Consider the following 57,671-nt stretch of genomic DNA (forward strand, 5'->3'; position numbering starts at 1 on the left):
ATCGACGCGATACGACACAAGGCGCTCAACGTCCATGCCGGCGCTCTCCGCATCGTCCGCGGCATCGTCAATTGCGCGCCGAATGTCTCCCTCGATGTTGCGGAGACGCTGCACGATCCTCTGAGCCGCAGCGGCAGCGGCTTCAAGTCGGCTTTGATCGTGGCGTCCTCGATCCAATTCAAGCTGGGTGACCTCGGCCTGCCTGCTGAGCTCATCCATTTCTTGAACGAGGGCAGCATCCTCGCCTTGGCCCCGCGCAATCGCCGCCTCAGCGGCGGCTGGGCGCCGGGCATCGTGTGCTGCAAGCTCTGTTTCCTTCAATTGGATCTGAGCCTTCAGCGATGCCGCCGCTTCCGCCGTCACTAGTGACTCCAGCTCCGCCAATTCGAGGTTAATCTGCGAAAGCTTATAGCGCACCCCTGCAGCGTGCTCCTCGGCCTGCTCTGTGCGGTATCGCACAACCTCGTCAAGCGTTGAGAAGCCGAGACGCTTCGCCAGTGGCACGTGTGAGAAGATTACCTTGCGGAGCTCCTCTTCCAAGGTCGTGCGTCCCTCAGTGCCAACGTCGCTGCAGAGTTGTTCAAGGTACTGCTGCGGCAAGTACCGAACGCGCTCGGGCTGATCAACCTGCGCGTCTGATGCCAGCGACACCGTTACGTCATCACCGTTAGCCCATGTGAGAATGGCCTCAAAATGCAGCGCCTTGTTATCCGCGGGCTTCTTGAAGCGACGTGTGTTCAGAAACTCGTAGCTCAGGCAGTGGCTGTTGCCCGCCAGCGCCAGGATGTCGGCAAGTGCGCTCTTGCCGCCACCGCGATTGCCGATGATAGCAATCATGCCAGGGTTTAGGGCGATGTCACAGGCAAACCAGTTCTCCGCAAACCCTGTACCGGCCACCTTACGTACTCTGATGCGCTCAATGTACTTCGTGCTGTTGTCAGCGACGTGCCGAAGCTTTGGAGGCTCACTTCCGACGAAGACTCTGCCAATGGGATCGACAGTACACTGCTTGAGTCCAGCGAAAGTGGTGTCCGCCTTGATCCATCCCGCCTTACCGCCGGGGAAAACAGAATAGTCTTCAAAGCGGTGCGCGTCACTTCCGGCCACAACGGGCTTCCAGCGTCCTCCAAGTGTCTTCAAGAAGTCCTGAGTTACCTGCGGCTTCGTAGGGTGGCCGACCCCAAGAAAGAGTCGGATGTTAAGAAGGTCGCGGGTTTCAAACAAGTGTGCCGCACGCATGAGCTCAGCGTCGTCGTAGGGATGGCGCTTCCAGTCCAAGCCCTCCGAGGCCGTCGCTGGTGTCGTACGGCTGAATGACAAGCAACCGCTGTTCAAACTGCTTTTGGGCGCGGCGCCAAGAGTCGCGAGTGATCTTGGCTGTCATCGCGCCAAGCGTCTCCATCTTAGCGTCGTCGCTACGGTCTGCGGCGGAGAAGCCATGTTTGTCTAGCTTGCCAGAATCGTACGTCCGCGCAAGCTCAATGAACGCCTCGCGAGAAGGGGCCCGCTCGACGATCCCGATGTGCAAGAGGGATAGAAACTCGCGAAGCTGATGGTCCGTCAAGGCGTCGTCAAATAGAAAGTGGGTATTGAGGCGAAAATTAGTCGGCGCCTCGGGCCGGAGCTCGATACCCGGGAACACAGTCTTTGGCAGTGCAAGCGCATTGCGATCCAAGTAGGACCGTAGTGCGAACCATCCTTCGAAATGCCAGTAGTCCATGATGCAATATGCCGCGGCGTCGGAGGTGCGAATCGACTCAAGCATTGCACCGAGAAGTGCGTCATCCGCGGCCTCGGAGCCAGTTAGGCGCTGGCCCCTCCAGTGAAAGGATGCCGGCGAATGAATATGTAGATCCCATTTGCGCCAAAGCGATCCGCGCGGGTCATTGCGCATGCGGGTTAGTAAGTGTGAGGGTGTTTATGATGCGGGAGCCATGGATGAACCGCGCCCTTTGCTAGATCAGCGCCTACAGGCCGCCCAGAGAACGGCGATTAGAGTGCCGTCGAATGTCGCCTAGCTCTCCGTGCCTGGCTAACGTAGCTGTTGCAAAACCCTGTCGGAGCCCGCGATGTGGACATGGAACTCGCGCGCGCCTGCCGGGTTTCCTCGCCGGAATCTGCGCCGTCCCCCGCGCCCCGTCGAGGACCCAGGGCTCACTACAAGCGCATTGATACCAGTCCCCGCTTCGTCCCGGTGGACCTCCCCGGCAACTGCTCCCGGGCACCTTCGAGCATGCGGTCCACCAGTTGTTGTCGGGCCCGATCGACCTCGCCCACTTCGACGCCCGCTTCCGCAACGATGCCACGGGGGCCTCGGCCTATCCGCCGGCGGTGCTCCTCCAGGTCATACACTGCGCGTATGCCCAAGGCATCGTCAGCAGTCGCGCGATCGAGCGGCTGTGCCAGGACCATGTCACCTTCATCGCCCTGTGCGGCGACCAGGGCCCCGGACCACACCACCCTCGCCCGCTTCATTAGTACGCTGGGCGACGCGATCGCGCGGGTCTTCGCCGCCGTGCTGGCGATCTGCGACGCGCAGGGACTCATCGGCCGTGAGATGTTCGCGATCGATGGCGTGAAACTGCCCAGCAACGCGTCCAAGCGGCGGAGCGGCACCCGCGCCGAGTTTGAGCGCCACGCGAGAAGCTGGAGACCGCCGCCGCCCAGCTGCTCGCGCGGCACCGGGCAGCCGACGGACCGGCCACCGAGCCGACACCGGAGGCCAAAGGGCGCATCAGGTAGCCCGTTTGCACCGAGACGCGACCCAGCTGTGATCCTGGCAGGCCGCGCACCCGGAGGATCGACGCGGCGTGAAGGGGGCGGTCCGCAAGAGCAACCGCACGGACCACGAAAGCGCGAAGCTGGCGACGAGCAAGGGCGTGCTCCAGCGCTACACCGACGTAGCCGCGATCGACGCCCGGGCACACAGCATCATGGCCGCGTCGGCGCACGGGACAGGGTCGGAGCGCGCGCAGGGCTAACATCCAGGCAACTGCGAGCCAACGCGCCCTGATGCTTCCCCTGCGTCTCGATCACGAAAGTACACGCGTCGCTCGATTGGAATACGCTGCGCCTGCGGACAGGTGCGAAGGTAGAAGAACACGCCTCCCACTTCTCCGAAAAACCTCATTGAGGTATCCTGTCGTGTACTTCCACCCGGTCTCTCGCGCACAAATTCGGGGGGGCGCGCGATCGGCTCTGATTTGCCCGCAGACGCTCCCCTCACTCCTGAGCGAGCGCCGACCCCCGAAGGACCAAGAAGAGCGCTTTCACCGAACGGTGAAGGCGATGACCCGTCGGCCGCAGCGGGGGGGTCCTGATCGCGCGCACGCGCCAAGGCAAACACCCATGCGTTGGCTACGGTCATCAGTGCCGCGCCGACCAGATAGCGCACTCTTATCCGCCTCACTCGATCTGCGGCCTCTGCGATGGCATCCTCGACTTGCTTTGCACCATTCGCATAGGCGGCGGTGCGGATGGCTTGCGCCTCTTCGTTCGCCTCCCTCACGCTGCTCTCAGCATGCGCGCGGATGGCCCGTGCTTCTTCGTTGGCTTTCCTGACGATGCTTTCAGCATGCGCGCGGATGGACCACGCCTCTTCGTCTGCCTTACGGAGGATTGCTTCGCGGCTGGCGTTGGCCGCATCGAGTCGCTCACGGGCTGTTTGGATCGCGGCGCGAGCCCTCGCGCGGGATTCGGACGTGAGATGCTGAGGTGCTACCGTATCACCCCCCACGCGAGGCGCGTTCACATTCGGCTGGTGCCCACACTGCAGGCACCGCTTCCAGTACTCGAACCCGGCTGTGCCGCATTCAGGACAATCTCCGCGCGCCATGACTGCGCCTCGCTTGGGAGAACGTTTTCCCGCGCCTCGCTTCGCCAACTATCTACCCCCTCAGGGGCCCGGCATGATTCGGTCGGCACACCTCGCATGCATATCCGCGCCAACGTTGCGCACCTGTGGCTCCCAGACCTCGCCAGGGCCGCCGACGCAGTGCGACACACCAGCCTAACTCTCCCTCCGGTAGGCCAGTGCGACCCCGCTCGGTCGCATATTCCTTCGGCCCTTACGCAACCGGCTCGGCCGATCAGCGCGTCTGTGATCTATCAGTCGTGGGGCGCGGTGGCCAGACCCCGTCGTTGCCGAAGGGCCGCCAGCTTCAGATACCGAAGCGCATCGCGCGCCGCGGTACCTTGAATTCGCCGCGTCAACCAATCAGGCAGTAGCGTGATCGACAAGTACACGGCGGTGCCAGCACCGACAACAAACGCGGCCAGATCGAATTCATCTGCCTTCAACTGAGTAAACCTCTCCACAGCTACAGCAGGCACACTTGAGATCAGTACTGTCGCCACGGCGAGTACGATCCCGTAGGCGGCCCGTGGTGATAAACGGACATCGCCGAGCTGTTGCGCCTCGAAGAGTGCAACGACCCGGTTGAAATCGATCTCCGGAAGATCTGCGAGAAGCTGGTCTGCAAATGCGAGATCTGGAAAGTCCGCTGTCGCCGCACGGAACAGGTCTGTCTTTCGTTCATCCTCGGTTCCGGCTGCCGCAATGCGGGCCTGGACTCCGGGATGCAGCCGAAGCATCAAAGGCTCCCAGTGTCTCGGCGTAGCGCGTGCTCGATTGACAACGCTTAGGGCGCGATCCTGCCACCTCGACACCCGGTCCCGCCGCATTGCCAGATCTCGTCTCATTCTCTGGAAACGCGTGATGAGCTCAAGGATGTCATCGAACTTCTCGTCGCTATGTGACGACATCGAACAACTCCGCATCTGAGATTTGAGTCCCACCGTCCGGGTGCCGCAGCGCCGCATCAATATCGCAGTGGCTGGAACGGCGCACGCCCCCGGTTGACTACTCGCGGGCAGCGCGGCGCAGATACCATCGGGGGACTGCCGTACCTGTCAGTGACCCTACCGTGTCCCGCGCTACAACGGCCCGAATGGTGACAGGCGCCTCGCTTCCCTTATCATAGCCGCAATCAGTAGGCCGCTCGCCAACGACCCAGATGGCTTGAGTAGTCTGCACCGCGTCTCGCATCTGCCAATCGGACCGCGTGAGCGGAGCTGCGCCGAAGGCCACCTTTTCATCGATGCGGACGCAGGTGCCCTTCACCGATACGGCAACCCCGACCCCGGCGGCCCCCGCGAGGATTTCGTGAACGTCGCGGGAGAGGGGCGTGCCCTCCGGTGTATCATGCGCTGGGCTGCCGATGCCTTGTGATCGTGCGCACGCGGCGAGAACGGCAGCCCCAAATGCAAGGATGAGTACTCTCATTTGGGCAACCTCATGCTTGTCAGGTCATGCAGCAGACGCGAGCGCACCTCCGGAGGGACGAGGTTCCTCCGCTCACGGTGCTGGCTGGCGCGCCGCTTAAGCGTCTCTCGCTGCGCGAGGGTAATGTCAGGTACATCCCGGTCACCTGCCGGCGGCAGCGCGCCTGCTATTCGTGGCGCGTACTGCAACGCAGGGGCAGCACCGAGCGGTGCGACACGGGCCAAAGGGGCATTTGAGATATCCCACGTGGCAACCGGCCGCATATCCGTGTAGACGTCGGCAAAGAGTCTCGTGAAGCTGAGGTTCTGATCGTCGAGCCAACTGGAAACCAAGCTCAGGCGCGGTCGGGTCGCAGTAGTATACAGCGGCGCGAATGCCGTCGTATAACCGAACCGCGAGTACACGTTGAGGAACGGCCGAAGATCGCCCGGGTCATCGTACAACCACGCGAAGAAGTAGTACTTGCCGCGAGCCACGAAGCGCTTTGCGGTCCACCCCTCGATGGGGAGCCCCGAGTCGTAGCTGTCAGGTGTGAACTGGCCATTTGCGCTTACCGTCCCGAGAAATGGCACGAAAATGTCCCAGTCATTGGCCACGCCAGTCGGCTCGAAGAGGACGAGGTCGATCTCCGCTCCCGCCTGGTAGTCTGCGCTACTCCAGACGAGATATGCCTGTAAGGGGTTCACGCCAAGGTCGACCGTTGGCACCCGCGACGCCGCAGCGAGGAACGTTCCGAGGAAGGCTGTCCAGGGCTCGGAGGGGAACTGGCCTTGATACGCACCCAGGCTCGACTCACCGGCGTTGGGCAGCGCATCGCTCGCCGCGCCGCTGGGCCACAGGATCATGAGTCCGCGGGAACGTCGCACGTCGTTGGCCGAACTCGAACTCCCGTTGCGGAAGCGGTTCCTGAGAAGGAAACTCGGATCGACAAGCGCCGCCCGCACCGCGTCGATGCGCGCCGTGAGAGTGGGATCGGTGCTGCGGCGTCGGAGCGAATCCACCGCATCACCGAGGTCGCGAAGGAATTCCGATTCGAAGTTCTGCGCGCTGCCGACTGCCTGCGCGATGGTGGTAGCCGCTGCGGGGAGGCGCCCCCTCAGGTCGTCCGCCAGCGCTCCGGTCGCGGCCACGAGAGCATCGGATCGCTCGATGTTCACTGCCGACTTCGTAAGTGATGGCCGGAGGTTTGTGTTGTATCCGTTGAAGAACGCGTCAACCAGGTTGGCTGCCACCTGCGTGGTGCTTGCCGTTGCATTCTGCTGCAACGCCAGCAGGGTCTGTCGGTAGTCGTTCCCTTCCCCAGGGACGACCTCCTCTGAAAACACGGCCGTTCGCGCCACGCCTCGGAGCGCGACAACCGTCTCGTAAGCCGCCATCAGACACATATCGAAGTCGACGATGTCGATCGGGGTTGCGCCTGAGAGCGCGGAGCGGAGCTCCGCGAGGGACATCAGGCGGCCCGGGCGAGTCGTCTCATCAGCGAGAAGCCCGCCTGGCCCGTTTCCGTGGTTCCACAGGACGAGGAGGTATCGCTTGGCCGGTGCCGTCTGCTTGGCCCAATCGATAAAGCTCCGGAGTTCCTGTGGACTCGTCATGTCGCGGTCACCGATGTCCGTGGCAAGACCGTTCGGACCGGGCACTGATGGCGCGGTTCCGGCAGTAGGAATCACATAGCGAAAGGTGTTCCAGTTGGGCCGGTTGATCTGCCCTGGGCTCGTGGCACCGGCGTCCTTCAGCCAGCTGGGGCTGTACTCGGCCTGTACCACAACCTTGACAGTGGAAGTGGAGCCGCGCACCTCCATCTCGTCCAGATCCTGCACCCCGGGCAGCGCGAGGTTGTTATCGGCCGCGAGGAACACCATGACCGTCCATTCTGCCAGTTGCGGCGTGACGCTGAGGATCGCGGACCCGCTGACGCCCTCGCTCGTAGCCATGATCGTCGCGGTCCCCACAGCTCCAGCTGTCACTAAGCCGCTCCCGTCCACGCTCGCGACGCTCGCCGCATTCGTCGTGAACGTGACGGTACGTCCGGTGAGGATGTTACCAGCTGCGTCCTTCAGCACGACCGATGCTTGGGTGGTGGTGCCCACACTAATGCTCGATGCCGGCAGTGAGAGGGCTACAGATGCGACCGGCGGCGGAATGACGGTGAGTGTGACGGCAGCCGACTTTCCCTCGCTCGTCGCGGTGATCTGTGCCTGCCCGGCCGCTACGGCGGTCACGAGGCCTGCACCGTTCACCGTGGCCACCGCCGCGTTCGAACTCGCCCACGTTACCTGCCGACCGGTGAGGGTGTTCCCGGCCGCGTCCCTGAGCACGACTGTGGCCTGCGTCGTCTGCCCTGGCTGTAGCGACGTAACACCTAGCGTTGCCGTAACTGTACTGACGGGTGGGAGTCGCACCGAGAGCGTCGCGCTTCCCGACTTGCCGTCTACCGATGCGGTGATGGCGATGTTGTCGCCGACCGCCACTGCTGTGACCAATCCACTGCCTGAGACCGATGCGCGCGTTGGCTCGGAGGAGGACCACGTGAACGTCCGCGCGAGCGTCGTACCGTCCGACGCCTTTGCGACGGCGTTGAGTTGAAGCGTTGCCCCAACCTCGACAGTAGCGGTCGCCGGCGAGACCTCCACCGCAGAAACGACCGGTGGCGGAGGCGGCGGTGTCACCCCACCGTCGGAGCCACCACCGCCGCACGACCACGTCCCGAGCGCAATACACGCAGCCGTTGCCAGCTTACGCCACCCATCCTGACAGCCTGACATGTCGACTCCTCCCGTTGCTGTAAAGCCCGCATGGTGTCTCACGACATTTCGCCCGAGCGCTCGCACGCACCGCGCCTGCCGTCCCACGACCACGCCTCAGGCGTGTAGGCTCCAATAGAGCCACGTCCCACACGCCCCCACCCAACCTGCCGCGCGCGGTGCGGAGGCCCACAAAGGGGCGACCGTCGAGAGCTGGCGCTTGTTAGGTCAGCCCAGCAGCACCTACGAACTGGGCGCCTCTGCGCTTTGGCGAGGTAGCCCGTCGCCGCGGCCTTGACCGTGCGCCCCGCGGCGACCATAGTCCAGTCTGCGTCACAACTTCCAGCGGAGGATAGCAGGATGTGGAATGGAGGTGGAGCGACGGTTTGTATGGGGCTAGCCCTCGTTACTGCTTGCTCGGTGCCGGACGTGACCTCAACCACGGCACCGGGCGAGAGCGCGCAGCTCCTCATGCCCCAACCTGCTTCGGTAGGGAGCCCGAGCTACCTGACGCTCCCCCCGGGGAGTGTCAGTGGGTACGCGACCGCGGTTTCAGAAGCGGGGTACGTGGCCGGCTCGGTTAACTACGCAACTGGTGGATGTGCTGTGGTTTTGTGGGACCCTCAGGGCGTACCGCGCGACCTGGGGTTCTGCGGCGGGGTCGCCGGAATCAACGAGCGGCTCCAACTAGCTGGGACCCTGTCCAGTCAACAAGCGTATCTTTGGAGTCCTGGCGAGGGTTTGCGCGTTATGCGTGCGCCTTACGGCGGCACCAGCCGGGCGAACGACCTAAGCGAGCACGGCTGGGTGGTCGGCTCCATGGTAGACGTGAGCGGAGGCCGGACCGCCTTTGTGTGGAATCGCAGTAGCGGGGTGCGTGACCTGTCGCGCATCTTGGGCAAACGGATTCCGGAGGCACTCGGGGTGAATGCGTCTGGGGACGTCGTGGCAGAGCGGGCCAATCGCTTTCTTGGGGGCTTCATTTGGAATGAGCGTACCGGCGTCCGCCTCATTCCGCTGCTCGATTCGACGCGATGGCGCTTGATCTCGGCCGACTTCTCCGGCCGGGGTGTACGCATTAGTGATGGCGGCCTGATTGCGGGAGAGGACCTGCCCTACCTGGGCGACACGCACGCAGTGCTATTCCCTGTGAACGCTCCGCCGATCAATCTTGGCATGGTCGATTGCTGTTCCATTGGCTACTCTCGGTCGGTTGCGTTGAGCGAGAGGGCGGCGCCGTGGTTGGCTATAGCCGCGGCGCGCCTCGACCTGCTTCGAGCGGCCGTTCGTGTGGACACAGGAGGCGGGTATCCGTGAGCTCACAAGCCCGAGCGACCTTTGCGGAGGGTCGGACATCAACCCGCTCAGGCACACTGGTAGTAGGTGCGTGCGTGCGCTACCCGTGAAGTGGGTGCTCACCACCGTAAGCCCCTAGGCCCGGCCCCCACGAAACGACGCGACTCCGCGGCGGCAACGTCCAGGTGGGACGAGAGGCGACTCTCCCCATCCGGCTCCGTGAACGCCGACACACACCTCGCCACCTCCCTGCCGCGCGCCAGCGCTGCGGAGAGGAGCCGAAGCGCAGGGTGTCATGCGGACCACCCCTGCGCCCGGCATGCCTACACCCCTACGCCGCCCGTGCCTGCCCCGCCGGCACGCCCTGCCCGTCACCCCCGTCCTCCCCCACCGACTCCCGCACCCGCACCGCCACGCGTCGGCGCAGCGTCTTCCACTCCGCCAGCAACGCGGGGTCGCGCTCCAGCACCAGGTTCAGCACACCGTCCAACAGCCCGACGATGAACCGCCCGCGACGCGCCTCCACCCGGAGCGCCTCGACCGTTCCCGACGACTCCGCCAGGCGGCGAATGCGTGCCTCATGCAGGGTCGTGAGCGCGTCGAGGAGCGCGGTCAGTTGCTCCGCGTAGTCAGCCCGAAGCCCGGCCTTGGTAAAGGCGGCCGCCTGTTCGCGTGCGGCCGCGGCGACGGCCCGAGCCGCGGCCACCTGGGCGACGTGATCCTGCTTTCGCCGCACCCGCAGGATGGCCGCCAACGTGTCGTCGGTCCCGGCGATGGATCGCGTCAGCCGACGGACCGGGGTGAGAAACTCCACCTCGAGCCGGCGCCGCATCTCCTGGTACGACGCAGTCTGCGACTGCCGGCCGCCGCGCGTGCTCTCCCGCAGCTCCGCGAGCGTGGTCATGCGGGTGCTGACCGCGGCGAGCGCGTCCCGGTTGGCCTTCACGTCGGCCGACGACGATTCGACCGGGTGTCGATCCAGGAAATCCACCAACGGTCGGAAGCCATCAAAGGCGCGCTTGTTGTTCGCATTCATGGTCATTGTCGTGTCCTCGTATGGTCGTGTGTGTGCCCAGGCCCGATGTTGGGCCTGGGGTCGGGCACCTCACACCTGCCGGTCGCCGCGAACGACCGTCCAACCCGACACGGCGCGTCCGCCGCATCGTTTACCGCCCTCGGGCCGAGCACGCTCGCGAGACGCGCACGGCCGAAGGCGACTGCCAGGGGAACGCGAATCTCCGTTCCTTACCCTCTAGCAGGATTTCTCAGCTCCATCGCAAGCCCCCCCGCGCACATGTCCACTCGTGGAGACACCGCGCGGTCACTGCGCCGAGCGACTAGCGAGGGAGAGCGGCCGGAGCGTTCGCGCGACTTGAGCCCGCTGACCTAGATGCTGGGACGTGTCGCCAAAACGCGTCTTCCGAGTTTTCGGGAACGCGGCGCAGGTGGGTTCAACCGCGCGGGGCGATTCGTGGAGCGCAGGTCAGATGCGCGGCTACCGGGGGATGACCAGGCGGACCGCCCTGGCCCGATGGTGGACCTGGGGTCCGGCACTTCGCGCCTGCCGGTCGCCGCGAACAACCGAAGGCGACTGCCAGGAACGCGAATTCTCCGTTCCCTTGCCCTTAGCAGGATTTCTCAGCTCCACCGCAAGCCCCCACGCGGAGCAGATGTCAGATTTCGTCGAGAGTGAGCCCCCCTACTTGTTCTGACGCGCGCTCAGTTCCATCGCAAGTCTCCCGCGCACATGTCCCCTCCCGGAGACACGGCGCGGTCACTTCGCCGTGTGACTACCGGGGAGAACGACGGGCGCGTGAGCACGACTCAAGCCCCCCGTGGCCAGGTACCTCAGCGCGGGGCGGGGGGCGTCCTGCCGCGGCGTCCAATCGGGGGCCTGCGCCTGTTGCCTGGGGCGTTCGCGGCGATATCGTTCCTCATCCCTGCAGGAGCGACCGGTGCCGCAGACATCCGCGGTAGTTCACAGTGATCCTGAAATTCTCGGGGAACGCCGGTGTTCGTGGGCACCCGGGTCCCGGTCGATGTCCTGTTCGAGTACCTCGGAGGCGGAGACGCTCTGGATGTGTTTCTCGACCAGTTTCCCTCGGTGACCCATGAGCAGGCGGTTGCTGCCATAGAACTCGGACGAGCTGCCGTGGTGGCCGGTGCGCGTTCTGCTTGACGAGCAGGTGCCGCGGGGTTGGCCGCCTTGCTGACGGGCCACGAGGTGCGCACTCTCACCCAGATGGGGTGGAAGGGGCTGTCGAATGGGAAGCTGCTCGCCACTGCAGCGGAACGGTTCGACGTCTTGGTGACCATGGACAAGCGCATGCCGGTCGATCGGGATGTGTCGGCACACGCGATTGGGGTGGTGCTGGTGCGGGCGATGAGCAATCGGGTGGAGGCCCTGACCCCACTGGTTCCACACATTCTGGAGGCGGTGTCACGCGTGCGCGCCGGCGAGGTCGTCCAAGTCGGTGCCTAGCAGTTGCGCGCGGGGGCGGCTCAGCTCTTTCTTGGGCGCGGGCCGATACGCGGCTACCGGGCTGACCAAGCGAACCGCCCAGGCACGATGGTGGACCTGGGTCCGGCACTTCTCGCCTGCCGGTCGCCGCGAACGACCCATTGCGACTGCCAGGGAACGCGAAACTCCGTTCCCTACCCTCTAGCAGGATTTCTCAGCTCCACCGCAAGCCCCCACGCGGAGCAGATGTCAGATTTTGTCGAGAGTGAGCCCCCTACTTGTTCTGACGCGGACTCAGTTCCATCGCAAGCCCCCCGCGCGCATGGGTGACCGGACCGGGGCTTGTCCGACTCGACGGCGCGGTAATACTACAAGTATGAAGACGGTGTCAACGAAGCGCATCACGGTCGTAGACGTCAGAACGGTCAAGTCGCTGACTGGCCGTGAGGCCGCCCGCACTGGCCTGGATCGCATCAAGCACCTGCTCCTGCATTTCGACGAGCCGCCGAAATTCGCTCCCTGGGCAGCGACGCGGATCAAGAACTCGCGGACTCTCGGGCGTGACTGTAACTGGTCTTGACGAACATGCAGAACCCCGGCGTTGCACGGGAAACCTGTCCAAGTACACGGCGCGCTTCGAGGCGCGGCAGAACCATGCTGCGGCCCGCGACGGTCACTCCGCCGACCGACTAGCGGGGAGAACGATCGAGCGTGCGCGCGACTCGAGCCCCTGACCTACATGCTGGGACGAGTTGCCAAAACGCGTCCTGCGACTTTCAGGAACGCGGCGCCAACGCCTTAAACGGCACGAAATGTTGCACGCACGCCTCAGCACACGACCGAGACGTGTGCCCACGTTCGCGATTCGCGTGCGCACACGAGCATTTCCGCCCGAAACCGAGATCACACGCGTGTGCACAGCGCCAACTCCGGTGTCGCAGCTCACCGCGCGCGCCGCACACCTGGCGTTTCCGCCCGCACCACGACCACGTCGTGTGCGACGATCACCGCGGCCGGCCAGCACACGAGCAATTCCGGGGTCGCCCGTCGCAATCCCCGGCAACACATCGGCGGCACGCCCCGACACACGCGTCGCGCGCCTACTGATGTTGGCAAGTCGCCCCAACACAGCACCAACCCCAGCCGATAACGGAGCGGCCCGCACCGACACCTTCGCCGCGCCGGCCGCATCGGGACCAATTCCGCTCTCAGCGGCAGCACATCGTCAGGACACAGCGCCACTCCAGGTGAGCATGGTCGCGGCTCGCGTGGAGACCTGAGCATTTCCGCCCGACACAGCGCCATTTCCGGCCGCACCTCTCCTGGCGCGGCGATCCAATGAGGCGACGCCACTACACACACCCTGCGATACTGGGGACACTGCCTCCCCGAAGCACGACGGGGCACCGTCGCCGGTGGTGGCCATGCGTCCGCCGGCGCCGGTCAGTCGCTTGAATGCGTGCGCTCGTAGAGGGCGGGAATGCTCTCCTTCAGGCCCCAGAACCGGCGGTCGAGCCTGGCCAACTGCTTGCGCAGCGCGGCGTAGCCTTCGAGCGCTGCCTGGTGTTCGCGCCACGCCCCAGCCGCCGCTTCGACAATGCGGACGCTCGCCCTTGCACCGATGCCCCGAAGAAGCTCGGCGCACTCGTCCATGAACTCGACGCCCTGGTTCTCGATCGTCTGGTAGAGACCGCCATTCGAGATACCGCCTTCGAGCTGGTTGAGTAGCGTGGCAGCGCGGTCGCGTCCCGACTGCGCGCGGGAGATGAATCGTTCGTCATCCGGCGACGACGAGCCGGTGACGACCGCGGGTTGGCCATAACTCACGCCAACCGTGCAAAAGACGCTGAGTCGATGGTCATTGCCGGGTTCGCGCCAGTCGATCAGGCCGTTGCCCGAGGACTCGAAGCTGTGGCCAGCCGCATTCAGCTCCTCGATGGCCTCGACAATGGCCCGTTCAGCGGCGACACGTACTCGCTCCCCGACACGTCGTTCGATCTGGAACTTGTCCATGCGCAGGCTCTCTCACATGCCTAACGTTGCGGGTACACCACGGTGCCGGCGCTCGCGGCGATCCAAGGTGGCGTCGTCACTACACACACCCTGCGAATGGTCCTATCCGGATCCGGTGATCTCCAACTCGACGCGCGTGGCCCTGGACGTGAGCGGAAGGGTGAGCCTGACAAGAGCGTCGCTGCGCTCCTGACGGCTTGTCATGATCACCTTCCGGTCGTGCCGCGCCACCCACGACCGATTCGTCGGCACATTCGCCACCTGCAGCGTCGCCTGCGCCGGTCGGCCGCCACGACTACGCACCGCCAGTTGAAGGACCTGACGCGCTGCGTCAAACCTGGCGCCAAGCACGTCTACGTCGCCAGAAACGCCCTCCAGCGCGGGTTGCCCAAAATGGTCCGGTCCGAACGGGCGGTTGTAGAGGCTCCACATGCCCTCACCGACGTTGAGCCGTGCGTAGGCCAGCATCGCATTGCCAGTCACCGGGTCCATGAAGGTCATGTTGCCGGCGTCATCGTACGGCTGGTCGTGGCGCGGATAGTAAAGTGCGCCGCGATCCCACGTCGGGGTCATGTACCGGTCGGCGTAGCCCAGGAGGCCGCGGAGCGTCTCGGCGTCACCCATCTCCGAGATCCACATGGCAAGGTAGCCGAGGTCCGGGGTTCGCCAGGGGAATGTCCGGTCCCGGGCGGGCGCCGCGCGGCCGGATTGCCGGGCCGCGCGCGTGGCCATCACGTCGCGCGGTGATCGCAAAGTCATCAGCCCGTCGGGGCGCCGCTCGATCCACTCGGCAACTTGTCCAGGGTAGCGGGCCCGTACCTCGTCGCGATTCCATGCATTCATCGCCGAGCCGGCCCAGGCATCGAAGCCGCCGCTGAACGCGTCCACCTTGTGGTCCTGGCGCACCATCCACGTCGAGATGACGTGGCCGTGCGCGTCCAGCATCCCCTTCTTCTCCCATGCTGCCCGGTATCCGGCCGTGGCCTCGGCGGCCAGGTTCGTCCCCTTCCGGACGTCGAAGAAGCGGAAGCCCAGGATCGGGAACTGATTGCAGACGATGAAGACGTTGTTCGGCTCACAGGGAATCCCGTGCCAGCCACTCGCCACCATCTGATCGTAGATGACCTGGTTGAGCGAGGCGTGGTTGTACTCATACGTCTCCGGCCCAAACCCGTAAAAGATCGGGTCATAGCGGAAGGTGAGCGATCCCTTGGCGTCGTACTTGTCGTCGTTGAACAGGGTCGCGTACATGCCGACCATCGCGTGGAGATGGCCGCTATACATGATGTTCTCGCTCTTCACCGGATCGGTCCATCCGTCACGGAGGACCTTGAGCCCCGGATCGAGTCGCGGACCCGAGCGGCTCGTCTCGCGCCAATAGCTCCACACCTCGCGCCGGAGCATCTTGTGAATCAGCTGGTCGAACGTCTTCCGGAAGAGGCCCGGGGCGGCGGGGAGGTGATGGTAGTGCGTCAGGCCGACCGCATACGCCATCTGGGCCAACTGATAGCGATAGGCGGTGAGGTCCTCCTGGCCGGGATCGTTCGATCCCATCATGGCCCACTCTCCGTCCGGAAGGGACGCGAGTCGCTCGATGTGGCGCAGATGGCCGAGCTGCTGTTCGGTGAGGAGAGGGAGCTCCGGTTCGGGCGCCATGGCCCGCGCAAGGCTCGACGTCCCGCGCACGAGAGGAAGGAAGGCGGCGGAGGCTATCGCTCCAGTGAGGAAGTCGCGACGTGAAGTAGACATCGAATCACGGGGTGTGAGGCTGATCGGGCGCACTCGAGAAGATGTCCCAGCCGATCAACACGAACAACCATAGAGGTCGACGACCTCCTTCGCGGCGTGCCCGCCGTCCTTCTGCCGGCGTTGGGTAGAGACCTCCCCGGGTCATCTGACCCATGCCATTCTTCCGCCGCGCGCCCATCACTACCCATCCCCCCTTCCGCCCGCCGTCCTGAAAGCCCCGCAGACCCGCCGCACCGTTCGCAGTGCGTTCCGGTGGAATGTCGACCCCGGGTCCGTCCTGGTCGTCATCGCCCTCACCGGCCTGGCGATCGTCACCCTCTTTGCCTGGACCAGGACGAGCCGAGCCAACGCGGAGCGCCTGCGCGCGGCCGACGGCGCCATTCGGGAGTACGCCGACTTCGCCGCGCGGCTCTTTGCGCAACACACCTTCGAACTCAGCGGCGCAGTCCAACTGCGCCTCCTGCGACCGGCGCTGGCGCGTGCGGCCATCGCCGATGCGCCTCCACTCACGGTCAGCGCGTTCGAACAGGCGGTGCGGCGCGAACTCCAGCGCATGCCACCAGCGTACGACACCGCCATTGTTGGGTTCTTCGTTGTCGATCAGGCGGGCCAGGTGCTGGGGACCGCTGGCGATGCGCGGACCGCGGACATAGCGGCCGCTTTCGTGGTCGAACTGCCGTTCGCGCCGGCCAGCGCCGCAACCACCTGACGTCAGGGTACCGCTGATCCACCTCTCACCGGCGACCGCAACCGCCGACCAGTGTCAGAACGGCAACAGCGCCGGTTCAGAAGGGCAGGAGCGGCCGGTTCCACGGGATGAACCCGAGCACCGAGGCCACCGCGATCCCCCACCAAATAGTAGCGGACTGAAAACGCGCGGAATCGGTCGTGGCCTTCTTGACCTTGGCCAGCCCGATGTGCGCCAGCGCGATGGAGACGAGCATCATGAACACGTGCTCGACCATGAAGTAGCGAACGCCGGCGGTCCGCATCGCCGTCCCCATGTCGGCCATCCCCTGCCGGATCAGCGGACTGATCGCATAAAGCACCAACCCGAGCACGAACCGGATCGAGGTCGCGTTCACGAACAGCCGACCGACGTTCAGGTCCGCCTCGGCGCAGCCCGCGCGGCTCATCCACCCCCGCCAGACGCGGAAGCCGGCCCACACGCCGGCAAGGACGACAAGCCACCGAAAGGCGTTGTGCGAGGCGAGGATGATCTGATAGAGCATGGCGCGGGCGTGGAGGTTCAATGGAAGGTACGTGAACTAGACGGAAGACGGCAGACGGCAGACGGCAGATGGCGGGCGGCAGATGGCGGGCGGCGACTCACGGCCTGCGCCCATCCCCTGGCAGAAGCCCCAGCGCCATGCCCTCCCGCTCCAGCCACCAGCCGCCAGCGCTGATCCGGCCTATCTTCTCCTGCCAGCCCCTGCCCTCCCCCCATGCCACGTCGCCACCTCCTCGCCGTCTTCGCCTTCGCGCCCGCCATCCTCGGCGCCCAGCACTCCTTCTCCGAGGCCGGACGCACCTACGACCCGGCCGTCCCCACCCCACGCGCTGTGCTGGGGTACAACGTCGGCGACCGCTTCACCTCGCACCGGGCCCTCACCCGCTACATCGAGCGCGTCGCGGCCACCTCGCGCCGCGTGAAGGTCGACACCGTCGCCCGCTCGTTCGAGGGGCGGGAGATGTTCCTCCTCACGATCACCTCCGAGTCCAACCACGCCCGCATCGCGGAATTGCAGCGTGACGCCCAGCGCATCGGGGACCCGCGAGGTGCCTCCAACGGCGACCTCGACGCGGCGGCCCGGCGATTGCCCGCGGTCGTGTGGCTCGCGCACTCGGTCCACGGCGGTGAGGCTTCCGGCGTGGAAGCCGGGCTCGCATTGCTCTACCAACTCGCTGCAGGGACCGACGCCGAGACGCGGATGGCCCTCGACAGCACGATCGTCCTCATTGATCCCAACCAGAACCCCGACGGTCGCGAGCGGCACACGCACGACATCGAACGCACCTGGAGCGCGCAGTCGCTGCCGAGCGAGGGCGGCGCGCTGAACAACGCCGGTTCCTGGCCGGGCCCGCGCACGAGCCACTACTCGTTCGACCTCAATCGCGACTGGTTCATTATGTCGCATCCCGAATCGCGCGGGCGCGTCGCCACCTTCCTCAAGTGGTGGCCTCATGTCGCCGTTGACCTACATGAACAGGGATCGAGCGCGACCTTCTACTTTGCCCCGCCGCGTGAGCCGGACAACAAGAACAACCCGAAGCACCTCTTCAAGTGGTTCGACATCTTCGCGCGGCGCATGGCGCCGAGTTCGACAAGCATGGCTGGTCGTACTTTCGGCGTGAGGGATATGACTCGTTCTATCCGGGGTATGGCGAAGGATGGCCGATGTTGACCGGTTCGATCGGGATGCTCTTTGAATCGGCGTCGTCGTCCGGCGGCGGTGTGCGTCGCAACGACGGCACCCTGCGCACGCTCAAGCAGGCCGCCTGGGAGCACTACAGTGCCGAATGGGCCACGGTCCGCACCTCGGCCCGCCGCCGCACAGAACTTGTAGGGGATTACGCCAAGTCACGACGTGACGCGATCTCCATCCATGCGGCGGGCCCGATGCGAGCGATCGTTATGGAACGCGATGGGCAGGGACGCGCCGACTCGCTTGCCCTCAAGCTGAAGGCCAACGGGATCGACGTCTCGCAGCTTACCGCTGACGCCGACCTCAAGGACGCGACGCTGTTTGGTGACAAGGCACCGGCAGCATCCACGCGAGTGCCGGTGGGGAGCTACGTCGTGGACCTCGCGCAACCGCAGGGCCACCTCGCCAAGGCGATCCTCGAGCCCGACGCCGAGCTGGACTCCGCCTTCATCCGCACCGAGTTGGAGCTGCGTCGCCAGGGCCAGGGGAACCGCTTCTATGACATCACCGCCTGGTCCTGGCCGCTGGCCCATCGCGTGCGCGCCTGGCACACGCGCTCCGTCCCGGGGAACCTCCGGCCCGTCGGCGAGTTGCCCCGTGCCGCCATGTCCCGTGCGACGCGCGCGCAGTACGCGTATGCGTTCGAGCCGGGGAGCGAAGCGTCGAATCGACTCTGGCATCATTGCTCAAGGACTCGGTGCGCGTCTGGCATGCGCCGCGCAGCTTCGCGTCGGGTGGGCGCCGCTTCCCGAAGGGTGCGTTTATCGTGCGGGTCGCGATGAACGACTCGTCGGTGCATGACGTCGTCGCGGAGGAGGCCACCCTCGCCGGCGCCACCGTTTTCCGATCGCGTCGGCCGGCGTGGACGAAGGGACCGACCTCGGCTCCAACTCCGTGCGCTTCATCCGGGTCCCGAAGGTGGCGCTGCTCTCCGGACCGCCCGTGAGCGGCAACTCGTGGGGCTTCAGCTGGTTTGCCATGGACCAGCGCATCGGGTATCCGACGACCCTGGTGGACGCGAACATGGTCGCCGGCGGACTCGAGGGATTCAACGTGCTCATCATGCCGGCCGTCCAGGGCGGCGCGCTCGATCGCGCGTTAGGCGACAACGGCAAGGCCGCGCTCGCGACCTGGGTGCGGAACGGTGGGGTCTTGATCACCCTCGACGCCGCGACCGGATGGTTGGCGCAGGAGAGCACGCGCCTCGTGCGCACGCGCCTGCGTCGCGACAGCACACGCGCCGACAGCACCGGCGGTGCCCCGCTCCCCGCGGGCCTCCCCGGCATCATCGCGCGCGACGGTGGACACCTTGTCGCCGCTCCTGGCCGGTGTGTACGAGACCGAGATCCCGGTCTACGCCAACTCCGATCGTATTCTCACCGTTCCGCGAGACCTGCGGGCCGGTGAGGCCGTGATCCGCTTCGCGCCGAAGGAGCGCGTCCGGTTGGCCGGGTACTTCTGGCCGGAGATGCCGGAGCGCGTCGCGTTGTCGCCGTGGCTCTGGACGGAGCGGGTCGGACGTGGCCGCGTGATCGCCTTTGCCCACGACCCGAACTTCCGCGACCTGTTCCGTGGCCTGCTCCCGATCTTTGGCAACGCGGTGCTGCTCGGGGGGACGTTCTGAGTCTCGACTGACGACGCGGTCCACAGGCTGAGGCCGCTTGTGGGCGCGATAGTCGCTTAGGCAGGGGCGCGCCCTTGACAGATTCCGCACTTGCTTTCATGGTAGTTGGCATCCGGGACTGGGAGTGGGGCTATGGAGCAGAGCGTCGTTGGGGGGGGGGGCGTGAGTACATCACGCGTGCTGGTGGATTCTCCCGAGGCTCGTTGTGGCCGGACTTCTACCGTGAGGCCCGGAGGCTGGGTTGGAGGGTGACTGACCTCGAGGCCCGGGACGTGCGGTCCTGCGATGCGGTGCGTGTGTTGGCGGACTCCCGTGGCCTGGCGACCGTCGGCTTGGTCTCCGCCCTGAGGGCGGGCGCGAGGCGCGCACCGATCGTCCTGATATTGAGTCGCGGATCGGCATGCCTGCGTTTTCTGCCCCGCTTGGCGCTGGCGGGCGTTGACGACATGCGATTCGCGAGTGAGCGGGTGACATCGCGGATGGTGTGGGAAATCGAGCAGTCTGCTCGAAGGGCTGACGCGCTCGCGAGTGAGTGTCCGGAGTCACCGACAACACCTCCGGATATTCGTAGTGTTGTCTTGGCCGGTCGCGAGCGCCGGGACGCGGTTGTGGAAGCGCTGCTCGGGATGATTGATCGGCTGCGTGGCGCGAAAGTGAGCGGCGAGGAGGTCGCTCGCCGAATGCGCACCACGGTGAGGACCCTGAATCGGCACCTCGATGCCTGCGGCGTTGTTCCCCTCGGGCCTCTCTTGCGCGCTTCAACGGTCATCCACGGCGATTGGCAGGTCAAGCACATTCTGGATTTGGACAGCCCGAACATGGACAGAAGCGCCCTTGGGGCATGGAGGCGTTCTTGTGCGTGATCCTGACTCGAGGGTTCACTCGTCGCGCCACCACAGGCGGCCAGCTTGGAGAGTTGAGGGAGTCGCCACGGGCATCTCGCTGGTGGCTCCCGGAGGACTGAGGTCGGTCTTGGCGAGTCTTTTCGGCCGCCGGGGATCCTCCAGCGCGGCCTACGGCACGTCGTGCGGAGGTCCGCTCCGGATCGCCACTTTGCTTTTGGGCTGCCTGCTGCTTGCGCCGCTGGAGTCCGTAGGCGCGCAACCACAACTCAGCGGCCGCGTGCATATGGCCGGCGACTCGTCACGACCTGTAGTGGACGTCGAGCTGGCCCTGATCCCCGGGCTGCGCACTGTGCGGAGCGACTCCGCGGGAGCGTTCCGATTCGGCAACGTGTCGCCCGGCACCTACACTCTGCGGGCGAGGCGAGTGGGCTTCGAGGTGTTCACCATGGAGGTGCGTGTGAGTGCTGATCAGGCGCAGACTCCACGTATGTCCGTCCCCTTGCGGAGCGGCGGCGCACGCATGCTTGCCGAAATCAAAGTCTCCGGTCATCGCGTGATGTATCCGGTCCGCCTTGCGGAGCCATATCAGCGGGTGGCGCGGGGAAGGGGCGCATTCTTCACACGGGAGCTGATCGACAGCCTGCAACCGTGGGACGTATTCTCCTTGCTCGATCGTGTCGCGGGAGTGCGGCAGATTGGGCGCGACATCGCGGTCACCAGGTGCGCCAATCACGGCGCGTCCCCGGGCATGCCGGGCAACTTACATGTCTATCTCGACGGGGTGCGCCAGACCAACTTCAACAGTACGCTCAGGCGCAACGCGTTCGACGCAATACGCGACGTCGTGATCCCCTCCGTACAATTGGTAGAGGTGCACGTGTCCATCAATACGATCCCCCCGGAGTTCGCTGACGACGCCTGCGCAGTCATTCTGCTGTGGAGTCGGTGAAGTGGGTCTGGTCCCCTCCCCCGAAGATGGGGAGCAGGGATAGGTTGAGAGTCCTGATCCGCAAGAAGGCGGGAAGGGCGCATGAAGTCCTGATTCACAGCGGAGCAGATCGTGGGCACACGGCGGGAAGTCGCTGGGGGCACCTCGGGGCGGGTCGAGGTCGCGTGCGAGCAGGGCATCACCGGGACCACGCGGTGCCGCTGAAGGCGCCTGTACCGTGGCCTGCGCCGGATGCAGTCATGCGCCTGCGACAGCTCGAGGAGGAGAACCGCCGCTCAAGCGTATCGCGGCTGACCAAGGGACGGACATCGTCGACCCTAAAGAGGTGGCGGCGCGACATTCGTGACCACGACACAACGGCGGCAGGTGTCAGCCATCATCGGGCCGCCCATGGGTTCAGTCGTCCGGCGCGCCTGTCAGCTGGTCGGCTCATCGCGCTCCCGGTGCTCACACCACCCTCCAACGCCTCGAGGACACACCGGTAGTAGCGCGCTTGGCGGCCCTGGCGTAGGAGAGGCGCGGTTCGTCTCCGAGCGGCTGCACCCTGCTGCAGCGTCGAGAAGGCGTCGTGATCAACCACAAGCGTACGCGGCCGGCCGTATCGCGGCGCCAATAGCCCCGGGCGGCGACCGAAGCACACGGTCGAGCCGCAGGTGCCGCTCGCGCCGGCGGCGCGTGCTAACGACTGCTGGTGGATGGAGCAAGGGACAAGCCAAATATGGTCGCCATCAACTCGAGCGAGTTCAGACAACGCCTGCGGGGAAGCCGTTGCGTCACTTCATCCCCGACACCGTGGCGACCAGAATCGTGTCGACGCCCGATGGCCAGTTTGTGAGGACCCAGATTGTTGAATCGCGCGCGTACTGCAAGAGATGTTGCGCCTGAAGGGCGAACGATCCCGTAAGGCGCCCGTACTTCCATATTTCCCATCTGCGTAGAGAGTCCTGCGTCACGCGCTCGATGATGAGACGACCTCCCGACGTAGCGAGCGCGCCACGGATTGGCGGGAAGAACGAAGGACGATAGAGAGCGCGACGCAACTCCCTTTCAGCGCGCCGTGGCCCGCCGAGAAAGGCAACGATCGAGTCGCGCATGACGGCTGAAAGCCACGATGTCTCCGCTGCTGAGATCAGCGGCACAGCCTCCGGCTCAATGCTCGCTTTGCCTACGAGAGTCCACTTCGGCAGTTCGTATCGGTCAACCAGGATGGTGGGTTTGTCGACTCGGGACAGCCGCTGGCGCAGCAGCGTGAGCGCCTGACCGTCTGCGGCGACAACAGGAAGGTCTCGGTACGCCCACGGCTGCAACAATGCGACAACACGGCGCTCATCTGGAGCCGCGAGCTGCATTTCGCGCTTCGACTCCACCAGCGAGTCCACAACTGCCATTCGGCCTGAACCAGCTACTCTTGCGACGGACACGATCGTGTCATCCATGGAGCGGCTTGCACGCGAGCTAGCGACGACGCTACCATCCTTCAGGACTCCAATGACGTATGGCTGCGAGTGAGGCTGTATGGTTGGCAACAACACCTCTCGTTCGTATCCCGTCTCCTCATGCACTACCAGGACTCGGCGCGCGGCGTCGTCAGCGATCCAGATAGAGTCACCGGTCGTTCCGATATTGGCGACACGGAGTCCTGACGCACGCGTGGTCACTGGCGACCAGCGCAGGTCGAGACCGACTCGAATAACGCGGTCGCTTCCCAGCTGTGCAACAGCAATGCTCCCATATGCGTCCGCAGGGCTCATCAGGACAGGCCCGTTCCGAACGAGCGGGGGACTCAAGCGGAATGCGGGCACTCACATGAACGTCCCACTCCTGCCTCATGGTATCGCGCTTGGAGCATCCGAGCAACGTTACTAGAACACTCAGAAGGAGCTGCATGTGATGCACCACTGGACGTGCAAGGGGCACTGGCGTAACCCTCGAATGGAGCTATCCGCTCCGCTATTAGATGCGGATGGTGCGCGTGTTCGCAACTAAGCGCTGCGAGGTTTCTTGGTCATACTTGCGGTTGACGATGGCGCCGTTGCACCCAAGGCCTATTACCCCCGATGCTACCTGCCTGAACACTACGCCCGCGGAACCGCGCGAGTCGCTGACCGCCCGCTTCGCTCGCCTCGGCTCACGACGGGGAGGGGACTCCTCGAACGTGCCATCCGCCCGCCGGCGATAGTAGCCGCAGATGGAACCCAAGATGCATCCTTGCCCGTATATCACCTGACAGCTGCTGTGACCGAGGCCATCGGCGGCTGGCACACAGGAGTACGTGCCATAGGTGGTGTGCGACGCAGTGCACTTGTAGCACGTGCCAGGTTGGGCCGATAGCGGCGCGAGGGAACCCGTGGTGGCAAGCAGCAACACTGCACCGCCTATCGTTGACATAGCGAGAAGTAGTCGTTTCATGATTGAACTCCGGTTGTGGGTGAGAGCGTGTCTTTAGTTGCGCCAGTGCCACCGATAGTACACAAGCTCCGTTCTACCTACGTTGCGGAGTGCAACAAGGAGCTTGTGCCCCTCATCGGCATCCAGAAATCCCATCGCCACGTTGAGACTCATTTCGCGCACAAGTCGGCCCCCAGCGTCCATCACCAGAATGCGGCGTTGATCACTCGTCGGATCTGCGAGCACCTGAAGGAACGCGTCGCCGATCGCGACAACCCGCAGGCTCTCCCAACCCGTCAACACGGCGGCGCGCGCTCCAGCCGATAGCTGCGACGCGGGATCAAGGGCAATGGTGAAGTCACCCCGCCGGGTCATACTGAGTGTCCGGAACGGAAACGCGATCTCGGTGATGAAGGGGGAAGCTCTCCCTGACGAGATCATGTAGTCCTCTGCCGAGCCAAATCGAACTGGAGTCTCAAACGGGATGACGGCGACCGAATCACGACTCCTACCTCTCGATTCGCGGACGACGAGCGCAGATGATGACGAAATGAGGACTTCCACCCAAGTAGCGGGGACGCGCCCCACCAGCCCTGCGCGACCAGAGGTGTGCCAAACTACGACAGGCTCGCAATGGTCCTTGAGCGGAAGTCCAAGGATGCTCCGCGAGGCTGAGTCGAACACCTCGATTCGTCCTGGCGTGCCTGACACGGCCGCGTACCGCGGTGCAAGCGAGAGATTTCGGCAGACGGGACGGAGGGTCGCCTGCCCGATCGAGTGCGTCCAGAGCGCGTCTTCTCCCCACAGCACGATGGAACCGTCCATCGCAAAGGCCGCTCCCAAGACCCCCACCTCATCCGGCAGAGACACAACAGCAACTTCTTCCAGGACCAACTCGCGTGCGGCAGGCCTGATCTGGGCCGCCCATAGAGGGCCAGCCACGATGAGCATGATGCCCCACAAGGCTAGCCTGGCCGACGCGGAGTGACGCGGCCAGGCGGCCGAGCTGTTTGATCGCGGTCGTCTCTTCGTCACAACTCTGCTGAACACTATGGACTCCATTACAGGATGTACCAGTGTTTACAATGCGTGCGGGCTGCGCGCCTCTAGGCCAAGGCCGTAGGAACACCACCGTTCCTGTTTTCGCAGTACACTGCCCGACCCGCTGGACCCGGGTTCACACCGTACCTGCCAGGAGTGTGGCCTATTGTTAAGCAGGATGGTGCACGGTTCGCCATAACGATTGGAGACATCACGACTCCCGACCGCTTTCATCGACGGCCTCAGCCGACAGACCGGCCGTGCCGCCGGAACGCCCAGGGGACTCCGTCGTCTCCGGAGTGAGGTGCAGGGAATAGAACCGGACACACCATTTGCTTTCACCCCATGCCTCCAACGCGCCGACGGCAGAGCCGGGAGCACCGTCTCGCGAGCCCGCTCGCGATGCGCGACGCAACTCGCCCTCCTCGGGACAAACCCCAAGATGTTCTTTGCAGCGTGAGACGAAGCGCTGTGTCCGCGGGGCACGTGTTCGTCCGAGGGTCATGCGTCGTAACAGGCGAGCAGAATGACCGCGTCTCCGCTGTGCGGTTGCTCCGAACGTGCACGAACTGCTTGCGCCTCGCTCCGAACCCACGTAACACTGCCATCGGGCGCCGTGGCAGACATCACGAACGTAGGCTGAATAGGCCAGGCGTCCCGACGTGCGACGACCAGTAGCGGAGGCGGCCCGCTCCTCATGCCGGCGATTCAGCTCAGTGCCCCTGACTGGCCTCGCCGGTCAGCGGGGTGCGGGAAGAGCGGTAACGACCTTCGTCTCATCGTCGCCACGCCTGGGAGATCCTGGCGTGCGCGGTGGGACGGAGGGATCACCCCCGGCCTGTCGGACGTCGCGGGTCACTCCGGAGCCGCTCCACGCACTGTCGCGGCGTGAGGATCGCAAAATCGAGTCGAGCGCGGCCAATGGGGAAATGCTTGACATTGCCCGTGATGATGGCGTCGGCGCGGCCGCCCAGCGCGACTTCAACGAACATGCGATCCTCGGGATCAGGAAGGGGACCCCTGAACGGTACGGCGATGACCTGCGTGGCAATGGCGCACAGGGTGTTGAGAAGGGAGGTTCGCTCCGCCGGATCAAAGCCGACCTGGCGCGAGGTCACCTCATCGACTCGGCGATGATCCGGGAATCGAGCAGGAGACGCAGCTCTCCCTGGAGGATCAGCTGCAGGACCTCAGCCGGCGGGCTGGCGCCCGATAGCATCCCTGACACCAGGACGTTGGTGTCTACCACGACGACGCGCACCAGTCTTCAGCGCTCCCGCTTGCGTCGTGCCTTTCGGACGGCGGCGACCTCCTCGATCACTTCCGTCATCGACAGCTCGTCCGCACCGGCGACCCTCGCCGCAGCCTGCAGCCTCGCGAGCGCCAGGAGTGCACGCCCCCGATTCCAGGCGTCCATGGCCGTTTCGAGGTCACCATCGATCACAGGGATCAACAGGGCCTTGGGCTCGCCTTCGGCGACCAGCGAAAGCGCCTCACCCTCGGCCAGGCGTTCGAGAACTCGGCCGGGGGTGTTGCGCAGTTCACGATATGTGACGGTCTCTCTGGCCATGGTAGCGGGAATGGCTACAATCAGGCTACACACCGCGGGGGAGCATGTCAATGCCGCCGGGGCTGCGGTCCGAGCAGGAACGATGTTGAGCGCCGGCAGGCGCTCGCCGCGGCCGCCGCGGCGATATGCGTGAAGCGCCGGTGACTGGCGCGTGCGGTCCCCAGTGGCATCTTCCTCCGCATGCGATCCCCTGCCCTCTCCTGCCTCCTCGTCCTCGCGGGCTGTGCGACGGCCACGCGCACGCCGGCGCCACAGTACGATGCCTTCGCGGTGAAGTTCGGGGCGCTCGCCAACTTTCGCGTGCGCGGCCTCATCGCAGGGGCTGATACCGCGCGACGTATCGACGCGACCTTGATGGTCTGGCCGCTGCGAGCCGCGAACGGCGACATCATCATGGTCGACGCCGGCTTCACTCGCGAGAAGTTCCTCACCCAATGGAAGCCGGTCGACTACGTCACGCCGGACAGTGCACTGCGTCGGGCCGGCTTCGACCCCGCGCGAGTGACCGACATCATCATCTCGCACATCCATTGGGATCATGCCGACGGGGTCGAGCGGTTTCCCAATGCACGCATCTGGCTCCAGCGCGACGAGTTTGACTACTACGTCGGCCCCAACGGTGAAGCAAAGGCTCCGGCGATCGACCCCGAGGTCGCGGCGATGTACCGACGGCTCTTCGCCGCGGGGCGCATTCGCTTGGCAGCCGGCGACTCCGCCGAGGTCCGGCCGGGGATCCGCGTGCACACCGGGGGCAAGCACACCTGGGCGTCGCAGTTTGTCTCAGTACGCACCTCACACGGCACCGTGGTGATCGCGTCCGACAACGCCTACCTGTACGAGAACCTCGACCAGTCGCGCCCGCTCGCGCAGACCCTCGACTCCCTGTCCAACCTCCGCGCGCAGCGTACCATGCGTGCGCTCGCCAGCTCACCCGCACTCGTCATCCCGGGCCACGACCCGGCCGTGATGACGCGCTTTCCAGCCTCCGGAACCGGCGCCGTCGCCCTCCGCCCTAAGGACTGAACCATGATCGCACTCCTCCTCGCGGCCATCGCGCTCGCAACGCCCGCCGATTCCACGCCCAGCGCGAAGACCCTCGCCCGCCTCCTGGCCGAACAGGAGCAACGCATGAAGTCCGAGGGCCAGGGACTCCTCGGCGGCGGTGAGGCACGAATGCCCGACCTCTCCACCGCGCGCGTCGTGCGTAACGCCGAGCGTGCGCGGACAATCGTCAACACCCTCGACGCCCTCGTGCCGAAGGAACTCACGGCGGACGAGTGGCTCACTTCACGCATCCTGCGGTTCGAGCACGTCGCGGCGATCGAGGAAGGGCGCTACCACCACATCTCGTTCGCCTTCATCACCCCGTACCAGTCGCCGCTCTCCGCGCTCTCGGGCACCTTCGCACAACTCCCGCTGACCTCGCAGCGTGACGCCGATCGTTACCTCGCGATGATCGACTCGGTGGCCATCCTGGCCGATACGATCCGTGGGAAGCTCGAGGAACGGCGCGCGCGCAAGGTGCTCCTCCCGAAGGACGAGATCCGGCTGGTGGTCCCCTTCGTGCGCGGGTTTGCACCGGTTGCGTCGCAGAGCCCGTTCCTGCCCTCACCTGAGCGCCTCGCGCGCCTCCCCGAGTCGGTGCGGGCGTCGTTCGCCACCGCGTTAGGCGCGCGGCTCGACTCCAAGGTGCGTCCCGCCTTCGAACGGCTCGCGGCGTACCTGGAAGGCCCCTACCTCGCCGAAGCACCAACGGCGGTTGGACTCGGCCAGTACCCCGATGGCCCGTCGTACTACCGCGCCCTGGTGCGTCGGTCGACCACCATGGACGTCACCCCCGAGCAGGTGCACGCGATCGGCCTGGCCGAGGTGGCCCGCATCGACAGCGCGATGGCCGCGATCCGCGCTGAACTCGGCTTCACCGGAACCCGCGAAGCATTCCACGCCCAACTCGGGAAGGATCCGCGCTTCTTCGCCAAGGTGCCCGAGGAGTTCGGGGCGAAGCTGATGTACCACGACGCGCGCATCCGGCCGCGCATCGCCGAGTTGTTCGCTCGCGTGCCCCGTGCCCAGGGTGACGTGGCCCGACTCGACCCGCGGCTCGAAGCCTCGATGACCTTTGGGTACTACCAGGTCCCGACGCCGGCGGACTCGATGGGACACTACATGTACAATGGCTCCAACCTCCCCGAGCGCAGCATGCTCGGCGCGGCCTCACTCGTCTTTCACGAACTCATCCCCGGTCACCACTTCCAGATCGCCACCCAACGCGAGTCGACGACACTCCCCTACTTCCGCCAACGGACGACACACACCGCGTTCACCGAGGGATGGGGTGAATACGCCGCGTCACTTGCCGGAGAGCTGGGGATGTATTCAGACCCATATGACAGGTACGGGCGACTCGCCATGGACATGTTCCTCTCCTGCCGACTCGTTGTCGACACGGGGATGAATGCGCTGGGCTGGTCGCGCGAACGCGCGATCGCGTATCTCAAGGAATACACCTTCCAGAGCGCCCGCGAGATCGACACCGAGACCCTGCGCTACTCCGTGGATCTCCCGGGGCAGGCACTGGCGTACAAGATGGGAAGCCGCGAGCTGCTTCGCCTGCGCGAGGATGCGCGCAAGCGATTGGGTACGCGCTTCGATATCAAGCGATGGCATGCGTTTGTGCTCGATGGCGGGTCCATGCCGATGACCCTCCTGCGGCAACGCACGGACGCCTGGATCGCCGCCGGCGGCCTGTAGCCCTACCGCGACAGCCCCCGCAGCTCCTGCACGATGCCGTTGGGGCTCACCGGGCGTCCCAGGAAATCCGACAGCACATCGCGCGGCGCCCGACCGCGCCCGTGGCGATACAGGGCGTCCGAGACCCGAGGGTACCAACGGCGCGGTGCTGGCGTCATCGGGCCGACGACCTCGACCAGGCGCGCGCGCACGTCGGCGGCCACCATGGCACCGAGTGCGTAGTTCATCATGTACCCGGGGCTCTCGATCAACTGGCCGCGCATCGCCCACCACGACCATTCGGGATGCGGCGCGATGTGCAGGTAGCGCTCCGTGATCTCGGTCCACTCGACGTTGGGGTCGCGCGTCGGATCCGCGTGCATCCGGAGTTCGAACAGGGCCCAGGCCACGTCGAGCATGACCGAGCCGAACTTCTCGCGCAGGTTGTCGGCGCGGGATGCCGAATCGCCCAGCGTGGCCAGCTGCCACCGACCCTCATACGCCTCGAGCGCGGGGACGTCGGCCAATCCCTCGGTGAACGGATCCCCGTCGGGCCAGTTGGCAAACGCGGGTCGCGTCGCGATCGCCGCGATGTGAATCGCATGTCCGGTCTCGTGCAGCAGTTCCACCAGGTTGCCAAACCCACCATCACGATACGTGGCAAAGACCCAGGGCTCCGCGCCCACCGGGCCGTTGGGACCGCGACGCGGTACCCCGCCGAACTGCGTGAAGGCCACGGGCGTCTTGCCGTCGCGCGGCTCGAGGTCGTAGTGGATGCCTAACGTCTTGGGTGCCGCCCCGAGGCTCACATATAATGCCTCGTTGAGCCGCTCGAGGTCGCGCCGCATCACGCGGGGGCCAAGGCGTCGGCTCACCGCCCCGTTCTGGTGATACCAGTCCCAGGGCTCGACCAGGGTGCCCGGGACCGCCTTTCCCCACGCCTCCAATAGTTCCAGCAGCGTCGGTTCCACGCGGCCAGGATTCATGCCTAACGACGCCGCGGCCGCATCAATGGGCGAGCCGTCGCGCCGCCACCGGTCGGCCGACAGTGGGAGGAGCACGCGCCACGGGCTGTCCGGCGTGTTCCGGCCGTTCACCGCCTCCCAGACCGGCTGCAATCCAATGAAGAGGGCACGACGGCGCGCCGACTGCTCCTCCGTGGCGAGCCGCGCGAGGACGCCGAGTCGATCGAGGGTGTCACCCCCCACAACCACCCGTGCCGCGGCCGCCGAATAGCAGGCGTAGATCCGGTCCGTGAGCCGGTCCCGACCGGCCGCACCCATGGCCCGGGCGTCGTAGCGGCAGCTCGTGTCAGCCCTTGCCTGACCCGTTGGCCCGCCGTCCGCGACCTCGCGCGCGCGCATTTCGCTTCGCATCACATCCAGCGCCCGTCGATCCTCGCCGCGCAGCGACGAGGCGTCGACCTCGTCCAGGCGTTCCCGGGCGCGCTCCGCCAGCACCTGCGCGGCCGCGCGCAGTTCCCCGAGCGCGACCCCGCCCGGACTGCGGCCCGTACCCAGCGCCTCCGTTACATAGACCTGGAAGTGGAGGTCCGTCGCGTCCCGATACAGCGCCTCCGCCATCGCCAGCTTCTCCGACGGGGGCGCCTCGGTTGGGGGTTGGATGTACTGGACGCAGGCCATCATCCAGCCCGCGAGAACCAGCGCACCTGCCCGGGCGTATATCTGGGAGGCCATCCTCGTCTACTCCGAGGCTGTCGCACAGGGCCACAGCCGGTATCGTTAGAGTGCTCTACCTTCGAAACGCGCGAACGTTGTTTCACCCTAGCCGTTGACGCCCGTGCCCGCCTACCGCGCCCCGTCCACCGACTATCGCTTCCTGCTCACCGAGCTGTTCGACACCTCGCGACTGGCGACCTTCGCCGGATACGAGGAGGCGACCACGGACCTGCTCGTGTCGGTCATCGACGAGGCCGGCAAGTTCGCGGGGGAGGTCCTGCAGCCGTTGAACATGACGGGCGACGCCGAGGGGTGCACCTGGGAGAATGGGATCGTGCGGGCCCCGAAGGGGTTCAAGGACGCGTTCAAGGCATACGCGGACGCCGGCTGGATCGGCCTGTCGTGCGACGCGGGCCATGGTGGACAGGGACTCCCGACCGTCGTCCGGGCCGCGGTCAACGAGATCGTCTGCGGGGCGAACCTCTCGTTTGCGATGTATCCCGGGCTCACCGCCGGCGCATTCGAGACGATCGAGCGGCACGGCAATGATGAGCTGAAGCACCGCTACCTGCCGCGGCTGGTCACCGGCGAGTGGACGGGGACGATGTGCCTCACGGAAGCGCACGCGGGCACCGACCTCGGGATCATCCGGACGAAGGCGGTCCCGATGGACGACGGGTCGTTCAGCGTCACCGGCCAGAAGATCTTCATCACGTCGGGCGAACACGACCTGTCGTCGAACATCATCCACCTGGTCCTGGCCAAACTCCCAGATGCACCTGCCGGCACCAAGGGGATCTCGATGTTCCTGGTCCCCAAGTTCCTCCCGAATGCCGACGGCTCGGTGGGCGCGCGCAATGGCGTCACCTGCGGGTCGATCGAGCACAAGATGGGGATCAAGGGATCAGCGACCTGTGTCCTGAACTTCGACCAGGCAAAGGGCTGGCTGGTCGGGGAAGCACACAAGGGATTGCGCGCGATGTTCACCATGATGAACGGCGCGCGACTGGACGTGTGTCTCCAGGGACTCGGCCTCGCCCACGCGAGTTATTGCGGCGCCGTGGATTATGCGCGCGAGCGCGTGCAGGGCCGGGCCCTCTCCGGCGTGAAGAACCCGGACGGACCCGCCGACCCGATCATCGAGCATGCGGACATCCGCCGTGGGCTGCTCCAGATGCGCTCGTTCGTCGAGGGAGCGCGCGCGTTGTCCGTGTTGTGTTCGCTCGCCCTGGACGATGAGCTGAAGCACCCGGATCCCGCCGCGCGTGAACACGCTGCGGGGCTGGTGGCACTGCTCACGCCGATCATCAAGGCGTACTTCACCGACCTGGCGTTCGAGGCCACGAACACCGGGATGCAGACGCTGGGCGGGCACGGCTATATCCGGGAATACGGCATGGAGCAGTTTGTGCGCGATGCCCGCATCGGCCAGATCTATGAGGGGACCAATCACGTCAAGGCGATGGACCTCGTCGGCCGCAAGCTGGGCCAGGGGAATGGCGCCCTGCTGCGACTCTATGCGGGACTGGTAGCCGAGGAGCAGGCGCTGAGCGCCGCCCATCCGTCGCTGGCCCCGTGGCGCGCCACGCTCGAGCAGGCGTCACAGCGCCTGATCGCCGCCACGCAGGCGCTGAACGAACGCGCAAAGACCAACCCGGACGAGCTCGGCGCGGGGGCATCTGAATACCTGCGCCTGTTTGGGTATGTCGCCATGGGCCACATGTGGCTGCGCACCGCGCGGGTTTGCCTTGAGCGGAAGGCTGCGGGGGGGACGTTCGATGCCGCGTACTACGACACAAAACTCGCGACGGCGCGCTTCTGGTTCGAGCGGATGATGCCGCACACGGCGTCGCTGCTGGACTGCGTCGCGGCGGGCGGGTCGTCGATCCTGGAGTTCCCGCGCGAGGGGTACTAGACGGCAGACGGCAGGCGGCAGACAGGCCCCGGCACACGCCGGGGCCTGTCTGCGTTCCGGGGTCGCACGCGCGGGCCTTGCGAAGGCACCCGCGGTGGCTGTATGGTTTAACCATTCAGTCAAACCATATGGCCAAGACCACTACGCGACGCCGGAAACCGGCGGCATCCCCGCGGCCCGCCGCGCCAGCGCCCAGCCGCGCGGCGGACGCGGACACCGAGCGGCGCATCCTCGATGCGGCCCGACAGGTCTTCATCCGGCACGGCACCGCCGGGGCGCGCATGCAGGAGATCGCGGCCGAAGCCGGGGTGAACCAGGCCCTCCTTCATTACTACTTCCGTTCCAAGGACGCCCTCGCCCTCGCGGTCTTTCGCGAAGCGGCGGGCCGCCTCTTCCCGGTCCTGCTCCGCATCCTCGGCTCCGACCTGAGCCTTGAGGCGCGTGTTACGCAGTGCGTGCACCACTACATCGACACGCTGCGCGAGCACCCGTTCCTCCCGGGGTATGTCCTCGCCGAGATCACCTTCCACCCCGAGCGCGTCGAGAGCCTCGTCGAGCAGATGGGCGGCGCACAGGCGCGGGACGCGATGCAGGCCGCCGTCGCACAACTCGACCGCGAGCTCGCACGTGCCGCCCGTGCCCGGGAGATCCGACCCATGCGCGCCCAGCAGTTCATCGCGAACCTCGCCTCGCTCTGCGTCTTTCCCTTCGCGGCACGCCCGATGTTGCTCCATATCCTCGGCATCGACGACTGGGAACGCTTTCTCGACGCCCGGCGTCGCGAGCTCCCGAGCTTCATCCTCAACGCCCTGCGCCCATGACCCGCCCTCGCCTTCACCCGGCGACCTGGCGCGCCGCGATGGCCCTCGCCTGCGCACCCGTCCTTGCCCAATCGCAGGACACGCTGCGGCTCGCCGACCTGCAGGCAGCCGCCGTCGCGCGCGACCCGCGCGGGGCCCAGGTCAAGCTCATCCGTGACCAGGCCGCGCTCCGGCTGGAGAACATTCGCAACGAGCGCTTGCCCTCACTCGGCCTCAATGCGCAGGCCCAGCATCAGTCCGACGTGACCAGCGTCCCGCTGCCGGGCGCCATCATGCCATTCAAGGACACCTACGACGCCAACGTGGGACTGCGCCTGCGCCTGTTCGATCCGTCGCGCACGCCGCGTCGCGCCGTCGAGGAAGCGCAAGCCACCGAGGCGGAAGCACGCGTCGGCGCTGCGACCTTCGCCCAGCGACTCGCCGTGACCGACGCCTGGTTCATGGCGCGCTCGCTCGACGCGCAGCGGCAGGTGGTGGAAGCGGCCCTCACCGACCTCGACGCCCAGCTGCGCATCGCACGGGATCGCGTCGCGGCCGGTGCTGCCCTGCCCAGCGACACCGCGTTGTTGGTGGCGGAACGGATCCGCCGGCGGCAGTCGCTGGACGAGCTCGACGCCAACCGGACGACCGCGCTCGCCCTGCTCGCTGACCTGACGGGTCGCCCGATCACCGGAGCCGCCATCCTTGCCTCCACTGACCTCGGCGCACAGGCACGCGCCGCCCGCGACTCGATCGACGCCATCCGGCAACGACCCGAATACGCCGCGTACCAGGCCTCACGGCAAGCGACCCAGGCCCGCGAGGACGCGTTGCGAGCGCAGGACAAGCCTCGCCTCTCCGCGTTCACTCGCACCGGATACGGACGCCCCGGGCTCAACATGCTCTCCCGCGCCTTCGACACCTACTGGCTGGCCGGGATCCAACTCGAGTGGGCGCCGTTTGACTGGGGAACGGCCCGCCGGGAGCGCGAGGCAATCGCCATCCAGCGTGACGTCATCGCCAGCGAAGAGCGCGCCTTTGCCGACCGGCTCCGCCGATCGATCCTTGCGGACGTGGGCTCCATGGACCGGCTCGAGCGGTCGCTCGCCGACGACAACACCATCATTGAGCTGCGAGAGCGCGTGCTCCGGGAGACCCGTATCCGCCACGCCGAGGGGGTGGTGACGGTCGCCGAACTCATCGACCGTGACACCGACCTCCAGGTGGCCCGCCTCGCACTCGCCACCCATCGCGTGGAGCTGGACCAGGCTCGCGCACGTTTCCTGACCACCATCGGCCTCGAGGTTCGCTGATGTTATCCCACCTTCGTCCGCGCCATGCGGCACTCGTGCTCCTGCTCGCGGCATGCCGCACGGAAGAGTTGCCTGACGCCTACGGGAACTTCGAGGCCACCGAGGTGGTCGTCGCCTCCCAGATGAGCGGGCCCGTAACACGCTTCGCCGTGACCGAGGGAGCGACGGTGGATCGCGGCACGGTCGTCGCCGTCATCGACACCACCGCCTTCGTCCTGGACCGCCAGCAACTCGCTGCACAGCGCAGCGCGGTCCTCTCGCGCCGGTCGGAACTGACCGAGCAGTTGCGCGTGCTCGATGTGCAGCGGGAGATCGCTGAGCGTGGCTGGCAACGCACCCAACGTCTCTTTGCCCAGCAGGCCGCCACGGCCCAGCAACTGGACCAGGCAGAGCGCGACCATCGCACCCTCCTCGCCCAGATCGAGGCGATACGTGCGTCGCAGCGCAGCGTTGGCCTGGAATCGGACGCGGTGGAGGCCGGGTGACTCAGGCGAAGGATCGCGTGTCGCGCGCCACGGTGATCAACCCGCTCACCGGAACGGTCCTCGCCACCTACACGCGCGAAGGTGAAGTGGTCGGTGCGGGCCAGCCGTTGTACAAGGTGGCGGCGCTGGATACGCTCGACCTGCGCGCGTGGGTCTCAGGCGCCCAGCTGGCCTCGGTCACCCTCGGCCAGGTGGTGGACGTCTTCGTCGATCAGGGCGCGGACTCGCTGGTCTCCCTCCGCGGGACGGTCCAATGGATCGCGAGTCGCGGGGAGTTCACTCCGACACCGGTCCAGACGCGGGATGAACGCACCGACCTCGTCTACGCCATCAAGGTGCGCGTCGCGAATCCCAACGGCCTCCTCAAGATCGGGATGCCGGCCGATATCCGTTTCGGATCCGTCACCGCGACGGCAAGCAAATGAGCAGCCCGTCGCCGGTGATCGTTCACCAGGTGCAGAAGGCCTTGGGGGCGACGCGCGCGCTCGATGGCGTCAGCCTCGAGGTAAACCCGGGCGAGCTGTTCGGCCTCGTTGGACCGGACGGTGGCGGCAAGACGACCCTCTTCCGCATCCTCACCACCCTCCTCGTGCCCGATGCCGGCCAGGCGACCGTCCTCGGCCTCGACGTCGTGAAGGACCTCTGGGGGATCCGCGCCCGCGTGGGGTACATGCGCGGCCGCTTCTCCCTGTACCCCGACCTGAGCGTGGAGGAGAACCTCCAGTTCTTCGCCTCGGTCTTCGGCACAACCGTCGAACGCGGCTACGAACTGATCGCCCCGATCTACCGGCAGATCGAGCCATTCCGCACGCGCCGGGCCGGCGCCCTCTCCGGTGGAATGAAGCAGAAGCTCGCCCTCTCGTGCGCCCTGGTGCACCGCCCCGACCTCCTCCTTCTCGACGAGCCGACCACCGGGGTCGACGCCGTCTCGCGTCGCGAGTTCTGGGACCTGCTGCACGACCTCCAGCGCACCGGCCTGACGATCGTCGTCTCCACCCCCTACATGGACGAAGCGGAGCGGTGCGATCGCATCGCCCTGGTCCAGAAGGGGCGCCTGCTCGCCATCGACGTCCCGTCGCGGATCGGTGATCGCTTTCCTCGCGCGTTTTACTCGGTGCGCGGCACCCCTCGCCATGATCTCATTGTGGGATTGCGTGCCTTCCCACACGCTGCGTCCGTGCAGCCGTTTGGCGACACGGTGCACTACAGCGACACGCGACCGGGCACCGAGCCAGAAACGTTGCACGCCGAGCTTGCCCCGTTCCTCGCCGCGCGCGGCGTGAGTGACCTGGAGATCACCGCAATCGCGCCGACTATCGAAGACACCTTCATGGAACTCATGGGGGCTGCCGCATGAGCGTTGCCATCGAGGTCCGTGACCTGACGCGACGCTTCGGCGACTTCACCGCGGTGGACGCGATCTCCGTCGACGTGCGCGCCGGCGAGGTCTTCGGTTTCCTCGGCGCCAATGGCGCTGGCAAGACCACCGCTATCCGGATGCTGATCGGGCTGCTCGCACCAACGTCGGGCTCGGCGCGCGTCGCCGGCTTCGATGTGCTCACACAGTCCGAGGAGGTGCGGCGCAACATCGGGTACATGAGCCAGCGGTTTTCGTTGTACGACGACCTGACCGTCGCCGAGAACATCACGCTGTACGGTGGGATCTATGGCCTGGACGATGCCACGATCGAGGAGCGCCTGACGGCGATGCTGGAGGCGCTCGATCTCTCCACCGCCCGACGTTCCATGGTCCGGTCGCTCCCGCTTGGCTGGAAGCAGAAGCTCGCCTTCTCCGTGGCGATGTTGCATCGCCCCCGTGTCGTCTTTCTCGATGAACCGACCGGTGGTGTGGACCCGATCACCCGGCGCCAGTTCTGGGAGATGATCTACGCCGCGGCCGCCGCCGGGACGACCGTCTTCGCGACGACACACTACATGGATGAAGCCGAGTACTGTGATCGGCTCTCGATCATGGTCGACGGCCGGATTGCCGCCATGGGCACCCCCGCTGAACTCAAGGCAGAGTATGGGGCGCCCAGCCTGGACGAAGTTTTCGTACGTCTCGCCCGCCCGGCCGCGTGACCACCAGGGCCGCGAGTCGACTGCGCGCGCTCCGCGCCTTCGTGGTCAAGGAGCTCTGGCACATCCTGCGGGATCGCCAGACCCTGGTCATCCTGCTGTTGATGCCGCTCGCGCAGGTCGTGCTCTTCGGCTTCGCCATCCGCACCGACGTCACCGACATTCGCATCGCCATTGTCGATCAGGCGAATGACGCCGTGAGCCAGGCCCTCGAATCCCGGTTCGCTGGCAACTCACGGTTTCGTATCGTCGCGACAGCGCCGAGCATGCGCATCCTCGAGCCGTTGTTTCGCCGGGGGGATGTGGATGTAGCACTGGTCATCCCCGCGGGGATCGCGAGCGACCTGGCCGGCGGCTCCCCCGCGCGGCTCCAGCTGATCTCGGACGCATCGAACCCAAACACCGGGAGCACGATGCAGACCTATGCCGGCGCGGTGATCGCTGGCTGGCAGGCCGAGCTGCCTGGCGCTCGCGGCGCGGTGCAGCTCGTTCCGCAGGTCCGCATGCGCTTCAACCCGACCCTGGAGAGCGTCAACCTGTTCGTCCCGGGTCTGATCGCGCTCGTCCTCACCCTCGTCACGGCGCTCATGACGGCGATTTCGCTGTCACGGGAGATGGAGCGTGGTACCCTCGAGGTACTGCTCGTCTCGCCGTTGCATCCGTGGCAGATCATCCTCGGCAAGGTCGCCCCCTACCTGCTGCTGGCCTTCGCCAACGTCGTGACCGCACTCGTGGCCGCCTGGATCGTCTTCCAGGTCCCGCTGCGCGGAAGCTTGCTGCTCCTGCTCGCGGCCAGCATGCTGTATTCCCTCGTTGGGTTGGCGCTTGGCGTGCTCATTGCCGCTCGCACGGGCTCGCAGCGCACAGCGATGATCGGTGCCATGCTCGTCACGATGCTGCCCAGCACCCTGCTATCGGGGATGATCTTCCCCATCGCGAGCCTTCCGACGCCTCTGCAAATCGTGTCAAACGCGGTGCCGGCGCGCTGGTTCATCGTCGTGGTGCGCGGCATCATGCTCAAGGGCGCGGGTGTGGTGCACTTGTGGCAGGAGCTGGCCATTCTCACCGGGATCTTCGTGGTGCTCCTGGTCGCAGCCACGCGCTCGTTCAAGGAGCGCCTCGCCTGATGCGTATCCTGCGTTTTCTCCTCAAGAAGGAGTTCCTGCAGATCCTGCGCGACCCGGCGCTGGTGCGGATGCTGTTCATGATCCCCATCGTCCAGCTGCTCATCCTGTCCAACGCGGCGACCTTTGAGGTCAAGCGATCGCGGATGCATGTGGTGGATCAGGATCACACGACGCGCTCACGCGCCGTCGTACAGCGGCTGGTCGCGTCCGGGCGGTTTGAGGCGACCGAGGCGTCGGGCAGCGTGGCGCGCGGGGACGATGCGCTGATGCGTCGCAACGTGGAGATGATCCTGGTCATTCCCCACGGGTTCGAGCGCGACCTCGTTCGCACGAAGGCGGGCCAGGTGCAGCTGTTGCTTAACGCCGAGGATGGTGCGGCGGCGGGCGTGACCTCGGCGTATGCCCGGGAGATCCTTGGGCGATACGCCGCCGAGCTTGCCGTGCAGCTGACCCCGGTCACCGCGATGGCCGGATCTCGGGCGGAAGCGCCGCCTGGCCGTGGCGTTCCCCGTGTGGAGGTGCGCACCCGGGGCTGGTACAACCCGGAGATGGATTACCGCCACTACATGGTGCCGGGGATCCTCGTGCAGCTGCTGACCATCGTGGGGACGTTGCTCACGGCGATGAATGTCGTGCGGGAGAAGGAAGCCGGGACCCTCGAGCAACTCAACGTGACGCCGATCCCGCGCGCCACCTTCATCGCCGCCAAGCTCATCCCGCTCTGGGTGATCGCGATGGTCGTGCTCTCGATCGGGCTGGTGGTCGGGCGGGTGGCCTTCTCGGTCCCGATGTTGGGCCCGCTCTGGCTGGTCTTCGCCGGTGCGGCGCTCTACCTGCTCGCCGCGCTCGGCATCGGGCTCTGGATCTCCGCCGTTACGGAGACGCAGCAGCAGGCCATGTTCGTGAACTTCGCCATGCTCATGGTCTATCTATTGATGAGCGGGCTGTTCACTCCGGTGGCGTCGATGCCACCCTGGGCGCAGATGATTGCCCGATTGAACCCGATGATGCATTTCATCGGCCTCATGCGCGGGGTGATGCTGCGCGGGGCCGGCCCCCTGGACGTCCTCCCGCAGCTCGGCGTGCTCGCCGTGGCGGCCGTGCTCGTCCTCTCGATCGCCGTCTGGCGGTACCAGAAGCGAAGCGACTAGCCGACTGCGACCCGGCCCCGGTCCGCGGGCTGTGGTCCTCGCCTTGCACTTCCGCCCTCCGGATGGACGCTCACCCGGTCACCCTGGCCGATCCGGGGAGTCGGGAACTTCCATCTAGCTTCATTTAACCATCCAACATACCGTTGATTCACGTTCGTGACGCGGGTCACGGCCGGCGCCAAACGCCCCGTATCCGCAGGGACCCCGAAGCCCATAACCCCATGAGAATCATCAGTTTACTCACCGGATCGCTCCTGTTCGCGAGCCAGGCGCTCGCGCAACAGAAGACGGTGTCCGGACGCGTCACCGGCGAGGACGGAGGCCCCCAGCCTGGGGTCCAGGTACTTGTTCGGGGAACCAACTCCGGCGGCCTGACCAACGCCGACGGCCGCTACAGCGTCCGGGCCAACGTCGGCCAGGGTCATTCAGTACCGCCTGATCGGCCTCGCCCCGGAAGAGCGCACGGTCGGCGCCGAGGACGTGATCAACGTCCAGATGAAGAAGGTGGCGACCCAGCTCGACGCCGTGGTGGTCTCCGCCCTGGGGCAGACCGCGGTCCAGCGCTCGCTCGGGACCTCGCAGCAGAGCGTGGACGGTGGAGCGATCGCCTCGACGCAGCGCGAGAATTTCATCAATGCGCTGCAGGGTCGGGTCGCCGGCGTCGAAGTGACGAGCTCCTCGGGCGTTCCCGGTGCCTCCAGCTCCATCACGATCCGCGGCGTCAGCTCGATCAGCAGCTCCAACCAGCCGCTGATGATCGTCGACGGCCTGCCGATCGACAACAAGACCACCAACACCGGTGTGCTTGCGTCGGATGCGCCAGGATCTGCCTTTGCGTTTAGCAACCGCGGACTGGACTTCACCAATCGGGCCGCCGACATCAACCCCAATGACATCGAGTCACTGGTGGTGCTCAAGGGCCCGGAAGCCTCCGCGCTCTACGGCATCGATGCGGCCAACGGTGCCATCGTGATCACGACCAAGCGTGGTCGTGCCGGCAGCGGTGGCCTCGAGTACAGCGCCAGCTTCCGCGTGGAGCGCCCCGGAGACGAACCCGAGGTACAGCGCACGTACGGCCCGACCACCATCGCCGGCGGACTCCTCGGGTCGTTCTTCTACTTTGGCGCTCCCTATCCTGCGGGAACGACGCTCTACGACAACGTCGACGGGTTCTTCCGCACCGCCATGACGCAGAAGCACAACCTGGCGTTCAGTGGCGCCGCGCAGGACAACCGCATCAACTATCGTGTCGCGTTCTCTGGCGACAAGGTGGAAGGCGTGGTCCCGAACAGCAACGAGCGACGTGGAACGCTGACCGGGGCCTCGCAGGCTCAGGTGACCGATTGGTTGCGGGCCGATCTCTCGATGACCTACTCAGTGCAGGAGAACGCGCAGCCCTACAAGGGCGCGAACGGCCCCCTACTCGGGTTGCTGTCATGGCCCGCCACCGATGACGCGAAGGACTGGCTGACTCCCGCCGGCACCCGTCGACGGCTCACCTCACTGAGCGAAGCCGGGGAGATCGACAACCCCTACTTCAACGTCGCCAAGAACCAGAGCACCTCGGGTAACAACCGGATCATCGCCAACCTCGGCTTGATCGTGACCCCGTTCTCGTGGGGGAGCCTCAAGAGCAACATCGGCCTGGATGGCTTCACCAACGACCTGCGCGTGCTGCGTCATCCCGAGAGTGCCCTCGGGAACTCCAACAACGGCATCCTCGACGAAGCGAACGACGTCACGCGCAACATCAACGCGCAGACCCTGTTCAACATCAATCGCCGTACCCTGTGGCGCGACCTCGATGTGAGTGCCTTCATCGGCAACCAGATCTCGGCCTTCACGTCCACGACATCCGCGATCAATGGGCGCGATTTCCTCGACCCCAACTTCGTGTCGGCGAACAACACGAACCTTCGCACCAATCGAACGACCCTCGCTGAGCGTCGCCTGGTTAGCGCCTTCGGGCAAGCGACGTTCTCGTGGAAGGACTTCCTCTACCTGAACGTCACGGGACGCAATGACTGGACCTCGACGATCCCGGTCCAGCGGAACTCCTTCTTCTATCCCTCGGTCTCCACGAGCTTCGTGTTCTCCGATGCGTTCCCGGCCATCGGCGAGTTCATGACAGGCAAGCTGCGCGCTGCCTACGCCGAGGTCGGCAAGGACGCCCGGCCGTACGCGTACCGACCGTCGTTGGAGTTCAAGACCACGTCATTCGGTGGGTACGGATACGGCTTCACCGGACCGAACCTCGACCTCAAGCCGGAGTTTGCGCGCTCGTACGAGTTCGGCACCGAGTTGAGCTGGTTCGACAACCGGCTGGGGCTCGACGTCACCTGGTACCGCAAGCGCACGCGCGACCAGATCGTCAACGACATCCGCGGATCGTACGCCACCGGCTTCATCCTGTTCAACCTCAACGGGGCCGTGACGGAGAACAAGGGATGGGAAGTGTCACTGCGCGGCACCCCGGTGCAGAAGGGCGCCCTGTCCTGGGACATCCTGGGCAACTTCGAGCGGGCGCGCGGCAAGGTGGTGGCACTCCCCAACGCGCTCCCGGAGTCCTATGTCTCCGACACGTGGCTCTACGGCAACGTGCGCAACGGGACGACCCCTGGGCTGTCCACACGCAGCATGACGGGGCTGTTCTACCTGCGGAACCAGAACTGCGACCTGCTGATTGACCCGACCACCGGTCTGCCCCTGCGCTCCACGCTGTTCATCAGCGGCGCGTGCGGTGACCAGGACGCGTATGATCGGCAGCCCGATTGGACGCTCGGCGTCACGAACTCCATCAACTATCGGCGCGCCACGTTGAGCTTCCTCCTCGACTTCCGACGCGGGGGCGACGTTTTCAACGCTACGGAGCACTTCCTCACCTCGCGCGGACTCAGCCTGCGCACGCTGGATCGCGAGCAGCCCAGGGTCATCAAGGGCGTGCTCCGGGACGGCAAGGAGAATGGTGCGACGCCCACCGCGAACAACATCGTGATCATCCCCGCAGTGACCCCGCTCTTCTATACCGGGATCAGCGAGGAGCTGTTCATCGAGCGCGACATCAACTGGATCCGGCTGCGGGACGTGACCCTCCGGTACCTCCTCCCGGGCCGGTACCTCAAGGCCAAGGACGTGAGTGCCTTCGTCACCGGGACCGACCTGCTGCTGATCACCAACTACTCCGGCCTCGACCCGATCGTCAACGGCAACTCGGCCGCCGTCGGTGGGTCCGGGGGTGCCGGCATCGATTACGGAAACTTCCCGATGCCACGACGCCTGAGCCTTGGCTTCTCGGTGAGGTACTGACCCATGACGCACATCATGACACGGATTCGTCGCCTCGCCGTCCTCGGCCTCCTGGCCGGCACCGCGAGTTGCAAGGAGTTTCTCGACGTCAACGACAACCCCAACGCGCCACAGACCGTCTCGGCGAACTTGTACCTCGCGCCGATGTTGCACTGGATGGTGACGTCGCCGCAGTTCGACGGTCGGTTTGTGGGCCGATACACCCAACAGTGGTACCTCGCCGGCACCGCGCTCGGCACCTGGGATCGCATGGGGTATGACCCCAACAGCGATAACGGCGCCCAGCAGTGGCGGGACGTCTACTGGACCCTCGGCCAGAACCTGGTGGATCTGACCAACCTGGCCGAAGCCGAGGAGCGCTGGGACCTGCTGGGGGTCGCCAAAGTCCTGAAGGCGTGGGGCTGGCAGGTGACGACCGACCTCCACGGCGAGATTGTCGTCAAGGAAGCGATCGACCAGTCAAAGTTCGTCTTCAGCTATGACACGCAGGAGTACGCCTACCAGGAGATCCAGCGCCTCCTCACCGAGGCCATCGCCCTGCTGCAGCGCACGGATGGCGCGGTCAATGCGACGTACCTTGCCCGCACGGACAAGATCTACAACGGCGATCGTACCAGGTGGCTGAAGTTCGCCTATGGCCTGCTGGCCATGAACCTCAATCACTACTCCAACAAGGCGACCTACAAGCCGGCGGACGTGATCGCCGCAGTGGACAAGTCGTTCGCGAGCAATGCGGACGATGCCCTGCTCGCGTATCCGGGGACCCAGAACGACGACACCAACTTCCTCGGGCGAACGCGGAATAACCTCACGTCGTATCGTCAGACCCGGTTCGTCGTTGGCCTGATGGATGGCACCCAGTTCAGCGGGGTGGTCGATCCCCGGATGAGTCGCATGCTCTCGCCATCACCGGATGGCCAGTATCGTGGCCTGGACGTCAACGTGGTCGGCTTTGGCGCGCTCACGCCCACCCAGCAACCGATGAACTTCTTCGGCTACGCCGGCACCGGGGGGGCACAGCAACCGGCACGCTACATCTTCGCCGACAAGAGTCGGTTGCCGGTCATGACCTATGCCCAATTGCAGTTCATCAAGGCGGAGGCTGCGTTCCGCGCAGGTGACCGCGCGACCGCGCTGGCGGCGTATCGCAACGGCATCTCCGCCCACATTGACTGGGTGAATGCGCGCAACCTCGACGCCGCCCAGACGCCAACCCAGATCTCGGCGACCGAGAAGAACGCCTTCCTCGGCTCGACCGCAGTTGTTCCCCCGGCGACCGGGCTCACCATGACACACATCATGGTGCAGAAGTACATCGCCCAATGGGCTTGGGGACACAATGAACTGTGGATGGACATGCGGCGGTTCAACTACACGGACGTCGACCCGGCGACCGGTCGGCAGGTGTACCCCGGCTTCACGGCGCCCACCAACCTGTACCCGGACAATGGCGGCAAGGTGGTGCAACGCATTCGCCCGCGATACAACTCCGAATACGTGTGGAATCGCGCGTCACTCGAGACCATTGGCGGGCTCGCGCTCGATTACCACACGAAGCCGATGTGGATCATCCAACCGTGAACCGAACCATGAATCGATATCGCAGCCTCTTCGTCCTGGCCGCCAGCGTCCTGAGCGCGTCGTGTGACAAGACCGCCGTCCAGGACATTACGGGACCCGAAACCGGGACGCGCGTCAAGTTCTTCAACTTTGGCGTGAGCGCCCCCGGCGTGAACTTCTATGCCAACACCACCAAGATGACCGCCATCAGTTCGACCTCTGGTGTCGAATCGACCACGGGGGTCAACTCCGGCGGCGTCGGCAATGGCGGCCTCTATTCATCGATCGCCCCGGGGCAGTACTCGCTCGAAGGCAAGATTGCCGCCACGACGGACAAGGACCTGGCCATCACCAAGGTCACGGCCACCCTGGCAGACGCCAAGGCGTACTCGTTCTACATCAGCGGGATCTACAGCACGTCGACCAAGAGTGCGGACGGGTTCGTGGTCGAGGATCCGCTGCCGGCGACGATCGACTTTACGCAGGCCAGTGTGCGCTTCGTCAACGCCATCTCCAACTCGCAGCCGATGGTCCTCTACGCGAGGAGCACGGTCACGGGAACCGAGGTCGCGATCGGTGGATCGGTCGCCTACAAGGCCGCAGGGGTCTTCACCAACGTCGAAGGCGCCAACTATGACCTCTTCGTCCGCGCCCCGGGTTCCAGCACGAACCTGATCACGCGGACCGGCGTGTCGTTCAACAACGGGCGCATGTACACGATCGGTGCCCGTGGCGACATGACGGTCACCGGAACGACCTCGGCGCTTCGGCCGCAGCTGGACAACACGACGAACCGGTAGGGTTCACCGGCGCAGTACCGGAAGTGCGAAGGGCCGTGAGCGCCAGCTGGTCGCGCTCACGGCCCTTTCGTGTGTACGGCCCTACCGTGTGACAGGTCGCACCCCGTACTGTGGTGCGCGCTCAGCCGCGCCTGCGTCGCAGTTGGTCGATCGCCTTCGCTGCGTCGATCTGTCCCGAGGCCAACCCGTCCAGTACCGCGTCGACGCTCGGCGCTGCGGACGGATCGGACGGCGCGAGCTCGTCGTCAGCCCCGCCCATGGCTTGCACAATCTCGTCAAGCCGCGCGCGCCGTGTTGTACGCGATGCCGATCTCACCCGCGAGGCGCTGCACGTTGGCGCGATGCTTCACCAGCAAGCCGACAAAGTCGAGTTGCTCACGCGTCAGCCGACCCACCCAGCCCAGGTCGAACCGACCCTCGAACACGGTCCCGGTGTCTGGGTTCTCGAGGCGTGTGACGATGAGCCGGCCGCCGTCGAAAGGATCGCGTGGCGGGACGGGCAGCAGTCGACGAGTCATTCGTCGTCGACCTCGCCCCGCCGAAACGCTTCGCCGAGCTTCGGGTCGACCGCGTTGTCCGACAGCTCCACGATCTCCTCGACAGTCAGGTCTTCCAGCCCGGCCTCCACCAGGGCGCGGATGTAGTCGGCCTCGACCCCATTCGACGCGAGTTCAACGATGTCCGACACCGAGAGGTTGCGCAGTCCGGCTCCGACCAGCGACCGGACGTAGTCGGCTTCGACGCCGTTGGACGCGAGCTCAACCAGCTCCTCGACGGTCAGGCGCAGTCCGGCCCGATCGCCGGCGGGTCTCGACGCACGACGGGACGAGGCGGGCGGTTCCGCAATTGCCCCCAGCAACTCCTCTGCCTGATCGGCGTCTATCGTCCCACTGAGCATCATGTCCAGCACTTTTCTCGTCCTGGTGGTCATATTTATCTCCACGATGGCGATATACATCACATTGCGGCGTATTTTTGGCATTCGCAAGGCCCGGGGCGGCTGGGAGCCGCATCGCGGTGACCCGGCTCCCGAGAACTGTGCTTCCCTGCCGGGAGATCACCCCCAATGGAAGGTCCACTACTGCCGCCTCGGGCCTGGCTCCAACGACTCAGGGGGCAAGACGCGCCACAAGCGGTCCCGCGATGGGAACCGCTATCTCAAGCTGGCGTTGCATCACGCCGCCATTCGCGCCGTGCAGTACTTCCCCGAAGTCCGCGCCGTGTATCAGGCCTGGGTGCGGCGGAAGGGAAAAGCCATCGCTCGGGCGCTCGTCGCGAAAGAAACTCGCCCAGATCGTCTACGCCGTGTTGACCAAGGGAGCACCCTACAATGGACGCTTTGCCACTGGTTGGGGAGCCCGACGGGCTGTCGACCGTGAACATCTGAGCCTTCCGGCTCGCAGGACTGTGTGACCGCCACGGGGACCCGTGGACGATCGTATCGATGTTGCGCGCGACTGCCACCAGGTCGTAGGACCGCCGTCCATTCGGGAGCCCTCTCGCGGGGCCCCCAGGCTGAGCTACACCCGCTTGACAAAAATCTCCTTAGGACTGTTAGGCGCCGCCAAGACTCGCTCTGTGACTGCGAAGTGCGCAGCCGCTAGGGATTGACAAGAGTGACACTCTTGAATCGGTAGCGACGTCCGTCGCGCACCACGGTCACGGTGTTGCGGCCGGGCTCCCGCGTGTAGGTGCCGCTGTATGGCGGCGGTGGGGCAGGAGAGCCGGGACGTCCATCGTTTCGAGGGAGGAACAGGATCCTGTTGCGGTCTTGAAGCTCCCAGTATCCCCCGTTCAGCGATAAGTTGTCAACGACCGGTGCCGCTGGAGGACACGTACGTGCCGCCAAGAGCCTGAAGATATAGGGAAGATTGGAGGTTCGATGAACCAACCCGGTTAGAGAGAGAGAGCCCTCGACCAGCGAATCCACGCACGCAGGGGCGCTGGCGAGTGACTGCGGAAGAGGTCGGTCATCGACAGCCTCAAGCTCATACGAACCTTCCAGTGCGTTGATCTCACTGGCATCGCGAAAGAGGTTGCAGGAGGCGGTGCTCAGTAGAGCGACGCAAAAGAGTCGGAGTACCATCAGTGTGGACACTGCGCTCCTGCAGCTACTGGTTAAAACGCAAAAGAAAACAGCACGTCTTTGTAGGGTCCGGAATCGGGGGTAGCTCCCGACCACCCCTTGAACCGATTCGCGGTCCAGAAGCACTCCTGCCCAGGCCGCCCCAGCATGCTCGGCCGACAGTCGAGGAGGCGCGTCGAGGGACCCCCGGGAGCAAATGAGTCGAATTCGTTACCTAAGTTCCGATCCGCGAACAACTCAACATCAGTCGTGGCGTTGGGTGCGTCGCAAGTGTCAAATCCGAATGCGCCGAGGTCGCACCAGTACTGCGAGAAGTAGTTCGCATGCTTGCTCCTGGCGACCCACACGCGCGGTCGACCGCGAAATGTGGCCACGTACTCAACTCCATCCCATGGCCGCGTCTGCGTAGCGTGGAATGCTGGCACGTTGTGGTGGGCCGAGTATGTGACATAGTCCACAACCCACTGCGTCATGCCGATGTGATGAGCCTCCACGATCACGAACTCGGAATCCCCGCGATGATCGCCGAGCCCAAGCCATACGTCTCCGAAGTCCTCCCACCAGCCTAGAGCGTAGAATATCTGGACGCTAGTGGGTCGATTGGGATGCCGCGCCACACTCCAGTATGTCTCGCGAGCCGGCAGGTCTGGCATGGACATTTTTAGTTGAGGGCGGAACGCCCAGGCCAACGGATACTGCACTCATCTCGAATGCCGTCACTGTCAAGGTCGGCACCCCCGTAGTTGCCGAAGCAATTGGAGAAGGTCCCGAATGACGGAAGTGCTACGCCGTCACCGGAGCCGCCTCCTGCTCCACTCGGAAGACAGAATTCAACGCCTGGCGGGCAGTCGTCGAGGCGGGCGGCCGGTGCCCGGGGTGCGGAACCAGTGGGTACGCCCGTCGGGATTGGTAGACCTGTACGAAGGTAAACTCGCATACGCTCTCGATCTCTGAGCTGACACTACTGTACGGCCTCTTCCACGTCGCCCTACGGGCTTGCTCCGGGTCCGATGGCCATGACTTGTTTGATGGCGCAAGCATGATGTACGGATCGTCCTGATACTCAGCGAGGCTGCGCTTCGTCGGCTGACCACGCTCATCGTAGCCCAGCAGCACCAATGCACCCGTTGGGGCAGTCGTGTCGACGCGACTTGAGCGAAATAGCACGGTTATTGGCCGGTCGGCCGACCACGACAAACGATGGTGCGCACTTGGCATCGTCAACTCGAAGGGCGCAGTACCGAGCTTCGGAATTCCAGCTGCGAGGCCCCCTTTCGTGGATCGGGACAAGACGCCCTGAAGGCGCGCCGAGGCTCCGTTCGTGACGAAGGACTGCAGGTGAAGTGCCTGATCCGCAAACGGGTTGTCTCGTAGTGCATCCCGCAACTCATCGCGGAATTCCTGGGCCTGAAGAGCGGTTACGAGATCTCGCGCCAGGTTGTCCAGCATCGTGTCTGCGGGACTCGCGCTGGGCGACAGCGCGAGTCGTACCTGGCTCAGGCGCGGTCCGACCGCGGAGTCGGGTATGCCGCAGGCGACGCAACACAACAACGATGCAGCTGAGGCTACATGCTTAGCCGAGATCATTTCCCCTCCCCACTCATAATGTGCGATGCAGCCCGACATGGTACGGACTAGTTGCCCGTCGCCGAGGAGGATGTCTCGCCCCCCCCCCCTTCGGTCAAGGGGTGTGCTATCCTCGCTACCGCGGACACTCCACGGTACTGACGAGGCCGTTGAGCCGTACAGGAGACCACATGCTTAGCGGATCGACGCCGCCAACGTCTCTCCACTTGCCCAAGGCGGCTGCACGTCTTCGCGCCGTGCGCCTAACGTAGTTGTTGCAAAACCCTGTTGGCGCCCGCGATGTGGACATGGAACTCCCGCGCGGTCGCCGGGTTTCCTCGCCGGAATCTGTGCCGCTCCCCGCGCCCCGTCGAGGACCCATGGCTCACTACAAGCACATTGATACCAGTCCCCGCTTCGTTCCGGTGGACCTCACGCGGCAGCTGCTCCCCGGCACCTTCGAGCATGCGGTCCTCACCTGCTGTCGGGGCCGATCCCTGGGCCACTTCGACGCCCGCTTCCGGAATGATGCCACCGGCGCCCCGGCCTATCCGCCCGCGGTGCTCCTCCAGGTCATTCTCTGCGCCTATGCCCAAGGGATCGTGAGCAGCCCCGCGCGATCGAGCGCCTGTCCCAGGAGCACGTGACCTTCATCGCCCTCTGTGGCGACCAGGCCCCAGACCACACCACCCTGGCCCGCTTCATTAAGTACGTTGGGCGACCCCATCGCGCGGGTCTTCGCCGCCGTCCTCGCGGTCTGCGACGCGCAGGGCCTCATTGGCCGCGAGATGTTTGCCATCGATGGCGTGAAGCTCCCGAGCAACGCCTCCAAGCGGCAGAGCGGCACGCGCGCCGAGTTCGAGCGCCACGCGGCGCAACTGGAGGCCACCGCGGCGCAGCTGCTCGCACGGCACCGGGCCGCGGATGGCGGGGCCACCGAGCCGACGCTGGACGCCAAACGCGCGCAGCGGATCGCCCGGCTGCAGCGAGACGCCGCCCAACTCCGCATCTGGCTGGCGGCGCACCCGGAGGACCGGCGCGGCGTGAAGGGGGCCGTCCGCAAGAGCAACCGCACGGACAACGACAGTGCGAAGCTGGCGACGAGCAAGGGCGTGATCCAGGGCTACACCGGCGTGGCGGCGGTCGACGCGCGGACGCAGATCATCGTCGCGGCGGCCGCGCATGGAACGGGCTCCGAGCACGAGCTGCTGCTCCCGACCGTCGCGGCCACCGATCCGCTGCGCGCGCCGACGACGCTCATCACGGCCGATGCGGGCTACCACAGTGAGGCCAACCTGCAGGCGCTCGCGACGCGCGGGGTGGACGCGCTCATCGCGGACGGCGCGCTCCGCCGCCGCGACGCGCGCTTCGACACCCAGGCGACCCATCATGCGACCAAGGATCCGCTGCATGACAAGGCGCCGCGGCCGGACGCGCCGCGCCGCTTCACGCCGGCCGACTTCCAGTACGATCCCGTCGCGCAGACGTGTGTCTGTCCCGCGGGCAAGTCGCTCGCCCGCCGCGGCCGCCCCCCACGTCACCACGGGGCTCCGCGGGCAGCACTTTCAGGGGACCAAGACCGACTGCCTGCCCTGTACGCTGCGCGCGCAATGTCTCCGTACCCCGGCGACCACGCCCGTGCGCCAAGTGGCCTTCTTCGAGTCACGGCTCGCACCGCCCCTCGCCCGCAAGCCGCACACGGCGGCCATGAAAGCGCGGATCGATACGCCGGCCGAGCGGGCCCGCTACGAACAGCGCTTCGCCGTCGTCGAGCCGGTCTTCGCGAATCTGCGCCACAACAAACGGCTCGATCGCTTCACGCTGCGCGGCCAGGGCAAGGTCACCGGGCAGTGGCTGCTCATGTGCCTCGTGCACAACATCGAGAAGCTTCGCGCACCATGGCCGCCTCGCTGCCTAACGGGCGTCGGGATCGCCTCCCGCCCGCGCGCACAGGGCCACCGTGGCCTCGTCTCACCCTCGCCGCGACGTCTTTCCGTCCCTAGACGACCGCGTTCCGGCCGCCGACCCCCTTTTGCAACACCTTCAACGACCTGCACTCTCGTGCGGGGCGGGTCATAAAGCCACCACACCCGGCGGCGTCCTTGCCCCTACTCTACTCGCCGCCGGGTGTGGTGGCTAGCCCTACAGCCCCGCCACGAGCTGTGCACTGTTAGACGCCGCTCGCTGTTTCTCCACGCTCCATGACCCTGTCAGCGCCAGGCGTACACCGCTGCTGATTGACCTGCCTCTCAGGCAGCGACGCGTTTGGTGATACGGCTACCGTCGAGGTCGGCAGTGCGGCTGCTGAGTCAGGTTGATCGTGCAAGCGACAGTTTAGCTATCTCTGCATCTTCCCTCTTGACAAATGGACCAGACCTGGTGCAGCGTGCGTGCACGGCGTCGACGGACCGTACTTGCTCGAATCCATTCAACTGGAGATCAAGAACATGCGTACCAGACTCCTCCGCCTTTCGCTCGCACTCATGGGCCTTGGCGTGACCAGCCTTCCGGCTGCAACTGCGTTCAGCGGCTGTCCCAGCAACATCGTGATCGGGCTCACGGCCTGTCACTTGGTGAGCGGCGACAACTGCAGCCTTTGCGAGTACAACTGCGATGGCTCTCACGTGTGGTTCAACATGTGTTGAGATAGGAGGCTGCTACGGAGAGGGTGGCACGGGGCGCTCTCTCCGTTTCGGCTCGCCAACTGGACTTTCTTCGCTGGAGACGCGATGCGCCGCCCATTTCAGCTGCTCCTTGATGGGACGACGATGGCTGTACTTGCCCTCGCCCTCTTCCTCCTCACGCGACCCAGCTCCGCCGTCCGCACCGAGTGGTCCTCATATTCGGCGCGGCGTGCCACGATACGAGCGACAGAGAAGCACTGGATCACCCTCGTCGCCGCAAGCGCGCCCCTCAGTGACGGCGCTAGGTCGTACGACGTGATCGAGGTGTCCGACTATGACTGTCCGTTCTGCCGCGCTTCCAGCGCTGCCGTCGACAGTGCCGTGGACGCTGGCGTCCGGATCGGTTACCTGCACTATCCCCTACGCATTCACCCGCACGCCGCTCGGGCTGCGCGGATGGCATTCTGCGCCGAGGACGTCGGCCGCTTTCGCAACGCGCATCGCCTCTTGATGCGGGATACGGCCTGGCATGACCAGAAAGCAATCGGCCGCATGGCGGACGAGGCTGATTTGCCCGATACCAGCGCCTTTCTTCGCTGTGTCGACGACTCCAGGACTGGTGCGCGGGTGCAGGCTAGCGTTACTCTGGCGGAGTCATTGGGTATCCGTGGGACCCCGACATTTCTCACACCTCGGGGCATGCATCAGGGAAGTACCACCTTGAACGTACTTCTGGGACTTGTAAGGGATCCATGAAACGAAATGGCTTGCGAATGGTTGCGGGTCTGTGTCAGGTATTGTTGGCCGTCCCGGCCAGTGCTCAGGGCATTCCCAGCTGGCGGCTGACCGGGGCCGTGGAGGTTGGCCGCGACGCTCCTGAGGGGGAGTTCACCCGCATTGCTGGGATCACAAGTCTGCCAGATGGTTCACTCGTTGTCGCCGACGCGACCGACCAACGCCTCCGCATCTTCTCAGCCGACGGCGATTTCCTCCGCGCCCACGGCCGACGCGGACAGGGCCCGGGAGAGTTCCAGTTCATCGCGTTCCTAGCGGCTACTGGCGACTCGATTCTGGTGTTCGAGTCATTGCCGGGGCAGTCGCGCGTAACACGGGTCCACGCCGCGACGGGTACGTCGACGCGAGGGCCAAGTGTCAGAGGAGATCCCGCGTTTCGGGGCTCGGTCATCGGCGTTGCGCCGTCCGGCGCAACGCTTGCCATTTCCAGCGGTCTTCGGCCTGTCCAAGCACCACTCCTCGGCGAAAGCCGAACGGACTCAATCATGTTCGGTGTCGGCAGCACCGTGGGAGTCACTTGGTTGCCGCCGACGTCGAACCGTACATGGATCAGCTACCGGCAACCGCAGGCGGTGTCTGGCGTGGCAATGGCCGCCCACCGTTTGAGCGGCATTCCGATCACCGGATCGACGCAAAGACTGGTCTGGATTGGGGACAACGGGTTAGGTGAGCTGCGCGGATTCGATGCGAGTGGAAAGCTGCAAGCGACGGTACGGTGGCCACGCCCCAACAGACCGCTCGATCGAGCCGACGTTGGAACGTACCTGACAAGCCTCCTGGCGCAGGCCGCTCCGGGTGACACCGCTCGGTTGTCCGCGGAGAACTCGCTTGCGCTCGCAGTGAGAGCGGCGCCGAAGTTTCAGTTGGCAGCTGAGTCCAAGACTGGCGAGTTGTGGATCGAAGAGTTCCGGGAGAACCTAGCCGCCGAGGGCCGAGTGTATGTCTTTGACGAGAGCGGTCGAGCGCTGGCCGTGGTCGTGCTTCCGGCAGGGACGCGCGTCCGACATGTCACGCGCAATGTCGTCGTACTCACACGAAAGGATGACGATGGATTCGAGCGAGTGCTCCTCTACCGTGTCGAGCGTTAGCGTCGCTCGTCGCCGCGCTGCTGGACGATGGGCTAGCGGCGTCGTCTTTGCGCTCGTCGCCGCCTGTACCGGGGAGACGACGCCCGAAACGCCCGACGATCCATCAGTCCCTCGATTGCCCGTGGCCTTGGTCGGATCTTGGCTGAACATCGGCACGGGGCGCCTGCGTGGCGACACCCTTCGCCTCAGCGCGGATTCGCTGGCCGATGCCATCATACCCTGGGGCCAACGCTATGCGAAGGTGCACCGCTGGAAAGTGATCTTCGGATCCCGCGACCCTGTGGGCACGAGGGAAGACTGGCGCGGGGGCTACTCTGATGGCGGCGATCCCGAGTGCATCTTCGGCAACGGCGACGGATGTGTGAGTCTGCCGATGCTCTGCCTGGGCGCGACGAAGGAGTACAGTTGTGCCGCATTTGCGATTGCCGGCGACACCCTGCTTGTCGCCTCTGGCCTCAAGTACCTGCGCCTCGGACGTACATCGCCTCCCTGAGCGCTGAGTACGTTCGCTTCCGCGCAGCCGCTCGCGGGCGGTTCGAGCGTCTAACGTCCATGGCTCACAAGCGGGCGCTCCTATCAAGCCGTCCCGCCCGCCGCGGAACCTCGCCTTAGCATATCAGGCGGCGGGCGGGGCGGCCACCCCACGGCGCCCGGCTTGTGCAGCCATTTGTTAGGCCTCAGCCTTTCGGCGGCGGCGCCGCCCGCGCTCGGACGCCACCCGCTCCGACAGGTACACCTTCAGCAGCGATTGATAGGGGACGTCACGCTGATTCGCCTGCACCTTCAACTCCTCCAGCAGGTCGGCCGGCAAGCGGAGCGAGATCGTCTCCGTGCTGGGCTTGAGGCCCGGCAGCGCACGCGGCGCGCCTGACTCCAGTCGACGTACTCCGTCGAGTCATGCGTCGCCCAAAACGCCCGCTCGGCATCCTCCGACGCAAACCGCGGCACCGGCCGGCGCTTACTCGTCGCTCGCTTCTTCGGCTCGCTCATAGACCCTCCGTTCCCGTCGATTCATGTCCTGAGCCGATAGCACCCGGATCAGGCTCCCGCGCAGGGTGAACACCAGAAACAGCCGCCGCTCGCCGGCCGTGCGGCCGAGCACGTAATACCGGGCCTCCGACGCCGAGTGTTTCGTGTCCGCGACCACCACGAGCGGATCCCGGAAGAAGACCTGCTCCGCCTCCCCGGGCTGACGCGATGGCGCGCCCAGAGCTTGGGCGCATTCCCGTCATCCCAGTCGAAGCCGTCGCACCGCGCCAGGTCGTCGTAGACATCGGCCACAGGGAAGGTATACGATACTCATATACGGCAGCGCAAGCCCCCGGCCTGGAGGTCTGCGCGGCCACGGCCGACGGCGCCTGCGGATCTGAGGTGGGGAGGCCTGACGATCCCGAGCCCTCGCGCTGAGGCCTAACGACCCACGGTTCGCCTGCGGGCCATCAAATAGAGCCGTCGCACCCCGCGACGACCCTGCCCTGTGATCTACTAGTCGCGGGGTGCGGCGGCCAGCCCACCGGCCCGGCGGGCGCAACCGTTTGTTATGCTGCCCCGGGGTCACCGAAGCCCAGCGAGCCGAGCACCGCCGCCCGGGTGGCCCCGGGCACCTTCGACCGCCGCCGGACCGGGAAGGCTGCCACAGTCACCGTGCCTCCCGCCGGCGAAGTGGGACCCGAGCGAGGCAGTACCCCCAGCAGTGGGACGCCTGGTAGCCCGGACGAGTCGGTGGGGGCGACCGCCGCCCAGGACACGGATGCCATCAAGCAGGCCGCGTTGTCTGCTGGCACCGTCACGGCGAGGCGAGCGACGCCCTGTCGCGGACAACGCCCAGGGGCAAGCACCGTACACCTTCCGCCGGCTCTCCCTGCACCCAGGATTGTTGAGGGCGCGGACAGGCGGAAGTCTGTTGGAGCGACGGCCGATGCCGATCCAATGGCATCATCGCCGCACAAGCTGCAAGACTGATACGCTCTCTACACCATCCGCATCCATCGACACTCCGTACACCTCACCGCGGTGAATTGCGTGCGGAACGAAGCGCGCTGGCACCTCGACATCCATCGTCCAAGCGCCCGATCGATCGTAGACGCTCCATGTGATCGGCGTCGATGAGACCCGGAGGTGTTTCGGCCCGATGAGCCGCTCAGCCGGATTGAACGTGCTCACCCAAAGCTCCCCATTCTCCGAGAGGAGGAAGCGGCCAAACGCTGGCGCTTGGTTGGCGAATCGGAAACGACTGGCTTCGAAGTGTAGTTTTGCGAGCATCTCCTCCGTCGCGGCCTGCCGGTTGCCCTCGACGTACGCTGCACGTGCACGTGCTCGGACCTCCTCGGCAACTGGCTCTGGTGCCAAGGATCGCTCGAGCTCGAAGAGAAGCGATCCAGTTAGCCCGAAGCACCGTATCCGGTACTGGGCAGAGTACCCGAGACACACTCGATCCGCACGCGCTGCGATCTCGTTGAGCGGGCCGAATAGGATCGGCTGCGCACCCTCCGTGCTCGGCTGACGTCGGTAGCCCGGGGTTCGCACGACACGGGCGACTCTCGATCCGGCCAAATCCGCTTGCTCACGGAAGACCAGGCGGATCATCTCATATGCTCCGCCCTGCGTGTCGGGCGGAAACTCGAACGCTGCAAGGGCGATTGTCCCTCCGCTTAGGAGCCCGACGCGCTGCACCTGCACAACACCCTCTAGCGCAGGCCGCGACATCGTCCGCAGGAGCGCACCAGTCTCGGAGAAGAGGTGAGCCCGCCCACTGTTGTCCGTCGCAAGGATGCGGTCCTGATACGCCTGGAGCGACCAGAGTATGCGATCAAACTCCCCAGGGCCACGGCCGGAGCGACCGACCGAGCGCACCAACATGCCGTTGCGCTCGAAGATGCGGATCTCGTTCGCCCGAGCATCCGCTACGACGATGCGCCCGCTCCCCAGTACGCCGAGCCCGGCGATGTCACCAAACGCGCTTGGCCCTTCGCCCTCACGTCCACCGATTACAGCGGCGGCTTGCGAACGCAAGATCCGTGTTGTTGGCGCGTGTGCTCGCCCATACGACCAGCGGCGCCCATCCTGTGCGGCGGACGACGACGGCCCCGTCGTCAGCAGCGCCATCACAGCAAGGGCCACCCACTGGCGCCAGCCTTCCCATAGCGGTATCGCGCACGCATCAGCTCGGCACTTTCTGTTTAGGTACGGCCCAGTCCGCCACAAGCGCCGCACACTTGCAGCTGAGCTTGTCTGAGACACGGTCTGCTCTCCTCAGGAGTTTAGCTGTAACGTAGTCGCACACTTGACAGGGGGCAACTCTCTACTGCATCGTGCGCGTGCCACTTCGCCGCATACGCGGCGCGGCGCATCTCACTCTTCGGTCGCGGAGGATTCAGACGATGACAAAGCGCATGGCTTGGGTCGGATTGATGGTGATTGCTGTTACCGGTTTCGCACAACCGGCTGCTGATGCTGCCGCACTGGACGCCTGCGTGCGGTACGAGTGCCAGAACGACAACGGGTGCGACTTCGGCTGCAAGTGCCGTTGGGTGGTCTCGGAGCTTGCGCCTGGCGAGTGCGGATCGGCGTGAACGAGGTCCAAGGGCGCCCTGCCGCCGTGTCTGGATTGCGCCACGTGGCGCTCAACGCGTTGGTGTTCGCGCTGACGACGGCTGCAGTGTGGCTCGGCGTGCGACGACTCGGTGAGAGTCAGCGCACGCCGGGTAGCACGCGCGGACATGACGTGCGACGCGTAGCCAACTGGGAAGACTTCGTCGGGCGGGGTCCCCGCCTTGGTCCAGACTCGGCCGCGATTACGATCGTTGAGTTCTCAGACTTCCTGTGTCCCTACTGCCGCGTGGCAGCGGTGGAACTTGATGAGGTTCAACGGGCACTCCCAGGAAAGGTCGCGATCGAGTTTCGCAACCTGCCGTCGGGCCCCAAGGGCCTCGCGGTCGCCCTTGCCGCGTGGTGCGCGCACGAGCAGGGCCGGTTTGAGTCCCTCCACGAGCGTCTATTCGCCGATCCAGACTCGGTCGGTCGGCGGCAGTGGAGTACCATCGCAGAAGATGCTGGCGTCGCGGACACCGTCTCGTTTCTCGAATGCATGAGCGCCGCGTCAACACTTGCGGCCATACGGAGAGATAGCAGCGATGCCCTCGCACTTGGGGTACGAGGCACTCCCACTCTCTTGATC

Annotated in this window: 49 protein-coding genes and 5 pseudogenes (1 of these 54 running past the window's edge); 34 read left to right on the forward strand and 20 right to left on the reverse strand. The window is 65.6% G+C overall.

Features of this window, described 5'->3' with window-relative positions:
• On the reverse strand, positions 1-1,278 hold a 1,278-nt coding region (locus IPK85_04215; protein ID MBK8246592.1), incomplete at its 3' end, for a hypothetical protein.
• Positions 1,244-1,765: a hypothetical protein gene (locus IPK85_04220; protein ID MBK8246593.1), complete on the reverse strand. Its 522-nt coding sequence runs from the start codon at positions 1,763-1,765 to the stop codon at positions 1,244-1,246. The genes IPK85_04215 and IPK85_04220, both read right to left, overlap by 35 nt.
• Before the next feature lie 485 nt (positions 1,766-2,250).
• Here IPK85_04220 and IPK85_04225 point away from each other — a divergent pair, with 485 nt between their 5' ends.
• Positions 2,251-2,478 (forward strand): transposase, encoded by a 228-nt coding sequence (locus IPK85_04225; GenBank protein MBK8246594.1) that lies wholly within the window; start codon positions 2,251-2,253, stop codon positions 2,476-2,478.
• A gap of 332 nt (positions 2,479-2,810) precedes the next feature.
• On the forward strand, positions 2,811-2,981 hold the full coding sequence (locus IPK85_04230) for a hypothetical protein (protein MBK8246595.1): 171 nt from the start codon (positions 2,811-2,813) through the stop codon (positions 2,979-2,981).
• Between the two features lie 1,126 nt (positions 2,982-4,107).
• Here the strand turns inward: IPK85_04230 and IPK85_04235 are convergent.
• Positions 4,108-4,593 (reverse strand): hypothetical protein, encoded by a 486-nt coding sequence (locus IPK85_04235; GenBank protein MBK8246596.1) that lies wholly within the window; start codon positions 4,591-4,593, stop codon positions 4,108-4,110.
• Positions 4,594-5,280: 687 nt separating this feature from the next.
• Positions 5,281-8,049, reverse strand: coding sequence for an Ig-like domain-containing protein (locus IPK85_04240; protein MBK8246597.1), 2,769 nt, complete (start codon positions 8,047-8,049; stop codon positions 5,281-5,283).
• Positions 8,050-8,778: 729 nt separating this feature from the next.
• On the opposite strand from IPK85_04240, the gene IPK85_04245 reads away from it, so the two are divergent.
• The gene (locus IPK85_04245; GenBank protein MBK8246598.1) at positions 8,779-9,345 is read left to right on the forward strand and encodes a hypothetical protein; all 567 of its coding nucleotides are present in this window, start codon (positions 8,779-8,781) and stop codon (positions 9,343-9,345) included.
• Between the two features lie 310 nt (positions 9,346-9,655).
• On the opposite strand, the gene IPK85_04250 is transcribed toward IPK85_04245, so the two are convergent.
• Positions 9,656-10,366 carry a hypothetical protein gene (locus tag IPK85_04250; protein ID MBK8246599.1) on the reverse strand — a complete coding sequence of 237 codons (711 nt, stop codon included), beginning with the start codon at positions 10,364-10,366 and terminating at the stop codon, positions 9,656-9,658.
• Between the two features lie 913 nt (positions 10,367-11,279).
• Between IPK85_04250 and IPK85_04255 the strand changes: the two are divergent.
• Positions 11,280-11,503 (forward strand): annotated as a pseudogene (locus IPK85_04255) (DUF433 domain-containing protein).
• A gap of 45 nt (positions 11,504-11,548) precedes the next feature.
• The gene (locus IPK85_04260) at positions 11,549-11,806 is read left to right on the forward strand and encodes a hypothetical protein (protein ID MBK8246600.1); all 258 of its coding nucleotides are present in this window, start codon (positions 11,549-11,551) and stop codon (positions 11,804-11,806) included.
• 1,422 nt (positions 11,807-13,228) lie between these two features.
• Here IPK85_04260 and IPK85_04265 read toward each other — a convergent pair.
• Positions 13,229-13,798, reverse strand: a complete 570-nt coding sequence (locus IPK85_04265; GenBank protein MBK8246601.1) for a DUF4375 domain-containing protein — start codon at positions 13,796-13,798, stop codon at positions 13,229-13,231.
• A gap of 102 nt (positions 13,799-13,900) precedes the next feature.
• Positions 13,901-15,547 (reverse strand): hypothetical protein, encoded by a 1,647-nt coding sequence (locus IPK85_04270; GenBank protein ID MBK8246602.1) that lies wholly within the window; start codon positions 15,545-15,547, stop codon positions 13,901-13,903.
• Positions 15,548-16,100: 553 nt separating this feature from the next.
• Between IPK85_04270 and IPK85_04275 the strand changes: the two genes are divergently transcribed.
• Complete coding sequence (locus tag IPK85_04275) at positions 16,101-16,256, forward strand: hypothetical protein (GenBank protein ID MBK8246603.1); 156 nt, start codon at positions 16,101-16,103, stop codon at positions 16,254-16,256.
• A 76-nt stretch (positions 16,257-16,332) separates the two neighbouring features.
• Here IPK85_04275 and IPK85_04280 read toward each other — a convergent pair whose 3' ends face one another.
• Positions 16,333-16,779 carry a hypothetical protein gene (locus IPK85_04280; protein MBK8246604.1) on the reverse strand — a complete coding sequence of 149 codons (447 nt, stop codon included), beginning with the start codon at positions 16,777-16,779 and terminating at the stop codon, positions 16,333-16,335.
• 213 nt (positions 16,780-16,992) lie between these two features.
• On the opposite strand from IPK85_04280, the gene IPK85_04285 reads away from it, so the two are divergent.
• The 5 genes from IPK85_04285 (at position 16,993) to IPK85_04305 (ending at position 21,391) form a co-directional block, all read left to right on the forward strand.
• Positions 16,993-17,952 (forward strand): hypothetical protein, encoded by a 960-nt coding sequence (locus IPK85_04285; GenBank protein ID MBK8246605.1) that lies wholly within the window; start codon positions 16,993-16,995, stop codon positions 17,950-17,952.
• The gene (locus tag IPK85_04290; protein MBK8246606.1) at positions 17,946-18,755 is read left to right on the forward strand and encodes a hypothetical protein; all 810 of its coding nucleotides are present in this window, start codon (positions 17,946-17,948) and stop codon (positions 18,753-18,755) included. The genes IPK85_04285 and IPK85_04290 overlap by 7 nt, the downstream gene beginning before the upstream one ends.
• A gap of 79 nt (positions 18,756-18,834) precedes the next feature.
• The gene (locus tag IPK85_04295) at positions 18,835-19,380 is read left to right on the forward strand and encodes a hypothetical protein (protein ID MBK8246607.1); all 546 of its coding nucleotides are present in this window, start codon (positions 18,835-18,837) and stop codon (positions 19,378-19,380) included.
• A gap of 4 nt (positions 19,381-19,384) precedes the next feature.
• Complete coding sequence (locus IPK85_04300; protein MBK8246608.1) at positions 19,385-19,597, forward strand: hypothetical protein; 213 nt, start codon at positions 19,385-19,387, stop codon at positions 19,595-19,597.
• Positions 19,598-20,569: 972 nt separating this feature from the next.
• Complete coding sequence (locus IPK85_04305; protein ID MBK8246609.1) at positions 20,570-21,391, forward strand: carboxypeptidase regulatory-like domain-containing protein; 822 nt, start codon at positions 20,570-20,572, stop codon at positions 21,389-21,391.
• Between the two features lie 773 nt (positions 21,392-22,164).
• Here IPK85_04305 and IPK85_04310 read toward each other — a convergent pair.
• The 5 genes from IPK85_04310 to IPK85_04330 form a co-directional block, all read right to left on the reverse strand.
• Positions 22,165-22,827 (reverse strand): hypothetical protein, encoded by a 663-nt coding sequence (locus tag IPK85_04310; protein MBK8246610.1) that lies wholly within the window; start codon positions 22,825-22,827, stop codon positions 22,165-22,167.
• 1,006 nt (positions 22,828-23,833) lie between these two features.
• Positions 23,834-24,154, reverse strand: coding sequence for a hypothetical protein (locus IPK85_04315; GenBank protein ID MBK8246611.1), 321 nt, complete (start codon positions 24,152-24,154; stop codon positions 23,834-23,836).
• Between the two features lie 1,493 nt (positions 24,155-25,647).
• Positions 25,648-25,938: a PIN domain-containing protein gene (locus tag IPK85_04320; protein MBK8246612.1), complete on the reverse strand. Its 291-nt coding sequence runs from the start codon at positions 25,936-25,938 to the stop codon at positions 25,648-25,650.
• Entirely contained in the window at positions 25,935-26,081 is a 147-nt protein-coding gene (locus tag IPK85_04325; GenBank protein MBK8246613.1) for a PIN domain-containing protein, read from the reverse strand. Before IPK85_04325 ends, IPK85_04320 begins: the two co-directional genes overlap by 4 nt.
• A 6-nt stretch (positions 26,082-26,087) precedes the next feature.
• Entirely contained in the window at positions 26,088-26,390 is a 303-nt protein-coding gene (locus IPK85_04330) for a hypothetical protein (protein MBK8246614.1), read from the reverse strand.
• Between the two features lie 180 nt (positions 26,391-26,570).
• Here IPK85_04330 and IPK85_04335 point away from each other — a divergent pair, with 180 nt between their 5' ends.
• Together IPK85_04335 and IPK85_04340 are read left to right on the forward strand one after the other, a co-directional pair.
• On the forward strand, positions 26,571-27,413 hold the full coding sequence (locus IPK85_04335; GenBank protein MBK8246615.1) for an N-acyl homoserine lactonase family protein: 843 nt from the start codon (positions 26,571-26,573) through the stop codon (positions 27,411-27,413).
• Between the two features lie 3 nt (positions 27,414-27,416).
• The gene (locus tag IPK85_04340) at positions 27,417-29,141 is read left to right on the forward strand and encodes a DUF885 domain-containing protein (GenBank protein ID MBK8246616.1); all 1,725 of its coding nucleotides are present in this window, start codon (positions 27,417-27,419) and stop codon (positions 29,139-29,141) included.
• Between the two features lie 2 nt (positions 29,142-29,143).
• Here the strand turns inward: IPK85_04340 and IPK85_04345 are convergent, their stop codons facing one another.
• A complete protein-coding gene (locus IPK85_04345) occupies positions 29,144-30,817 on the reverse strand; it encodes a hypothetical protein (GenBank protein ID MBK8246617.1) in 1,674 nt (557 codons plus the stop codon).
• Between the two features lie 103 nt (positions 30,818-30,920).
• Here IPK85_04345 and IPK85_04350 point away from each other — a divergent pair, with 103 nt between their 5' ends.
• From IPK85_04350 to IPK85_04390, 9 genes are all read left to right on the forward strand, one after another.
• Positions 30,921-32,714 carry an acyl-CoA dehydrogenase C-terminal domain-containing protein gene (locus IPK85_04350; protein ID MBK8246618.1) on the forward strand — a complete coding sequence of 598 codons (1,794 nt, stop codon included), beginning with the start codon at positions 30,921-30,923 and terminating at the stop codon, positions 32,712-32,714.
• Between the two features lie 128 nt (positions 32,715-32,842).
• Positions 32,843-33,535, forward strand: a complete 693-nt coding sequence (locus tag IPK85_04355) for a TetR/AcrR family transcriptional regulator (GenBank protein ID MBK8246619.1) — start codon at positions 32,843-32,845, stop codon at positions 33,533-33,535.
• Positions 33,532-34,827 carry a TolC family protein gene (locus IPK85_04360; GenBank protein MBK8246620.1) on the forward strand — a complete coding sequence of 432 codons (1,296 nt, stop codon included), beginning with the start codon at positions 33,532-33,534 and terminating at the stop codon, positions 34,825-34,827. The genes IPK85_04355 and IPK85_04360 overlap by 4 nt, the downstream gene beginning before the upstream one ends.
• Positions 34,827-35,312, forward strand: a complete 486-nt coding sequence (locus IPK85_04365) for a biotin/lipoyl-binding protein (protein MBK8246621.1) — start codon at positions 34,827-34,829, stop codon at positions 35,310-35,312. The genes IPK85_04360 and IPK85_04365 overlap by 1 nt, the downstream gene beginning before the upstream one ends.
• Positions 35,309-35,737: an HlyD family efflux transporter periplasmic adaptor subunit gene (locus IPK85_04370; GenBank protein MBK8246622.1), complete on the forward strand. Its 429-nt coding sequence runs from the start codon at positions 35,309-35,311 to the stop codon at positions 35,735-35,737. The genes IPK85_04365 and IPK85_04370 overlap by 4 nt, the downstream gene beginning before the upstream one ends.
• Positions 35,734-36,669, forward strand: a complete 936-nt coding sequence (locus IPK85_04375) for an ABC transporter ATP-binding protein (protein MBK8246623.1) — start codon at positions 35,734-35,736, stop codon at positions 36,667-36,669. Before IPK85_04370 ends, IPK85_04375 begins: the two co-directional genes overlap by 4 nt.
• Positions 36,666-37,394: an ABC transporter ATP-binding protein gene (locus IPK85_04380; protein ID MBK8246624.1), complete on the forward strand. Its 729-nt coding sequence runs from the start codon at positions 36,666-36,668 to the stop codon at positions 37,392-37,394. Before IPK85_04375 ends, IPK85_04380 begins: the two co-directional genes overlap by 4 nt.
• Positions 37,391-38,518, forward strand: coding sequence for an ABC transporter permease (locus tag IPK85_04385; protein MBK8246625.1), 1,128 nt, complete (start codon positions 37,391-37,393; stop codon positions 38,516-38,518). The genes IPK85_04380 and IPK85_04385 overlap by 4 nt, the downstream gene beginning before the upstream one ends.
• Positions 38,518-39,669, forward strand: coding sequence for an ABC transporter permease (locus IPK85_04390; GenBank protein MBK8246626.1), 1,152 nt, complete (start codon positions 38,518-38,520; stop codon positions 39,667-39,669). Before IPK85_04385 ends, IPK85_04390 begins: the two co-directional genes overlap by 1 nt.
• Positions 39,670-39,905: 236 nt before the next feature.
• On the opposite strand, the gene IPK85_04395 is transcribed toward IPK85_04390, so the two are convergent.
• Positions 39,906-40,094: a hypothetical protein gene (locus tag IPK85_04395; GenBank protein ID MBK8246627.1), complete on the reverse strand. Its 189-nt coding sequence runs from the start codon at positions 40,092-40,094 to the stop codon at positions 39,906-39,908.
• Here IPK85_04395 and IPK85_04400 point away from each other — a divergent pair.
• The 3 genes from IPK85_04400 to IPK85_04410 are packed head-to-tail and all read left to right on the forward strand — an operon-like array spanning position 40,093 to position 45,335.
• A complete protein-coding gene (locus IPK85_04400; protein MBK8246628.1) occupies positions 40,093-42,975 on the forward strand; it encodes a SusC/RagA family TonB-linked outer membrane protein in 2,883 nt (960 codons plus the stop codon). The two genes, IPK85_04395 and IPK85_04400, sit on opposite strands and share 2 nt — an antisense overlap.
• 15 nt (positions 42,976-42,990) lie before the next feature.
• Positions 42,991-44,556, forward strand: coding sequence for a RagB/SusD family nutrient uptake outer membrane protein (locus IPK85_04405; GenBank protein MBK8246629.1), 1,566 nt, complete (start codon positions 42,991-42,993; stop codon positions 44,554-44,556).
• Positions 44,557-44,564: 8 nt separating this feature from the next.
• The gene (locus IPK85_04410) at positions 44,565-45,335 is read left to right on the forward strand and encodes a DUF4397 domain-containing protein (protein MBK8246630.1); all 771 of its coding nucleotides are present in this window, start codon (positions 44,565-44,567) and stop codon (positions 45,333-45,335) included.
• 121 nt (positions 45,336-45,456) lie between these two features.
• On the opposite strand, the pseudogene IPK85_04415 reads toward IPK85_04410, so the two are convergent.
• Positions 45,457-45,841 (reverse strand): annotated as a pseudogene (locus tag IPK85_04415) (DUF2089 domain-containing protein).
• An 8-nt stretch (positions 45,842-45,849) separates the two neighbouring features.
• On the reverse strand, positions 45,850-46,266 hold the full coding sequence (locus tag IPK85_04420; protein ID MBK8246631.1) for a hypothetical protein: 417 nt from the start codon (positions 46,264-46,266) through the stop codon (positions 45,850-45,852).
• A gap of 13 nt (positions 46,267-46,279) precedes the next feature.
• On the opposite strand from IPK85_04420, the gene IPK85_04425 reads away from it, so the two are divergent.
• The 7 genes and pseudogenes from IPK85_04425 to IPK85_04455 all read left to right on the forward strand — a co-directional run bounded on the left by IPK85_04425 (position 46,280) and on the right by IPK85_04455 (position 53,987).
• A complete protein-coding gene (locus tag IPK85_04425) occupies positions 46,280-46,714 on the forward strand; it encodes a transposase (protein MBK8246632.1) in 435 nt (144 codons plus the stop codon).
• A gap of 2,653 nt (positions 46,715-49,367) precedes the next feature.
• Positions 49,368-49,634: a hypothetical protein gene (locus tag IPK85_04430; GenBank protein ID MBK8246633.1), complete on the forward strand. Its 267-nt coding sequence runs from the start codon at positions 49,368-49,370 to the stop codon at positions 49,632-49,634.
• A 591-nt stretch (positions 49,635-50,225) separates the two neighbouring features.
• A pseudogene (locus tag IPK85_04435) lies at positions 50,226-51,066 on the forward strand (transposase).
• A 368-nt stretch (positions 51,067-51,434) separates the two neighbouring features.
• A complete protein-coding gene (locus IPK85_04440) occupies positions 51,435-51,632 on the forward strand; it encodes a hypothetical protein (GenBank protein MBK8246634.1) in 198 nt (65 codons plus the stop codon).
• An 84-nt stretch (positions 51,633-51,716) separates the two neighbouring features.
• Entirely contained in the window at positions 51,717-52,367 is a 651-nt protein-coding gene (locus IPK85_04445) for a thioredoxin domain-containing protein (GenBank protein MBK8246635.1), read from the forward strand.
• A 524-nt stretch (positions 52,368-52,891) separates the two neighbouring features.
• Positions 52,892-53,494, forward strand: coding sequence for a hypothetical protein (locus IPK85_04450; protein ID MBK8246636.1), 603 nt, complete (start codon positions 52,892-52,894; stop codon positions 53,492-53,494).
• A 121-nt stretch (positions 53,495-53,615) separates the two neighbouring features.
• Positions 53,616-53,987 (forward strand): hypothetical protein, encoded by a 372-nt coding sequence (locus tag IPK85_04455; protein ID MBK8246637.1) that lies wholly within the window; start codon positions 53,616-53,618, stop codon positions 53,985-53,987.
• A gap of 177 nt (positions 53,988-54,164) precedes the next feature.
• Here IPK85_04455 and IPK85_04460 read toward each other — a convergent pair.
• The 3 genes and pseudogenes from IPK85_04460 to IPK85_04470 all read right to left on the reverse strand — a co-directional run bounded on the left by IPK85_04460 (position 54,165) and on the right by IPK85_04470 (position 56,506).
• A pseudogene (locus IPK85_04460) lies at positions 54,165-54,484 on the reverse strand (BrnA antitoxin family protein).
• A pseudogene (locus tag IPK85_04465) lies at positions 54,453-54,754 on the reverse strand (BrnT family toxin). The pseudogenes IPK85_04460 and IPK85_04465 overlap by 32 nt, the downstream one beginning before the upstream one ends.
• A 675-nt stretch (positions 54,755-55,429) precedes the next feature.
• Positions 55,430-56,506: a hypothetical protein gene (locus tag IPK85_04470; GenBank protein MBK8246638.1), complete on the reverse strand. Its 1,077-nt coding sequence runs from the start codon at positions 56,504-56,506 to the stop codon at positions 55,430-55,432.
• A gap of 368 nt (positions 56,507-56,874) precedes the next feature.
• Here IPK85_04470 and IPK85_04475 point away from each other — a divergent pair, with 368 nt between their 5' ends.
• A complete protein-coding gene (locus IPK85_04475) occupies positions 56,875-57,066 on the forward strand; it encodes a hypothetical protein (protein MBK8246639.1) in 192 nt (63 codons plus the stop codon).
• A 26-nt stretch (positions 57,067-57,092) separates the two neighbouring features.
• A protein-coding gene (locus tag IPK85_04480) for a DsbA family protein (protein ID MBK8246640.1) crosses the window boundary here: on the forward strand, positions 57,093-57,671 show its 5' portion. It continues 75 nt past the right edge of the window; only the first 579 of its 654 coding nucleotides appear in the window; its start codon is at positions 57,093-57,095; the stop codon falls past the right edge of the window.

Source organism: Gemmatimonadota bacterium (assembly GCA_016712265.1).
In the GTDB taxonomy this organism is placed as follows: domain Bacteria; phylum Gemmatimonadota; class Gemmatimonadetes; order Gemmatimonadales; family Gemmatimonadaceae; genus RBC101.

Excerpts from the sequence above, each read along its gene's own strand:
- IPK85_04250 (MBK8246599.1), bottom strand. The coding sequence starts at position 10,366 with ATGACCATGAATGCGAACAACAAGCGCGCCTTTGATGGCTTCCGACCG.
- IPK85_04475 (MBK8246639.1), top strand. The coding sequence starts at position 56,875 with ATGACAAAGCGCATGGCTTGGGTCGGATTGATGGTGATTGCTGTTACC.
- IPK85_04390 (MBK8246626.1), top strand. The coding sequence starts at position 38,518 with ATGCGTATCCTGCGTTTTCTCCTCAAGAAGGAGTTCCTGCAGATCCTG.
- IPK85_04420 (MBK8246631.1), bottom strand. The coding sequence starts at position 46,266 with ATGACCACCAGGACGAGAAAAGTGCTGGACATGATGCTCAGTGGGACG.
- IPK85_04275 (MBK8246603.1), top strand. The coding sequence starts at position 16,101 with ATGCCACCAGCGTACGACACCGCCATTGTTGGGTTCTTCGTTGTCGAT.
- IPK85_04410 (MBK8246630.1), top strand. The coding sequence starts at position 44,565 with ATGAATCGATATCGCAGCCTCTTCGTCCTGGCCGCCAGCGTCCTGAGC.
- IPK85_04355 (MBK8246619.1), top strand. The coding sequence starts at position 32,843 with ATGGCCAAGACCACTACGCGACGCCGGAAACCGGCGGCATCCCCGCGG.
- IPK85_04220 (MBK8246593.1), bottom strand. The coding sequence starts at position 1,765 with ATGCTTGAGTCGATTCGCACCTCCGACGCCGCGGCATATTGCATCATG.
- IPK85_04235 (MBK8246596.1), bottom strand. The coding sequence starts at position 4,593 with ATGCTTCGGCTGCATCCCGGAGTCCAGGCCCGCATTGCGGCAGCCGGA.
- IPK85_04245 (MBK8246598.1), top strand. The coding sequence starts at position 8,779 with ATGCGTGCGCCTTACGGCGGCACCAGCCGGGCGAACGACCTAAGCGAG.
- IPK85_04450 (MBK8246636.1), top strand. The coding sequence starts at position 52,892 with ATGTTCGGTGTCGGCAGCACCGTGGGAGTCACTTGGTTGCCGCCGACG.
- IPK85_04380 (MBK8246624.1), top strand. The coding sequence starts at position 36,666 with ATGAGCGTTGCCATCGAGGTCCGTGACCTGACGCGACGCTTCGGCGAC.
- IPK85_04280 (MBK8246604.1), bottom strand. The coding sequence starts at position 16,779 with ATGCTCTATCAGATCATCCTCGCCTCGCACAACGCCTTTCGGTGGCTT.
- IPK85_04405 (MBK8246629.1), top strand. The coding sequence starts at position 42,991 with ATGACACGGATTCGTCGCCTCGCCGTCCTCGGCCTCCTGGCCGGCACC.
- IPK85_04335 (MBK8246615.1), top strand. The coding sequence starts at position 26,571 with ATGCGATCCCCTGCCCTCTCCTGCCTCCTCGTCCTCGCGGGCTGTGCG.
- IPK85_04340 (MBK8246616.1), top strand. The coding sequence starts at position 27,417 with ATGATCGCACTCCTCCTCGCGGCCATCGCGCTCGCAACGCCCGCCGAT.
- IPK85_04315 (MBK8246611.1), bottom strand. The coding sequence starts at position 24,154 with ATGACCCGGCGGGGTGACTTCACCATTGCCCTTGATCCCGCGTCGCAG.
- IPK85_04240 (MBK8246597.1), bottom strand. The coding sequence starts at position 8,049 with ATGTCAGGCTGTCAGGATGGGTGGCGTAAGCTGGCAACGGCTGCGTGT.
- IPK85_04430 (MBK8246633.1), top strand. The coding sequence starts at position 49,368 with ATGGCTCACTACAAGCACATTGATACCAGTCCCCGCTTCGTTCCGGTG.
- IPK85_04395 (MBK8246627.1), bottom strand. The coding sequence starts at position 40,094 with ATGACCCTGGCCGACGTTGGCCCGGACGCTGTAGCGGCCGTCGGCGTT.
- IPK85_04375 (MBK8246623.1), top strand. The coding sequence starts at position 35,734 with ATGAGCAGCCCGTCGCCGGTGATCGTTCACCAGGTGCAGAAGGCCTTG.
- IPK85_04365 (MBK8246621.1), top strand. The coding sequence starts at position 34,827 with ATGTTATCCCACCTTCGTCCGCGCCATGCGGCACTCGTGCTCCTGCTC.
- IPK85_04445 (MBK8246635.1), top strand. The coding sequence starts at position 51,717 with ATGCGCCGCCCATTTCAGCTGCTCCTTGATGGGACGACGATGGCTGTA.
- IPK85_04310 (MBK8246610.1), bottom strand. The coding sequence starts at position 22,827 with ATGGATGACACGATCGTGTCCGTCGCAAGAGTAGCTGGTTCAGGCCGA.
- IPK85_04440 (MBK8246634.1), top strand. The coding sequence starts at position 51,435 with ATGCGTACCAGACTCCTCCGCCTTTCGCTCGCACTCATGGGCCTTGGC.
- IPK85_04285 (MBK8246605.1), top strand. The coding sequence starts at position 16,993 with ATGCCACGTCGCCACCTCCTCGCCGTCTTCGCCTTCGCGCCCGCCATC.
- IPK85_04360 (MBK8246620.1), top strand. The coding sequence starts at position 33,532 with ATGACCCGCCCTCGCCTTCACCCGGCGACCTGGCGCGCCGCGATGGCC.
- IPK85_04425 (MBK8246632.1), top strand. The coding sequence starts at position 46,280 with ATGGCGATATACATCACATTGCGGCGTATTTTTGGCATTCGCAAGGCC.
- IPK85_04345 (MBK8246617.1), bottom strand. The coding sequence starts at position 30,817 with ATGGCCTCCCAGATATACGCCCGGGCAGGTGCGCTGGTTCTCGCGGGC.
- IPK85_04290 (MBK8246606.1), top strand. The coding sequence starts at position 17,946 with ATGTTGACCGGTTCGATCGGGATGCTCTTTGAATCGGCGTCGTCGTCC.
- IPK85_04265 (MBK8246601.1), bottom strand. The coding sequence starts at position 13,798 with ATGGACAAGTTCCAGATCGAACGACGTGTCGGGGAGCGAGTACGTGTC.
- IPK85_04270 (MBK8246602.1), bottom strand. The coding sequence starts at position 15,547 with ATGTCTACTTCACGTCGCGACTTCCTCACTGGAGCGATAGCCTCCGCC.
- IPK85_04330 (MBK8246614.1), bottom strand. The coding sequence starts at position 26,390 with ATGGCCAGAGAGACCGTCACATATCGTGAACTGCGCAACACCCCCGGC.